Origin of the sequence: Thermomonospora cellulosilytica, from assembly GCF_014138835.1 — a bacterium.
Taxonomy (GTDB): Bacteria; Actinomycetota; Actinomycetes; order Streptosporangiales; family Streptosporangiaceae; genus Thermomonospora; species Thermomonospora amylolytica.
In genome coordinates this window covers 964,465-1,018,275 of sequence record NZ_JACJII010000001.1, presented here as the reverse complement: position 1 = coordinate 1,018,275, position 53,811 = coordinate 964,465, and the positions used below count along the sequence as shown (strand labels likewise).

Below are 53,811 nucleotides of genomic sequence, written 5' to 3'. Positions count from 1 at the left end.
GCTGCGAACCGCCGCCCAGCTCGCCCAGCACGCCGAGCACCCGGAGATCATGGCGTGGTGTCTGGAGACCGAGGCATGGCAGGCGCTCACGGACGGCGACTACCGAAAGGCCATCGACCTGTCCCGGGCCGCGCAGCAGGTCGCGCCCAAGACCGGATCCGCCTACATCCAGGCCACGGCGCAGGAAGGACGGGCCCATGCCCGCCTGGGGTCCGGCCCGGAGACCCGCGACGCGCTGACCCGAGTCGACCGCCTGGTCGCCTCACTGCAGATGCCGGACCGGCCTGAACACCACTTCCGGTACGACCCGGCCAAGAGGGACTCCTACACCGTCACCGCACTGTCGTGGATCGGGGACCCCGCGGCCGAGTCGCAGGCACGAGAGGTGCTGACGAACCTGGAGTCACCGACCAATGGACCGCGGCGCCCGCGCCGGGCGGCCACGGCCCGCCTGGACCTCGCGCTCGCCCTGGCCTCCACCGGACGGCCCGACGAAGCGGCCCACACCGCACTGCAAGCAGTCACCAGCGGACGGCTGGTCCCCTCCACCTACTGGAGAGCCGAAGAGATCATCACCGCCGTACAAGACCACGGCACCCCAGAGGCCGCCGACCTGATCGAGGCGTACCGCGAACTACGACGCCCATTGACGTCCTGAGACTGGCGCGCGTGCATTGGTGTTCCTTCGCGTCGGCCGTCTCCAGCCCGTCCGTCGGATGCCCAGAGGGGTCCTTGAAGGGGGGAGGACACCGGTCATGGAGACGGGGTGAAGTGAGGACACCGGTAACAGGTGCGAGAGACGGGGCGGAGGCGAGAGTGGCGCTGTGAGTCGCCCCCGGGCCGGTGCGCGGACCGGCCCGACAGGAGGGCGTACGGCGAAAGGAGCACAGCGCATGGACGATGATCGACTGGTTCGGGGCCGGTGGGCCCGGCGGGCGGCGACGATGCTGGTGAGCGGGGCCGTCGCGGCCGGTGGGCTGGCGGCGCTCGCGGCTCCGGCGCATGCGGCGCCGTCCGGATGCACCCGCTCGCTGACGTGGAACGCGTACACGTTGTCCTGTGCGGAGGGCGACGGGCAGTACCGCGCCGGAGTGGAGTGCGTGAAGTACGTCAACCTGCGGTGGTACTACGCCACCCGATACGGCGAGTGGGTCGCCGCCGGGCCCGGTGGTTCCTCTCGCGCCGTCTGCCCCACGGGATACGGGGCCCAGCGCGGTTTCGGCGAGGTCGCCTGACCCGAGGCCGCCCGCCATGTGCGGCTGGCATGCTGCCCGGATGGGATTCGACCTGTACGGCGTGCTGACGCTCGACGAAGGGGTGCTCGGGCTCTTCGAGAGGGTGATCCCGGGCGGCTCCCGGTACGCCCTGCCGGTGGGCGGTTCCGGGTGGCCGGACGGGTGGGTGCTGCCCGTTCCCTGGGAGCTGGAGTACGGGACCGGCGGCCGGCCGGCCATGGTCCCGGACGCGCTGGAGCCCGCGGACGAGGACGTCTGGCGGGCTGCGGCGGGGGTGCCCGCGGGAGCCGATCCGCTGGACGCGTTCGACGAGATCGACTTCGCGCTGGTGTCGCTGCTGAGCCTGGCGGCGCCGGTGGTCCTCATCGACGACAGCACGTTCGGCGGCGTTCTGGGGCACGAGCACGCGGTGCTCGGGGTGAACGGCAGGATCGAGGCGGCGTACGGGGTGGACTTCCTCGGCGGCAGGGCGTTCGTGCTGGAGGCGGGCGGATACCGGGAGGCCGATCCGGCCGAGGTCGCGCCCGCCGCGCAGTGCGCCGAACGGCTGGACGACCGGCTCCGGGGGAGGTTCCTCTTCGACGGCTACCTGCCGCGCTCGCCCAACCGGGAGGGGCCGCCGTCCAGGGCGCCGTGGTCGGGGCCGACGCCGGAGGTCGATCCGGCCTGGCGGCGGCACTTCCCCGTTCTGGCCTGAAGGCGAAAGCGCCCGGGGCGGCATGCCCCGGGCGCTTCACGGACTGCGGGTCAGCGGTCGACCTCGCCGCGGATGAACGCCTCGACGGCCTCGCGGGCCTCGTCGTCGCTGTACTGCTCCGGCGGGGACTTCATGAAGTAGGAGCTGGCCGACAGGATCGGGCCGCCGATGCCGCGGTCCTTGGCGATCTTGGCGGCGCGCACCGCGTCGATGATGACGCCGGCGGAGTTGGGGGAGTCCCAGACCTCCAGCTTGTACTCCAGGTTCAGCGGGACGTCGCCGAACGCCTTGCCCTCCAGCCGGACGTAGGCCCACTTGCGGTCGTCCAGCCACGGCACGTGGTCGGACGGGCCGATGTGCACGTCGCTCTTGCCCATCTCGCGGGGGATCTGCGAGGTGACCGACTGGGTCTTGGAGATCTTCTTGGACTGGAGCCGGTTGCGCTCCAGCATGTTCATGAAGTCCATGTTGCCGCCGAAGTTGAGCTGGTACGTGCGCAGCAGCTCGACCCCGCGGTCCTCGAACAGCTTGGCCATCACCCGGTGCGTGATGGTCGCGCCGACCTGCGACTTGATGTCGTCGCCGACGATCGGGACGCCCGCCTCGGTGAACTTGCGCGCCCACTCGGGGTCGGAGGCGATGAACACCGGCAGCGCGTTCACGAACGCCACACCGGCGTCGAGCGCGCACTGGGCGTAGAAGCGGTCGGCCTCCTCCGAGCCCACCGGCAGGTACGACACCAGCACGTCGGCCCGCGCGTCCTTCAGCGCCTGCACCACGTCGACCGGCTCGGCGTCGGACTCCTCCACCATCTGGCGGTAGTACTCGCCCAGCCCGTCGTAGGTGTGACCGCGCTGCACGATCACGCCGGTCGGCGGGACGTCGCAGATCTTGATGGTGTTGTTCTCGCTCGCCGTGATGGCGTCGGACAGGTCCATGCCGACCTTCTTGGCGTCGACGTCGAACGCGGCGACGAACTCGATGTCGCCGACGTGGTAGTCGCCGAACTGAACGTGCATCAGGCCGGGCACCCGCGTGGCCGGGTCCGCGTCCTTGTAGTACTCGACGCCTTGGACGAGCGAAGCGGCGCAGTTGCCCACGCCGACGATGGCTACGCGCACCGAACCCATCCCAATGCTCCTTCTCGTGATCAATGTGAATCCGTGACCGCTCAGCGGTCACCGCCGGAGATGTCGTCCGCGGACGTGCCTTCCGCCCGCTCGTCTCGCCGTTCGCTCCGCCCGTCGGCCTGCTCGGCGCGTTCCCGGCCGATCAGCTCGTTCAGCCAGCGGACCTCGCGTTCGACCGACTCGAGCCCGTGGTTCTGCAGCTCGAGGGTGTAACTGTCGACCCGTTCCCGGGTCCGCGCCAGGGCGGCGCGGAAGCTCTCCAGCCGTTCCTCCAGCCGGCTGCGCCGGCCTTCGAGGATGCGCAGGCGCACGTCGGCGTCGGTGTGCCGGAAGAAGGCGAAGCGCACGCCGAAGCCCTCGTCCTCCCACGCCGCCGGCCCCGCCTCGGTGAGCAGCTGCTGGAGCCGCTCCTTGCCGTCGGCGGTGAGCTTGTAGACGATCTTCGACCGCCGGCTCTGCAGGGTCAGCGCGCCGCCCGGGTCCTCCGGCCGGTCCTCGACGATCAGCCCCTGCTCCAGGAGCTGCTTGAGGCACGGATACAGCGACCCGTAGGAGAACGCGCGGAACATGCCGAGCAGCGCGTTGAGCCGCTTGCGCAGCTCGTAGCCGTGCATCGGGGTCTCGTGGAGCAGGCCGAGCACGGCGAGCTCCAGCACGCCCGAGCCCTTCCTGCCGGCCATGATCCCTCCTGCGCGGCCGCGTCCGGCGACCGATGGTGTCTCGTTCAGATGTATCGCACGAATGTATCGGCTCGATACATCGGAAAGATACGTCTTTGTTAAAGACCTTCGCAACCGGGGGCGAACCGCGCGATCTTCCCGTGGGCCGGGGGACGGACGTACCCTGCAGGCAGACCCGTCAGGGGGGCGCGATGACGCAGACCGGTCCGCGGCCACGCCAGGTGGTCGACTACGGGCTCGCCAGGAGGGCGGCCCTCGCCGAGCTCCGCTCGGGACACCTGACCAGAGCGGACGCCTGTGACGCTCATCCCTATCTGCTGAGGGCCGCCAAGTACCATGGCGAGCCGACCGACGAGCGGTGTCCCGTCTGCCGCAGGGAGAGGCTCACCCATGTCACCTACGTGTACGGCGACGAACTCGGAGCGTACGCGGGCCGGGTCAAAGCGACGGGTGAGCTTGCCGAGATGGCGTGTGAGTACGGAGAATTCAGGGTTTATGTGGTCGAAGTGTGTCAGGGTTGTGCCTGGAACCACTTGACGGTGTCGTACGTCCTCGGTCATGGCGAGGCCCCCCGCACCCGGCGGGGACCGGCCTCGGGAGGCTGACGGACCCCCCGGGCCTGGCGACGTCGCGAGGTGAGGGGAGGTTCTGCCGGCCTCCGGCCATGCCCTGGACGGGATCGGACGCTGCACGGCGGTCGCCCCCTCATTCGCCTGCGCAGTACTGTCGGACGACGACGCACAAACGCCGTATCCCCAGTAGCCGAACGAGGTCGCGTGAGTTACCCAAGCCAGAACGGACCGCACCGCGGGCCGGCCGGACCGGGTGTACCCGGCCGCCGGTCCGGTATCCCCGGTGGCTCGGCCGGGTCTGGACGAGCCGCGGGTTCCCCCGGCGTTCCAGGCCGTCCCGGTGTTCCGGGCCGCCCGGGCGCACCCGGCGGCAGGCCTCGTGTCCCCGCCGGCAACCCGATGGGGCCGGGCGCTCCCGGCCGTCCCCGCCGCCCGGCGGGACCCCCCGGCGCCGCCGGGCCCCCCGGCCCCGGCGCCCGCCGCGCCCGTCCGGGCGGACCGGGCGTTCCCGGCGCACCCGGCGGCTTCGGAGGCGGCGGTGGCCGCGGTGGTCGTGGCGGACGCGGCGGTGACGACGACGACCTGCCGGACAAGACCGGCTGGCGCCGCTTCGTGCCGTCCTGGAAGATCGTGGTCGGCGTCCTGGCGCTGGGCTTCCTGAGCTTCTGCACCCTGGTCGGCGTGGCGTACGCGATGACCCCGGTGCCCGAGGCCGGCAACGAGGACGCCACCAAGACCGCCGGGATCTTCTACTACAGCGACGGCAAGACCGAGATCGGCCGGGTGGGCAAGAACCGCGAGCTGATCACGATCAAGCAGGTGCCCCCGCACGTGCAGGAGGCGGTGATCGCGGCCGAGAACCGCAGCTTCCGCACCGACCCCGGCGTCTCGTTCAAGGGCATCGCCCGCGCGGTCGTCGTCAACATCACCGGCGGTGAGATGCAGGGCGGCTCGACCATCACCCAGCAGCTGGCCAAGAACTACTACCTCACCGACGAGCGGACGATGAGCCGCAAGTTCAAGGAGCTGTTCATCTCGGTCAAGCTCGGCCAGCAGAAGAGCAAGGACGAGATCCTCCAGGACTACCTCAACACCATCTACTTCGGCCGCCAGGCGTACGGCATCCAGGCCGCCTCCAAGACCTACTTCGGCGTCCCGGTGGAGAAGCTGCGCCCCGACCAGGGCGCGCTGCTGGCGGCGATCATCCAGCGTCCCGGCCAGCTCGACCCGCGCAGCGAGGACTACAAGGACGAGACCCTGGCCCGCTACCAGTACGTGCTGGACGGCATGGTCAAGACCGGCGCGCTGTCGGAGGCCGACCGGCAGAAGTACAAGGACAAGCTGCCGGAGACCAAGCCGCTGAACGCCAACCAGACCTACGCCGGCGACCGCGGCTACATGATCAAGCGGGCGATCAAGGAGCTGGAGCGCGACCAGGGCATCACCGAGGAACAGATCATCGACCAGGGCCTGCACATCGTCACCACCTTCGACAAGAAGAAGATGGCGGCGGCCAAGCAGGCGGCCGAGCAGACGTTCTCCTCCCTGCACCCCAAGCGCAAGGGCAAGCACGTGCAGGTCGGCATCGCCTCGGTGGAGACCAAGACCGGCCGGGTCGTGGCGTTCTACGGCGGGCCGGACTTCCTCAAGCACGAGTACGACAACGTCTGGAAGGGCTCGGCGCAGGCCGGATCGGCGATCAAGCCGTACGTGCTGGCCACCGCCCTGGAACAGGGGTACAGCCTCAAGAGCCTGGTCGAGGGCCGGTCGGGCATGAGGTTCGACGGGCAGGGCAACCCGGCGCCGGGCGACCCCAACGCCACCGAGCCGATCCCCAACGGGCACCACGAGCCGCCGGCGATCGACCTGATCAGGGCCACGGCCAACTCCACCAACACCGCGTACGTGCAGCTCGGCCTCAAGGTCGGCCTGCCCAGCGTGATCGAGACCGCCACCAAGGCAGGCGTCGCCGAGGACCTGCTGACCCCGTACAAGTCCAGCTACGGTCTGTCGCTGGGCATCAACGACATCCGGCCGATCGAGCAGGCCGCCGGGTACGCCACGTTCGCCAACGGCGGCGACTACATCCAGCCGCACGTCGTCGACAAGGTGCTGCACCGCGACCACAAGACGATCTACAAGATCCTCAAGTGGAAGAAGAAGCAGAACATCTACAAGGAGGGCGTCACCGCCGACGTCACCCACGCGCTGCAGGCGGTCGTCAAGAACGGCACCGGCACCGCCGCCGCCCTCCCGGACCGTCCGGTGGCCGGTAAGACCGGTACCACCGACAAGAACGTCGCCACCTGGTTCGTCGGCTACGTCCCGCAGCTGTCCACCGCGGTGACGATCTACAACGACGAGAAGAAGCCGGTGGTCGCCAACGGCGTGACCCTCGAAGGTGGGACGGGTCCGGCCAAGATCTGGAACGCCTACATGTCCCAGGCGACCCGGGGCATGGAGGTCGAGCAGTTCCCGCCGCCGGCCTGGGTGGGCACCCAGCAGAAGTTCGCCACCCCGCCGGCGTCGCCGTCGCCGTCCGAGACGCCGACGTGCCGGCCGGGCCAGATGAGCACCCCCGAGGAGCCCTGCAAGGAGCGGGAACGGGACCGGCCCTGCGTCCGGCCCGGCTTCCCGCCCGGCTGCCAGCCGCAGGAGACCCCGGACCCGGGCCAGAGCGAGCCGCCGCCGGGCACCTGCCAGCGGTTCCCCGAGTGGCCGGGCTGCCCCGACCCCGAGCCGACGGAGACGGCCGAGCCGCCGGACCCGGACGAGGGACGGACCAGGACGACGAGCGACTGATCCCTGACGGGACGGTGCGAAAGGTTCATTGACCGGGCGCTGTGGCGGGCCCGCCGACCGGCGGGTCCGCCACAGCCGTTCCTAGCCGGTTCGGCGTCCGCCCGCGCCGGACGGCAGAATCCCACTCGTGTCCCCAGACGACCTCGACACCAGACCCGGCGACCGCACCGCACGTAAGGACACCGCGACCTTGGTCCAGGATGCGCAGAGCCGCCCGTTCCACCTGCGGGCGGTCGACCGGATGGCGCTGGCCGTCTGGGCGGGCGCCTGGCTCGGGGTGATGTTCTTCGTCGCGGTCATCCCCCGCGTGCTGCCGACGATCTACGACGGACGGCCCTACCTGGACCGGTGGGCGCAGTGGGACGCCGTCCGGTTCATGAACCTGGCCACCTACGGCTACGACGGCGTGCCCGGCCAGCCCGAGGATCCGGGCTGGCCCGCGTTCTTCCCCGGCTATCCGCTGCTGCTGCGCGCGGTCGGGGTGGTGATCCCCGACTACCGGCTGGCCGGGCTGGCGATCTCGCTGGTCGCCGGGGCGGTCACCATGGTGGCGCTGGCCCGGCTCGCCGAGCAGGAGGGCGGCGAGGGCACCGGGCGGCGGGCGGTGATCGCCCTGCTGGCGGGGCCGCCCGCGGTGTTCCTGTTCGCCGGGTACTCCGAGTCGGTGTTCCTGGCGCTGGCGCTGCCCGCCTGGCTGCTGGCCCGGCGCGGCCACTGGGCGGGCGCGGCGCTGCTGGGCGTTCCGGCCACCGGGGTGCGGATCACCGGGCTGTTCCTCGGGCTGGCGCTGATCGTCGAGTACCTGGTGGGGGAACGCGGCCGGCGCGCGGTCGGCTGGCGGCCGATGGCCTGGCTGGCGCTGCCGTTCACGCCGCTGCTGGCGTACTCGTTCTACCAGTGGACGCGCACCGGCGACTGGCTGGCCTGGCAGCACGCCCAGGAGGCGGGCTGGGACCGGCATCTGGTGTGGCCGTGGGAGTCGTTCAAGACCACCTGGCAGGCGGCCTGGGAGAGCGACTACGAGTTCACGCTGGCGTTCCGGATCGAGATGTTCGCCGCGCTGGCCGGGGTCCTGCTGTGCGCGTACCTGCTGGCCAGGCGGCGGTGGCCGGAGCTGACGTACGTGGGCACGCAGTTGGCCGCGCTGCTGCTGTCGTCCTACTACCTGTCGGTGGGCCGCGCCATGCTGCTGTGGTGGCCGCTGTGGATCGCCGTCGCCACGGTGGGCGCCCGCCGTCCGGGCCTGTTCGCGGGGGCGGTCGCGGCGAGCGTGCCGTTCGCCGTCCTGATGCTGCTGACGTTCACCTCCGGCGGCTGGGCGGGCTGATCCGCCGCCGTGCTCCCGTGCGCCCGGCGACCGCGAGGCCCGGTGGACCGGCCCGGACTCCGGGTGCGTCACCGAGCGCCGAGCCGGTCGATCCGGGGATCTAGCGGCCCTGCATTGCCAGGGCGCCGGCGATCAGGACCAGACCGAGCACGCTGGCCGCCGCGAGGACGATCCACGACCAGGAGACGAGCGTGCGGGCCTTGTCGGGGGCGGTCTGCACCCGTTCCAGGCCCATGTTGTTGAGCACGATCCCCAGCACGCCGAACGGCAGCAGGGTCAGGACGGCCACCGTGCCCAGGACGAAGCCGATGGACGCGGCGGTGCGGGTGAGCGTTCCGTCGGCCTGGACGCCGAGGGGGAGCTTGACGGGGACCGGAGCGGCGTGGCTCATGGCGTTCACCTCTGCGGGGGCGGGAAAGGCGATGCCTCGAGTGTGTCCCCGATCACACCGATGTAAACGCCCGTTGATCGGTGGCCCGGAACGTTCTCCGGTAGGCGAGCGGGGCGACCCCGAGGGCCTCGCGCAGGTGCTTGCGGAGTGACGCGCCGGTGCCGAACCCGGCGCGCTCGGCGATCCGGTCCACCGGCAGGTCGGTGGTCTCCAGCAGGTGACGGGCCAGTTCCACCCGCTGGTGCCCGAGCCACTGCCCCGGGCTCATCCCCACCTCCTCGCGGAACCGGCGGGTGAACGTCCGCACGCTCATCCCCGCGTGCGCCGCCATCTGGGCCAGCGACAGGGGCAGGTGCAGGCGTTCCAGCGCCCACGCACGGGTGGGGCCGGTGGTGGCGACGGACGGCTCGGGCAGCGGCCGTTCGATGTACTGCGCCTGGCCGCCGTCCCGCCACGGCGGGACGACGCAGCGCCGCGCCGCCCCGTTGGCCACCTCGCTGCCGTGGTCGCGGCGGACCAGGTGCAGGCACAGGTCGATGGCGGCGGCGCATCCCGCGGAGGTCAGCAGGTCCCCGTTGTCCACGAACAGCACGTCCGGGTCCAGCTTCACCCGGGGGAAGAGCCGCTGGAACTCGTCGGCGCGCGCCCAGTGCGTGGTGGCGGGCAGCCCGTCCAGCAGGCCCGCCCCGGCCAGGATGAACGACCCCGTGCACAGCGACACCAGCCGGGTTCCGGGCCGGATGCGCTCCAGCGCCCCGGCCAGCCGCGGGGGCGGCTCGTTCCCCTCGAACAGCGGCCCGTGCCCGGAGGGGATGATCACGGTGTCGGCGGTGTCCAGCACGGTGCCGTCGTGCTCGACGGCGATGGCGAAGTCGGCGCAGGTCCGCACCGTCCCGCCGTCGAGGGAGCAGGTCACCACCTCATAGAGCGGCGCTCCGCCGGAGGTCTGCGCGGATCCGAAGACCCGGGCCGGGATCCCCAGCTCGAACGGCAGCACCCCGTCCAGGGCCAGCACGACGATCCGATGCATGGCCCGATCTTTTCACATCTCGTCCATCGGGCCACTGTCCGGTGGGCGGGCGCTCGCGCACGCTGATGGACGTGCGCCGCGACGGCCGCGGCGCACGTCGAGAGGAGCAATGCGATGCGCGCGATCAGCCAGCGGTCCTGGGGAGCCCCCGAGGTGCTGACGGAGGTGGAGGTCGAACGACCCCGGCCCGGACCGGCCGAGATCCTGGTCCGGGTGCACGCCGCCGGGATCAACCCGGTCGACTGGAAGTCCCGGGCCACCGGCGGCTTCGGCCTGTGGGGCGAGCCCCCGATCCTGGGCTGGGACGTGTCCGGCGTGGTCGAGGAGACCGGCCCGGGTGTGACGATCTTCCAGCCGGGCGACGAGGTGTTCGGCATGCCCCGCTTCCCCCACCAGGCCGGGGCCTACGCGGAGTACGTCACCGCGCCCGCCCGCCACTTCGCCCGCAAGCCCGCCGGGCTGGACCACGTCCAGGCCGCCGCCCTGCCCTTGGCGGGCCTGACGGCCTGGCAGGCCCTCGTGGACACCGCCGACGTGCGGCCCGGGCGGCGCGTCCTGATCCACGCCGCCGCCGGCGGCGTCGGCCACCTGGCCGTCCAGATCGCCAAGGCCCGCGGCGCCCACGTCATCGGCACCGCCCGCGGCTCCAAGCACGAACTGCTCCGCGACCTGGGCGCCGACGAGCTCATCGACTACACCGAGACCGACTTCACCGAGGCCGTCGCCAACCTGGACGTCGTCATCGACCCCATCGGCGGCGACTACGGCCCCCGTTCCCTCAAGGTCCTCCGCCCCGACGGCGTCCTCGTCTCTTTGAACTCCCCCGACGAGGACGCCCTCCGCCCCCGGGCCGCCGCTCTGGGCCGCCGCGCCGGCTTCATGCTCGTGGAGCCCGACCGTACGGGCCTGTCGGCGATCGCCGATCTGGTGTCGGCAGGGCGTCTGCGCCCTGTGATCGACGCCGTCTTCCCCCTGTCCGAGGCCGCCAAGGCCCACCATCACGGTGAGACGGGCCGTACCACCGGCAAGCTCGTCCTCACCGTGCACGACTGAGCCGCGACCCGAGGCGGGCCCGGCCGCCGCGCTCGGCGCGTCAGGCGGGTGGGGCGGTCAGGAGAGCTTGGAGCGGAGGAGGGCGATGTCGGCGGCCTGGCCCTGCTGGGGGGTCTCGACGACCACGGGGGCTCCGGCGGCGCGGACCACAGAGAGGATCAGGTCGGTGTCGATGGTGCCGCTGTCGAGGTTGGCGTGGCGGTCGGCGCCGGAGCCGAACGCGTCGCGGCTGTTGTTGCAGTGGACCAGGTCGATCCGGCCGGTGATGGCCTTGATCCGGTCCACGGCGTCGATCAGCTCCTCGCCCGCGGCGTGGGCGTGGCAGGTGTCCAGGCAGAAGCCGAGCTTGGCGTCGATGTCGGCGACCTGCGACAGCACCTCCCACAGCCGGGCGATGCGGTCGAACCTGCGGGCCATCGCGTTGCCGCCGCCCGCGGTGTTCTCGATGTAGATCGGGACGGGGCAGTCGAGGCGCTCGAAGACCTTGCGCCAGTTCTCGAAGCCGGTCTCGGGGTCGTCCTTGGACAGCACGTGGCCGCCGTGCACGATCAGCGCCCTGGCCCCGATCTCCGCCGCCGCCTCGAGCTGCTGGGTGAGGAGCTTGCGGCTGGGGATGCGGATCCGGTTGTTGGAGGTCGCCACGTTCACCACGTACGGGGCGTGGACGTAGACGTCCACGCCGGAGCCCGCCAGGTCCTTGACCGCCTCCGGCACCTCCGGCTTCTTCCAGCCCTGCGGGTCGCCGAGGAAGAACTGCACGACGTCCGCACCGACGGCGCGGGCGGCGGCGAGGGGGTCGTGCCGGTCGACATGGGCTCCGATGCGCATGGCATCGAGGGTAGCCGCCCCCGGCGGTCCCGCCCGTCCGATCGGCCCGGACGGGCGGGCGGCCGTTCACGCGGCGGCGTCAGAGGGAGAAGCCGCCGTGGCGCAGTGCCATCGCACCCCCGACGAACGAGGCGATCATGGCGATGACGTTGAAGAAGCGTTCACCCGTGGTGGCGGAGACGAGCTGGGCGTACAGCGCGAGCGGCAGCCCGAGGACGGCCGCCAGCGCGCCGAGGAAGTGGGTGGCCGAGATGAACCCGAACACCAGCGCGCACACCCCGAGCACGAACGCGGCCAGCGTGAGCGCGTTCTCGAGCGGGTGCCGGCGGCCGTCGGTGTTCAGCAGGCCGCCGCGGCGCGAACGCCGTCTCTGGATCGCCTCCTGCGGCATGGCGCACCTCCCAGACGTGCGGACGTGCCGTGCAGATGCCCGGCCTGCGGCCGTTCAACCTGCCCTGACCCGGGCGTTCGCGCCCCAGGTCGGTATTTGTCGGTGGGCGGGGGTACGCTCGAACGCAACTTCGAACATTGCTTCGAACGGACTCGGGAGGCACCAGGTGGTGGACACGAGCGATCTCGAGGTCATCGGCGACGCCGAGCTCGTCGAGGAGCTGTCGATGCTGACCACCCAGACGGCCCGGATGCGGGCCCGGATGGCCGACATCGTGGCCGAGCTCGACCGGCGGCGGCGCGCCGCGGCCAGGACCGGGACCGCGGCGTCCGCGCACCGCGCCCGGCGATGACGACGGTCGGCCCGGCTTGGCCGCGGCGCCGCCGGAGCCTTGGTAGCCTGGACCGGTTCCCGCAGGCCGCGCATGCCGTGGCGCGGCCGTGCGACCGGACGCCAGCGTCCTCCTGTCACGGAAACGCCGTGACCGCCTGAGTCCAGAGGAGGTAGGGACACAGCATGCGTCGCTACGAAGTCATGGTCATCCTCGACCCCTCGATCGAGGAGCGCGCCATCGCCCCCTCGCTCGACCAGTTCCTGAACGTCGTCAAGACCGGCGGCGGCTCGGTGGAGAAGGTCGACATCTGGGGCCGCCGGCGCCTGGCCTACGAGATCCAGAAGAAGAGCGAGGGCGTCTACGCGGTCGTCGACCTCACCGCGGAGCCCGCCGTCGTCAAGGAGCTCGACCGGCAGCTCAACCTGAGCGAGACGGTCCTGCGTACGAAGGTCATCCGCCCCGAGGTCCACTGACCACCGGTTACGGTGGGCCGCCCCGACAGATGGAGCCAGCCCGATGGCAGCAGGCGACACCCAGATAACGATCGTCGGGAACCTCGTCGAGGACCCGAACCTGCGCTTCACCCCCAGCGGCCAGGCGGTGGCGACGTTCCGCATCGCCTCCACGCCGCGCTTCTACGACCGCCAGTCAGGTGAGTGGAAGGACGGCGACGCCCTCTTCCTGACCTGCAACGTCTGGCGGCAGGCGGCGGAGAACGTGGCCGAGAGCCTGACCCGGGGCATGCGGGTGATCGTGCAGGGTCGCCTGAAGCAGCGCTCGTACGAGACCCGTGAGGGCGAGAAGCGCACCGTCTACGAGGTCGAGGTCGACGAGGTCGGCCCGTCGCTGCGCAACGCCACCGCCAAGGTCAACAAGACCCAGCGGCAGGGCGGCGGGTTCGGCGGCGGCCAGGGCGGCGGCTTCGACTCGGGCGGCTTCGGCGGCCCGGCCGCCGCGCCCGCCGGCGGGGGCGCCCCGGCCGGCGACCCCTGGGCCACCGGGGGCGGGGGCGGCGGCTTCTCCGACGACCCGCCGTTCTAGGACGCCGGGCTCTTCCACCAGTTCACACGACCATTCCCGCGTCAGCGGGGCTCTGATCAAAGGAGCACCACGATGGCCAAGCCACCGCCGCGCAAGCCCAAGAAGAAGGTTTGCGTGTTCTGCCAGGAGAAGATCTCCTACGTCGACTACAAGGACACCGGCCTGCTGCGGAAGTTCATCTCCGACCGCGGCAAGATCCGGGCCCGCCGGGTGACCGGCAACTGCACCCAGCACCAGCGGGACGTCGCCACCGCGATCAAGAACGCCCGCGAGATGGCGCTGCTGCCCTACACCAGCACCGCGCGCTGAGAGGAGGCCCCGAGATGAAGCTCATTCTCAAGCAGGAGGTCTCCGGTCTCGGCGAGCCGGGTGACGTGGTCGAGGTCAAGGACGGCTACGGCCGCAACTACCTGGTCCCGCGCGGTCTGGCGATCCACTGGACCCGCGGCGCCCAGCGCGAGGTCGACTCGATCAAGAAGGCCCGCGCCGCCCGCGAGATCGCCACCCTGGAGCAGGCCCGCGAGGTCGCCGGGCAGCTCGCCGGCCTCAAGGTGACCCTGCGCACCCGTGCCGGCCAGGGCGGCCGGCTGTTCGGCTCGGTGACCGCGGCCGACATCGCCGGCGCCGTCAAGGACGCCGGCGGCCCGGATCTCGACAAGCGCCGCATCGAGATCCGCAACCCCATCAAGACGGTCGGCGTCCACCAGGTCGCCGTCCGGCTGCACCCCGAGGTCAGCGCCACCATCCAGCTCAACGTGGCCGCTGCCTGACGGGTAGCCGCAACCAGGCGGAACGGCCCCGCGCCCGCCCGCCGTGTCCATATCGAAGATCGCCGAACGGCCGGGACCCCTCCCAGGCGACACCGGGCATCGTGCAACCCGCACACCCCCCGGAACCCCCTGGACAGTCCCGGCCGTTTCTTCGTCCGCCCCCGCGTCCCATGCCCTCCCACCGCCCCTGACCCCTGCGGGGGAGGCGAGGCAGGGAGCGGTCGGGCGGTTCTCCGGTGGTTCAAGGCGGCGTCATGCGCGGATGGGTGCGGCGGGGCGGTTCGTTGGGTCGCGGGCAATGTGGGGTGTGATCTGCGTAAGGGCGGCTCACACGCTTGGGCGTTCGTGTCCTGCTGGTTAGCGTCCGTGGTCGAGCAATGCGGCGGAAGGGGGGCCGATGAGCGGTCACGCAGGACACGGGATCAGCCGCCGGGCGCTGCTCGGCGGAACGGCGGGTGCGGGGCTCATGGCGACGTTCCCGCTGGCGGCCGGGGGCCTCGCGGCGGCGCGGAGCGGGGATCGCGACCGGCTGCGGATCCACGCCCGGGAGGACTGGAACGCCAGACCTCCCCGGCAGCCGGCCCAGCTGCTCGACCACGCCCCCGACCGCATCATCATCCATCACACCGCGACGCCGAACACCAAGGACTTCTCCCTGGAGCAGGCGTACCGCCTCTCCCGCATCATCCAGCGCTTCCACATGGAGGAGTGGGGCTGGGACGACATCGGCGAGCAGCTCACCATCAGCCGGGGCGGCCATGTGATGGAGGGCCGCAACCGCACCCTCTCCGCCATCCGTGCGGGCCGTCACGTCCTGGGCGCCCAGCTCCGCGGCCACAACCACCACACCATCGGCATCGAGAACGAGGGCACCTACTCCAACGCCCCCGTCCCCGCCCAGCTGTGGTCCTCCCTCGTGGACACCTGCGCGTGGCTCTGTGACGTGTACGACCTCGACCCGTCCCAGGCCATCCGCGCCCACCGCGACTTCGGCGACACCGACTGCCCCGGCGACGCCCTCTACGACCGTCTCCCGGAACTGCGCAGCGAGGTCGCCCGCCGCCTCCGCGGCACGAACGAGCACATCATCTGGCCCATCCCGCGCCCGGTCACCAAGTCCCTCTCCGCCCAGCGCCTGGTCCCACCCCAGACCCGCCCCGAGTCCTGACCGCTGGTCCTGTCCGCTTCCGGCGGCGGCGTCCGTCGACGAGTTCGAGCAACGCCCGTCCAGCCACACTGAACCGCCTGCCCGCCCGCGATCACCGACCGGCGCGACCATCATCGAGAACGACCAGGGGCGACGGCGGCCTGCTGGAAGCGGGCGGCCCTGTCGTGGCGGATGGTGGTGCCACGGCATTGCTCGAGCTGGTTGGAGAGGCTTTCGACCACGTCGCGCGGCCGCTTTCCGAACGGGACGTTCGTAGCGGTCGGCTGGGAAGGGGTGCGGTCGCGTGGGCGACGGGGTCGGATGGGCCGGGCCCGGGTGGGCCCGGCGGGGGATGTGTCAGCAGTCGGGAGTGGTGTAGCGGGTACGGCGGCGGGCGATCTCCGGGTCGATGCCCTCGACCAGGGACCAGATGCCGGCCACCCGTTCCACCAGCGTCTCCGGTGGCAGGCCGACCAGACCCTCGGCGGCCAGGTCGTCGATCGCCTGGGCCAGGCGGGCCAGTCGCTCACCCTTGTTTGAACACATGTTCGAAAGGGTATCGGAACCGGTGGCTCGTTCGAGCATGCTTTCGAGAACTCCTCCCCGGGAGCCGCCCGTGCTCAGTCGCGTACCGCGCCGGTCACCAGCCAGGCGTCCCCCCGGGCGCGCAGGCCCAGGGTGATCAGCCGGGTGAGCATCCACAGCCCGATCGCGAGCCACAGCCCCACCAGCCCGGCGTCCAGCCGGTACGCCGCCAGCGCGGCGGGCAGGAACACGACCGTGGCGATCAGCGTGGTGGCCGCCAGATAGCGCATGTCACCGGCCCCGATCAGGACCCCGTCGAGCACGAACACCACACCGGCGATCGGCTGCTGCACGGCCACCAGCACCAGCGCGGTCAGCAGGAGTTCGCGCACCCCGGGATCCGCGGTGAACAGGGCGGGCAGCCATGGCCGCGCCACCAGCAGTCCGACCGCGAAGACCACGCCGCCCAGCAGGCCCCACTCCACCATCCGGCGGGTGGCGGCACGGGCGCCCGGGGCGTCGCCGGCGCCCAGATACCGCCCGGTGATGGACTGCCCGGCGATCGCGACGGCGTCGTGCGCGAACGCCAGCAGCGTCCACACCTGGAAGCTGACGGGATAGGCCGCGGTCTCCCCGGTGCCCATCCGCGCGGCGATGGCGGTGCCGACGATCAGGACCAGACGCAGCGCGAGCGTGCGGATCAGCAGGTGCACGCCCGCGGTCGCCGCCGCCCTCAGCCCGGTCCGCGACGGCCGTACCGGGGCTCCGTGGCGGCGGGCGCCGCGCAGCACCGTGACCACGTACACGGCCGCGCCCGCGTTCTGCGCGATCACCGTCCCCCAGGCCGACCCGGCGATGCCCCAGCCGAGCACCAGCACGAACAGCGCGTTCAGGACCAGGTTGAGCCCGAAGGAGCCGACCGACACCTGCAGCGGGGTCCTGGCGTCCTGCAGCCCGCGCAGCACCCCGGTGCCGGCCAGGATGACGAGCATGCCCGGGATGCCGAACAGGCTGATCCGCAGATACGTCTCCGCGTACGGGGCCACCACGGCGTTCGCGCCGAAGACCTCGACGATCCACGGCACCAGCGGCAGGGCGACCGCGACCAGCACGGCACCGAGCGCCAGCGCCAGCCACATGCCGTCGATGCCCTGCCGGACCGCCGCCCGCAGGTTGCCCGCGCCCACCTGCCGCGCGACGGCCGCGGTGGTCCCGTACGCCAGGAACACGAACAGGTAGACCGCGGTGGCCAGCGCCTGCCCGGCGACCCCGAGACCGCCCAGCGGCTCGGTCCCCAGCCGCCCGACGATCGCGCTGTCCGCCAGCAGGAACAACGGCTCGGCCACCAGCGCCCCGAACGCCGGCACCGCCAGCCGCAGGATCTCCCGATCATGCGGATGCCGGAACGGCGCCCGCCATCCCCGCGGCCGCCCGTCAACAGCCTGTGGATCTCCCCCGCCCGAACCCGGCCGTCCACCCCGCACCCCCGGCCCTCCGCCTGCCGACGGCGCTGTCTCCCTGTTCAGAGGCTCCCCTTCCGGATGTGGAGATCCATCGCCTGGAGATGTCTCCGCCCCTGGCGGCCGTCCCGTTCCACTCCTGAGGATCGGATGCTCTTCTCCTGGGCCATCGCCGGGGAGCGGACCTCGCCCTGGCAGCGGTGTGGTCGCGTGGGCGGGGTGTTCCTTCTGCGTTGAACCGGTCGACCCCGGCCGGGCCGGTGTGGCCCCGTGAGCGGGACGTTCCCTGGCCGGCGTCCAGTCCACCGGTTCGTCGGTGGGTGCGGTTCCGTGGGCGGGGCGTTCCCCTGGGGGCGCTTCTTCACCGGCAGGGGAGAGAGCGTTCGCGGCGGGGTGCCGGTGATCTTCGACGGGCTGCGGACGGCCGGGTGGGCGGGTGTTCCCGGACGTGCGCCGGTGCAGGGCGGCGCGGAGCCGCTGGAGGACGTTCACGGGACGGGGCATGTCGGGGGTCGATCCTACCAGTGGGGTAATGAGCGTCCTGCGGTACGTGCCTTACGTCGGGCATGATGCGGGCGGGTACGGGATTTTTCTTCGGCCACAGCGCGTGGACGACGTACTCGCAGGTCAGAGTGTGGGCGGTGGAGAGAGAAGGTGGACTGTCCCCAGGGTTGTCCACAGGTCGTGCACACGTCGCCCGGCGTGTTTGCACAGGTCGTCCACAGCAGTGTCCACAGGTGCCTTTGCGTCTGGTGTGACGGGCTCGGAAAATGTCGTACCCACCGGTTAGACAGGTAGCTCCTGGGCCGGTGCGCCGTCCGCTCCACGGGGGGCGGCAGGTGCGCACGGAAGCGATGAGACGGGGTGGTTCCGTGAGCGTGACCGAACTCGGGTCGCACGAGCGGGAGTTCGAACGGACGCCGCCGCACGACGTCGCCGCGGAGCAGTCGGTGCTGGGCGGCATGCTGCTGTCGCCCAACGCCATCGCCGAGGTGGTGGAGGTGCTGAAGTCCTCGGACTTCTACCGGCCCGCCCACCAGATCCTCTTCGACACCATCCTGGACCTGTACGGGCGGGGCGAGCCGGCCGACGCCGTCACCGTGGTCGCCGAGCTCACCAAGCGCGGCGAGATCAACCGGGTGGGCGGCGCCCCCTACCTGCACACCCTGATGGCCACCGTGCCGACCGCGGCCAACGCCGGCTACTACGCCAAGATCGTGCGGGAGCGCGCGGTGCTGCGGCGGCTGGTCGAGGTCGGCACCCGCATCGTCCAGCTCGGCTACTCCTCCGAGGGCGCCGACGCCGACGAGGTGCTCGACCGCGCCCAGGCCGAGGTCTTCGCCATCGCCGAGAAGCGCACCGGCGAGGACTACGCGCCGCTCAGCGAGATCATGCCCGACGCCCTCGACGAGATCGAGGCGATCGGCAGCCGCGGCGGCCAGATGGTCGGCGTCCCCACCGGCTTCTCCGACCTGGACGCGCTGACCAACGGCCTGCACCCGGGCCAGATGATCATCGTGGCCGCCCGTCCCGCCATCGGCAAGTCCACCCTCGCGCTGGACTTCGCCCGGGCCGCGGCGATCAGGCACGGGCTGACCACCGTGTTCTTCAGCCTGGAGATGGGCCGCAACGAGATCACCATGCGGCTGCTGTCCGCCGAGGCCAGGGTCGCGCTGCACGCCATGCGCTCGGGCACCATGCAGGACGAGGACTGGACCCGGCTGGCCCGCCGGATGAGCGAGGTGGCCGAGGCGCCGCTGTTCATCGACGACTCGCCGAACATGTCGATGATGGAGATCCGCGCCAAGTGCCGCCGGCTCAAGCAGCAGCACGACCTGCGCCTGGTCATCATCGACTACCTGCAGCTGATGACCTCCAACAAGCGGGTGGAGAGCCGGCAGGTGGAGGTCTCGGAGTTCTCCCGTTCGCTGAAGCTGCTGGCCAAGGAGCTCGGCGTCCCGGTCATCGCGCTGTCCCAGCTCAACCGGGGTCCCGAACAGCGGACCGACAAGAAGCCCATGGTCTCGGACCTGCGCGAGTCCGGGTCGATCGAGCAGGACGCCGACGTGGTCATCCTGCTGCACCGCGAGGACGCCTACGAGAAGGAGTCCCCCCGCGCCGGCGAGGCCGACCTGATCGTCGCCAAGCACCGCAACGGCCCGACCGCCACGGTCACCGTCGCCTTCCAGGGCCACTACAGCCGCTTCGTCGACATGGCCCAATGACCGCCGCCCGCCGTCACGACCCGCCACCGACGCCCGGCGGAGTCGCACGGCGGCTCACCGTGCGGCGAGGCTTCAGGCCGGTGGGGCGGCGCGGTAGAGGACATGGCGGCGCAGGCGGTGGCCGGGAGGCAGGCGGGGGTGGTCGAAGTCGTCGGCGGGGTCGTGGGTCATGCCGAGCCGGCGCATGACGGCCTGGGAACGCAGGTTGGTGGTCGAGGTGAAGGCGACGATCTCCGGTAGGCCGAGGGCCTCGAAGCCGTAGGCCAGACAGGCCCGGCCGGCCTCGGTGGCGTAACCGTGGCCCCAGGCGGTGCGGACCAGCCGCCAGGCGATCTCGACCGCGGGGGTGAACGGGGCGGTGAACGTGACCGGGGACAGCCCGGCCAGGCCGATGAACTCGCCGGTCGCGGCGACCTCCAGCGCCCAGATCCCATAGCCGTTCGCCTCGAAGCCGGTCTCGTACCGGTCGATCGCCGCATCGCTCCCGGCCCGGTCGAGCGTGGCCGGGAAGTGCTCCATGACCTGCGGATCCGCGTTCAGGGCGGCGAACGGCCCACGGTCACGCTCCCGCCAGCGGCGCAGGATCAGCCGTTCGGTGCGCACGGTGGTCATCCGACCGAGGCTAAACGATCAACGACGGCGGGAGCGGCGTTTTTTGTCGGTACCGGTGGTTATCGTCCAGGCGTCGGTACCCCCGCGAGACGGAGCAGGCAGCGTGAAGTTCCAGGTAGATCACCAGGTCCTCGCGGACGCCGTGGGCTGGGCGTCGCGCGTCCTGCCGGTGCGTCCCGCGCTGCCCGTGCTGGCGGGGATGCTCGTCGACGCCACCGCGGACGGGGTGACGCTGGCCGGGTTCGACTACGAGGTCTCGGCGCGGGCCACGGTGGAGGCGGCGGTGAGCGAGCCCGGCCGGGTGCTGGTCCCCGGCCGGTTGCTGGCCGAGATCGTACGGAGCCTGCCCGGCCGGCCGGTGGAGGTCTCCACCGAGGGCGCCGAGGCGGTGGTGCGGTGCGGCAGCGCGGAGTTCGGCCTGCTGACGATGCCGGCGGAGGACTATCCCACGCTGCCCGAGCCGCCCGCCGTCGCGGGCACGGTCTCCGGCGACGCGTTCGGCACCGCGATCGGCCGGGTGGTGGTGGCGGCCAGCCGCGACGACACGCTGCCCATGCTGACCGGGGTACGGGTCGACATCGAGGGCGAGACCATCGGCCTGGCCTGCACCGACCGCTACCGGATCGCCTGCTGCGAGCTGGCCTGGTCCCCGGCCCGCCCGGACTTCTCCGCGGCCGCGGTCGTACCGGCCCGGACCCTGGCGGACGCGGCCAGGTCCCTGCGCGCGGGCACCGAGGTCGAGCTGTCGCTGACCGGCGTGGGCGACAACTTGCTGGGCCTGTCCGGCGCCGGCCGCACGCTCACCACCCGCCTGCTGGACGACCAGTTCATCGACTACCGCTCCCGGCTGTCCGGCCAGTGGACGACCCGCGCCGAGGTCCCCACCGGCGCCTTCGTCGAGGCCGTCAAACGCGTCGCCCTGGTCGCCGAACGCAACGTCCCGGTCCGCCTGGCGTTCTCCGAGGACTCCGTCCGCATCCGCGCCGCCTCCGGCGACGCCGCCCGGGCCAGCGAGACCCTCCCCGCCGAACTCGACGGCGACGAGGTCGACATCGGCTTCAACCCCCAGTTCCTCCTGGACGGCCTGGCCGGCATCACCACCATGACCACCCGCCTGCACTGCGACGGCCCCAACAAGGCCGCCCTCTTCACCCCCGCCCCCACCGAGGACGACAAGGCCCCCACCGCCCAGGACACCTACCGCTACCTCCTGATGCCCATCCGCCTGTCCGCCTGACCGCCCGCTCACGGGACGCAGAGGATCTGAACGGGCATCAGCGGCCCGGCGGGCCCCGGGACGCATCCGAGAAGGGGATCATCGCGGAGAACCCGCCATGTGGGCGGGCTCCGTGAGCCGCACGGCGCGGCGTTCGCGTCAACGTCAAGGCCCCTGCCTGGAGATCCAGGTCAGGGGCCTTGGTATGGCGGTGGTGGTGGGATTTGAACCCACGGATGAGTTGCCCCATCACACGCTTTCGAGGCGTGCGCCCTCGGCCACTAGGCGACACCACCGCCCGGAAGCCTACCCGAATCTGCGGCCAGCGTTGAACTCGGATTTGCGGACGGACAGGAGCCCGGCCGGACCGTTCCTCTTGTCCCTGGGATCGTTCCCAGGGACAAGAGGCGACGGAGGCCGGCGGGACGCCGTGCTCGGGGGGGGCGAGGATCTCGGGCCGGACGGGCTCACGGGGTGCGGCGGCGGGCGAAGAAGTCGGTCAGCAGGGCGCCGCATTCGGGGGCGAGGACCTCGGCGAGGACCTCGGGGCGGTGGTTGAGCCTGCGGTCGCGGACCACGTCCCACAGGGAGCCGACGGCACCGGCCTTGGGGTCGACGGCGCCGTACACGATGCGGTCGACGCGGGCCAGGACGCTCGCCCCGGCGCACATCGTGCAGGGTTCGAGGGTGACGACCAGGGTGCAGCCGGTCAGCCGCCACTCGCCCAGCCGGGCCGCGGCCCGGCGCAGGGCGAGGACCTCGGCGTGGGCGGTGGGGTCGCCGGTGCGTTCCCGTTCGTTGCGGCCGGCGCCGATGACCTCGCCGGCCGGGTCGAGCACGACGGCGCCGACCGGGACGTCGCCGGTCTCCAGGGCCAGCCTGGCCTCCGCGAGGGCGAGGCGCATCGCGTGCGCGTACTCGGCCTCGGGGCGGGCGCCGCCGCTCGCCGGGGGCGCGGGATCAGCCACGGAGGTCGTCGTACTCCTCGCCGAAGCCGGCCTGTTCGGCGATCTCCAGCAGGGCGTCCGCGGGCAGCGCCCGTTCGCCCAGCTCGCCCAGGTGGTCGGCGGTCACGCCGAGATCGTCCAGCAGGGTCGGGTCACCGCCGGGCTCCCCTTCCGGAACGTCCCCGAGGAGCTGGTGGAACAGGCCGCCCAGCCCCTCGTTCCGGATCGCCGAGACATAGACCCGCGGGTCCTCCTCGCCGTCGAGACGGGCGACGCCGAACCACTCGTCGTCCTCCTCCACGAGCAGCAGCACGGTGTCGCCGATGGACTCGACGGCGACCTCCCGCATCAGATCGGTCAGGTCGTCGACGACCTCGGCCTCGTCCAGCGTGGCCTCGGCGCCGACCCATCCCTGCGGGGTCCGCGCGAAGGCCGCGGCGAAGTACGACACCAACTCATTGTGAACCAGGACTACCCGATGGTGTCGAGTGCCCGTTCAAAGGGCTGGCCGAAGCCGAGCCGTTCGGCGATGCTCAGCAGCATCTCGTCGGGGTACAGGTCCAGGTCGCCGGAGATCGCGCCCAGCTCCATCTCGTCCAGCCCCAGGTCCGCGAAGATCGACATGTCGCCGACCGGCAGCACCTGGTCCAGCTCCTCGTCCTCGGGCACCGGGATGTCCAGGTGCTCCAGGACCTGGCGGGCCAGCGGCCAGTCCACCGAGGCGGTCACGTCGGACAGGAACACCATGACCTCGTCGCCGAGCACCCGGATGGCCACGAAGAAGTCGTCGCCGACCGCGGCCAGCCCGATGGTGCCGCCGATGCTGGGCTGCTGGCGGAGGGCGTGGACCAGGCCCTCCAGATCCCGGGTGAGCGCGACCGGGAGCACCTCGGCCTCCCAGCAGTCGTCCTCGCGATACACCACGACGGCGAAGTCCGTCGCGTCAAGATCCGTCATCATCACCCCACCGGCGCGATACCTGCCTGGGCATGGTCGCAGATGCCGGGCGTGCGCGCGTACGCACCCGGGAAACTCGGCGGCCCGTGCCCACCCGGGACGACCTCCCCCGCTCTCCGCCCGTCACCGTCCGTGGATCGATCCACCTGCACGTTCGCCGTGAACGACATCTCCCTCTCAGCGCCGGGACGACCGATGTACATCTGATCACATTGTGCGCCTTCCCACCGTTCCCGCCCGCCCGGGCAGGCAAAGAACGCCGGACGGCCGTTCGCGCCATCCCTGCACACCGCGCCGGGCGGCCTGTCAGCCAGGTGCTCCCGGTGGCCCGCGTTCGCCACGGCCATCCCGGAGAGCATGTCCCGGGACGGCATCGGTGGTCGGGCGCGGCGGGCAGGGACTGCGCACACGACGGTCCGGCCATGGGGGTCGAGAGCGGCCCCCATGGCGTTCGGGGCGCTGTCCTACGGGGTTCGGGGCGCGGTCAGTGGAGGCGGAAGGTCCGGCTGCGCAGCACGGCGTGGATACGGGCGCGGCGGGAACGGTGGGGGGTGACGCGGCGCCGCAGTTCCCGGGCCTCGGCCAGCTCGCGCAGGAAGATGGCGCGCCTGCGCAGCCGCTCCCGGACCTCCTCGGGGGTCGGTTCTCCGTTGCGCTCGGTGCTCATTTCTCGGTCATTCCCCGACCGGCACCGTCCATGCCCGATGCCGTTCGCACGGTCGGCTACCGTGATCCGCATGGAGACCCTGGCCGTCGACCATCCGCTGGTCGCACACAAGCTGACGGTGCTGCGGGACGCGCAGACCGACTCGCCGACCTTCCGCCGGCTGGCCGACGAACTCGTCACACTGCTCGCCTACGAGGCTACCCGCGACGTCCGGGTCGCGGAGACGACCGTGCGGACGCCCCTGACCCATGCGCGTGGCGTTCAGCTGGCCAGCCCCAAGCCGCTGGTGGTCCCCATCCTGCGCGCCGGGCTGGGCATGCTGGACGGGATGACCCGGCTGCTGCCCACGGCCGAGGTCGGGTTCCTGGGCATGGTGCGCGACGAGGGCACCCTGCAGGCCGAGACGTACGCGACCCGGCTGCCGGAGGACCTGTCCGGACGGCAGTGCTACGTGCTGGACCCGATGCTGGCGACCGGCGGCACCCTGGCCGCGGCCATCAAGCTGCTGCTGGACCGGGGCGCGACCGACGTGACGGCGATCTGCCTGCTGGCGGCCCCGGAGGGGCTGAAATACATGGACGAGGCGTTCGCCGACACGGATGCGCCGATCAGGGTGGTCACCGCCGCCATTGACTCGCACCTGAACGAGGACGGCTTCATCATGCCCGGCCTGGGGGACGCCGGAGACCGGCTCTACGGGGTGGTCTGACCCGAGGGCGAGGTCTATGGGCGGGCCTTGACCGTTCGCGGACCCTTCGCGACCGGTACGCCGGTTGGCGTCCTTGCGCCGTTACATGCATGAGACGTTCGTTGGGTGGCCACTGTGGGTAATAGGCCGCTACGGAACGTTGATTGTCGTTCCTCTCCGCCACCCGGCCGACGGGGGGACCGGGTCGGCGCGAGCGAGGCGCGAGGATTCGGCATGCCTTACCACGAGGACAGCAGTCTGTCCGGGTACCGCGAGGTCGGCGAGCGGCTGGCCAAGGAGTTCACCGGGGTCCACGACACCGCGACGGTCACCCGGTGCGTCACCGCCGCCCGGCACGGCGCTCAGGACGTCACCGGTTCGGCTCCTCCTGACCTGGTCGAACGCATCGCCCGCAAGCACCTGCAGGTGCTGGCGATGGTGGCCGCCGAGCAGCGCGCGCGGCTGCGCTCCGCCCGGGTGGCCGCCCCGGACCGCCCGGCCTGATCCTCGGGCGCGCCGACCTGCCGGGCGCCCGCCCCGGGACTTCTTTGCCGACGGTCGCCACTGGTGTCAGACTGGCCTGGGGTCTGTGGGTCACCGTGCTCCGGGAGGCAGTCGTGCCCGTTGACAAGTGCGCCACGGGGGCCGCCGCGCCCCGTGTGGCTCTCCGGAGGCCGCGGCGGTCGTCGCGGCCGGACGCGCGCCGGCGCACGGGCGCGGCATGAGGCTCGTCACTCCCGGCGACTCCGCGCCGGCCTCGGTCAACAAGTACCTGCTGCCGCACGAGAGCCAGGTCATCACCGTCCGCCGGCACCCTGCGGTGCTGATGCTGCCGGTGGGCCTGGTGCTGGGCGGGCTGATCCTGGCCGCGGTGCTGACCAACTGGGTCGGCGCGGCGGACCGGCCGATGAACTGGATCTGGTGGGGCTGGCTGCTGCTGCTGGGCTGGTTCGTGTGGCGGGTGGCCGAGTGGTCGGTGGACTACTTCGTGATCACCAACCAGCGGATGATCCTGACCACCGGTCTGATCACCCGCAAGGTCGGCATGATGCCGCTGGCCAAGGTCACCGACATGAGCTTCGAACGGTCGATCATGGGCCGGCTGCTCGGCTACGGCTCGTTCGTGCTGGAGTCGGCCGGTCAGGACCAGGCGTTGCGCACGGTGGACTACCTGCCCTACCCCGAGCAGCTGTACCTCGAGGTCTGCGAGATGATCTTCCCCAACAAGAACGCGTCCGCCGACGACTGACCCGCCGGTCCGGGGCGGCCCCCGGACCCCGGAGGGCGGGTCGGCCGATCCCCGATCCGCCGCGGTCGTCCGATCCGTACCCCCGGAGAGGGCGCCCGGAGACGACTGGGAGGTCGCGAAATGACGCCGATCGGCAATCTCGTCCACATTGCTTGGGTTACTCTCGAGGTACGCCAACCCGCGACGTGCAATCATGTCGGCACCCCTGCCGCCTGATTACTTCCGATAAGTGAGTACACATGCCGGGTCCAGGCAACGTCGGTGAACGCGTCCGCAACCTGCGGCTGGCCAGACGCATGTCGCAGGCACAGCTCGCCGGCCATGATCTTTCCGACAGCTACATCTCGCTGATCGAGTCGGGCAAGCGCACCCCCACGCCCGCGGTGCTGCGGCTGCTGGCCGAGCGTCTCGGCTGCACCTCGGAGTACCTCGCCGAGGGCATCGAGCCCGAGCAGCGCGCCCATCTGGAGGTCCGCGAACGCTATGCCCGGCTGGCGCTGCTCACCGGTGCCGCCGACGCCGCGCTGACCGGCTTCGACGAGGTGATCTCCGGCAGCGACGACGCGGAGCTGACCCTGCGCGCCCGCTGGGGCCGCGCCCGCGCCCTGGAGGCGCTGGGCCGTTTCGAGGCGGCGATCGGGGTGTTCGAGGAGATGCGCGAGCACGCCGAACGCGACCCCGGCCGGTCCAGCACCCTGCCCGCCCTCGTCGCCCTGGCCCGCTGCTACCACGCGGTCGGCGACCTCGGCCAGGGCATCGCGCTGGGCGAACGCGTCCTGGCCCGGCTGCACGACCTCGGGCTGAGCGCCGGTGAGGAGCACACCGAGGCCGCCCGGGTGCTGCTGCTGGCGTACGTCGACCGCGCCGACCTGGACCGTGCCCACCAACTGGGCCGCCGGGTGCTGAGCGTGCGGACGCCGAGCGCCGCCGAACTCGCCGACGCCTACCACCGGGCCAGCGGCCGGGCGCTCGAGGAGGGCGACGTCGGCGACGCGCTCTACCTGGCCGACCAGGCGCTGGCCGCCCGCGACGAGACCGCCTGCCTGCGCGCCCAGGCCCGGCTGCACATGGCCGCCGCCCGCGCCCTGCTGCGCGGCGTCCGGCCGTTCGGCGACGCCCCCCATCCGGCGGCCGAGGCGATGGAACTGCTCGGCGGCGCCGCCGTGAAACTGGACGGCGCCGAGGCGGTGGACTGCGCCATCGAGACCGCCCGGGCGCTGGTGCTGCTGGGCGAGCCGGGACGCGCCATCGAGACGGTGGAACGGGAACCGGCCCTCACCGAGGCCGTCGCCCGGCACTCCAACGGCCGTTCCGAGGATTCCGGTCCCGGCACGCCGACCGAGCCCGACGCCCGTTCCCTCCAGATGGTCCAGGCCCGGCTGATCATCGCCCGCGCCCGCCTGGCGATGGGTGCCCGCGACACCGCCGTCACCGTCCTGCAGGGCGCCTCCGCCACCCTGGAACGCCTCGGCCGCGAGGGTCCCGCCCGCCCCGTCGCCCACCTGCTGCGCGAACTGGGCGACCTCTTCGAGTCCGCCGGCGACGCCACCGGCGCCACCACCGCCTACCGCCGGGCCCTGGAGGCCGCCGGCCTGCGGCCTTCCTTTCGCCACACCGCCCTCGACCCCCAGATGACCCCCGACGCCACCCTCCCCACGGTCCCCTGACCCACCGCGACACCCTTGCCATGACGTGATCCGCACGTCCCGGCGGCGACCGCACCACTGACGCGCTCATGCGGTCGGCCCCGGCCCGTCCGGAACACGGGTCACTCGTCCCCGCCCTGCCGATCGCCCCATCACCCGCGGCGCCGAAGCACTCCCTCAGCGACCGTGGCGACGGCACCAGGGGCTCTTTCGGCCTGCGCGTCCCGGCAGCCTGCGTCACCGGCGTGCTCGCACGCGTGGATCCGTTCTCCCTGAACACACACGCAGGGCCGTTGGGAGTGCTTGGTGGTCGGCTTGGCTTCACGTCGGCATCAGAGGGCTCGTGGTGCGGGGCACGCCTGGTGGTCGTCGGTGCGGGCCGGGATGGAGAGTGGCCGGGATCGCGTTCCGGAGGAAACGGAGAAGTAGGACGCTTGACCTAACATGGAAACATCGGATGTTTGGATGACTGTGGTCGGTCCGCAGGGCTTGGGGGTGCCGGGGTGACGCTGCGTACGGCCCGCCGCTCGTCGCTGGTGGATCAGGTGATCGACCAGCTCAAGGGCGAGATCGCCACGGGGGCGTGGGCAGTCGGGACGAAGATCCCGCCGGAGCCGGTGCTGTCGGAGATGCTCGGGGTCGGACGCAACACCGTTCGCGAGGCGGTGCGGGCGCTGACGCATGCCGGGCTGCTGGAGTGCCGCCAGGGGGACGGCACCTATGTGCGGGCCACCAGTGAGCTGTCCGGGGTGATGCGGCGGCGGCTGCGGGCCGCGGAACTGCTGGAGATCCTCGAGGTCCGGCGGGGGCTGGAGACCGAGGCGGCGCGGCTGGCGGCGGCGCGGCGGACCGAGGCGGACGTCGCGGCGATCCGGCGGGCCCTGCGGCGGTGCGAGGAACGGCTGGCGGCGGGGGACCGGGCCGGGTTCGTGGAGGCCGACCTGGCCTTCCACACGGCGGTCGTGGAGGCCACGCACAACCGGGTGCTGGTGGACCTGTACGGCGACTTCAGCGAGGCCCTGCGCGCCGCGATCACCACGGCCGCCGACCTGCTCGACCACGTGGAGGTCCCGCACGCGCCCATCGCCGACGCCGTGGCCGAGGGCGACGCCGAGGCGGCGGAGCGGGCCACGCAGTCGTGCCTGGAGGCGGTGATCCGTTCCATCGGAGGGCTGCCCTCCGGCTGACCGGGGCCGCCCCTGCGATGTTCGTCCTGTTCCTGCCGCGTCGACGGAAAGCGTTCATGAACCCTCCCACTCCTCGTGTCAGCCGTTCCGCCGCCGTGTGGACGGTCGCGGGCCTCGTGCTGCTCGCGTTCAACCTCCGTGCGGCGATCAGCGGGGTCGCGCCTCTGCTGGACGAACTGCAGCACCGGCTGGGCCTGTCGAGCACGGCGATGGGCGTGCTGACGACGCTGCCGGTGCTGTGCCTGGGCGTGTTCGCGGCGGCGGCCCCGGCGCTGGCGCGGCGGCTGGGCACCGAGGTCACGCTCACCGGGGCGCTGGCGCTGATCGCGGGCGGCATCGTGCTGCGGACGGTGCCGGGGCCCGAGTCGCTCGCCGCGCTGCCGCTGTTCGTTGGAACGGTCCTGGCGGGGGCGGGCATCGCGGTGGCCAACGTGCTGATGCCGTACGTGGTCAAGAGCGCCTTCCCCGCCCGGGTGGGGCTGTTCACCGGCCTGACGATGATGCTGATGTCCACGGGCGCGGCCCTGGCGTCCGGCCTGGCCGTACCGCTGGAGGAGACCGGCGGCTGGCGTGTCTCCCTCGCGGTCTGGGCGATCCCCGCCCTGCTCGGCGTGGCCCTCTGGATCCCCCTGACCATCCGCAGCCGCCCCGCACCGGGCACCGCCTCCGGAACGCCCGGCGGGAACGTCCGGCGGACCGCACGCCGGCCGTGGCGCCGCCGTCCCGTTGGTGAGGTCGAGGGAACTGTGGACGCGGCCCGTGAGGGCGACGGGGTGAACGCGGCGCCCGGGCGAGACGGCTGGGCTGCTGCCGAACGTTCTGCGGAGTTCGCGGCGCGGACCACGGGCGGGGACGGCCTGCCCGGTCCCGACACACGATCGGTGGCTGACGACGAGAAGGGGCCGTCGGCCGCTGGACGGGATGGGATTGCCGGGACCGCCGTCTCGCCGGGGCGGGACGAGGCGGCTCGGGCGGGCGGCGGCTCGGTGCTGCGGAACCGGCTGGCCTGGGCGGTGACCCTGTTCCTGGGGATGCAGTCGCTGGTGTTCTATGTGCTGCTGTCGTGGCTGCCGGCGATCATGCGGGATCACGGGTATCCGGCGGCGACGGCGGGGCTGATGCTGTCGGTGGTGATGCTGCTGGGGATCCCGGCCGGGCTGGTGATGCCGGTGCTGGCGGCGCGGCGCGCCGACCAGCGTCCGCTGGTGGCCGTGGTGATGACGCTGATGATCGGGGGCGTGCTCGGCCTCCTGCTGGCGCCCGAGGCCGGCTGGGTGTGGGTGCTCGTGCTGGGCGTGGCCACCGGGTCCGCGTTCCCGCTGGCCTACACGCTGATCACGCTGCGGTCGGCGACCCCGATGTGGGCGGCGCGGCTGTCCGGGATGGCGCAGACCGCCGGGTACCTGCTGGCGGCGGCGGGGCCGTTCCTGTTCGGGGTGCTGCACGGGGCGGTCGGATCATGGAACGTGCCACTGCTGATGCTGCTGATCTGGCTGGTGCCGGAGACCTTCTTCGCCTGGCGGGCGGCCCGTCCCGGAGCCGTGGGGACCCCCGAGGAGGTGCGCGTCGACGATATGAGCGCGCCCTCGGCGGACGACGCCCTCGTCCCTGAGGGGACGCTCGCCACCTCGGTCCGCTGATTCATCTGCCGGGCCGAGTCTGCGCGGCCACCGATCGGCCGCCTGCGCCGTCGTCCGGCGTCCCTCACCTGTTGGACCAGGCTCGGCTCCTGCCGGGCGCGCATCCCGTCGGCTCGGTCTCGGTCGCAGGGCCGGACGTCGTCTGGTCGACGGCCGTGAGGGGATCAGCCGACGGTCACGAGGGTCACTCCGGTGGCGGCTATGGCCAGGCCGATGCGCTGGATGGTCCGCAGGCGTTCGCTGTAGACGAGCCTGGCCAACAGGACGGTGATGGCGGGGTAGAGCGAGGTGAGCACGGCGGCGAGGCTGAGCAGGCCCTCCCGTGCGGCGAGGTAGTAGAGGGCGTTCGCCAGGCCGTCGAGGATTCCGGAGCCCACGGCCAGCAGGAGGGTCGCGCCGGTCAGCCCCAGGAACGTCATGGATCGTCCGGGCTCGTTCCGCAGGGAGGTCGCGGGGCGTTCGTCGCGTTCTGCAGCGGCCGAGGGGGCGGAGTCCGCGGGCGGCGGGGTCGGATGGGCGATGCGGCGGCGGTTGAGGCGGAGGGCGAGCAGGGCGATGAGGACCACCAGCAGGCCGACCAGGCGGGCCGCCGCGACCGGCCACAGGCTGCTGTTGTCGCCGGCCTCGTGCAGCAGGATGAAGAACGCGCCGAACGCCGCTCCGGAGACCGCGGCCATGACGGGGCCGCTGGAGGCCGTCTTCCGCCACCGGGAGGCGGGGCGGTGCGCGGGAGCGGAGGGCTTGGGCTCCTCCATGCTGACCAGGCCGATGGCGATGACGCAGAGCACGACGCCGATGAGGACCGTGCTGTCCAGGCGTTCGCCGCGCAGCGTGCCCAGGGCGACCGGGAGGACGGCGGCGGTGAGGGCGGAGACGGGTGCCACGACGCTCATCGGGCCCTGGGCCAATGCCCGGTAGAACGCGATCAGCCCCGTACCGCCAGCCAGGCCGGAGGCCGCTCCCCAGGCAAGGCCGGGCCAGGTGGGGGCGCCACCGGACAGCAGGGACGCCGCCACCAGGCACACCAGCCCGGCCGGGACGCTGACCAGGAGGACCCGGAGCACATGGACGCGGCGGGAGGCCGCGCCGCCCATGAAGTCGGCGACGCCGTAGGCCAGGGCGGCTCCCAGTGCGAGCACCGTCACCATGGGAAGGTTCCAAGGACGTTCATGACCGGGCCGGGCCGATCAGCCGGGTCCGGACCCGCACCTGCGGGGTGATCTCGCGCAGCCGGGTGGCGAGCGCGTCGGCGGCCGTGTGCAGGCGTTCCAGGGGGTACGGCTCCAGGCGTTCGAGCAGGAAGAGCGCGTTGACGGTGGACTCGGTGATGCGGGTGCGGACGCACTGGCGCCAGTTCCAGCGGCGGCAGGTGACGCCGTCGTCGTCGCGCCACACGACCTCGCCGGCGTCCGGGTGCTCGGAGGCGGGCTCACCGCCCGCCATGGTCTCGAACGGCTCGTCGCCCCGGGCGCGCACCAGCCGGGCCGTTCCCCGGTAGGCGTCGAGGTCCTCACCGCCGATGGGCAGCGCGTACTCCACGCTGACCGCGTTGTAGGCGTCCACGACGCGGTTGATCACGGGCAGTTGGTCGGCCCTGCGCAGCAGCGCGTCGACGGAGGGGCGGGTGCGCTGCGGCTTGGCGCCGAACGCGCGGTAGGCCTCACGCCAGGCGAGGACGTGCGGGTCGGCGGCGGGGTCGGCGGCGTGCCGCCCGGCCTTGTCCAGCCAGCCCTGCGAGACCTCGTCGCTGGGGCCGTTGCGCAGACCTTCGGCCGTCATGGCCAGTACGGCGAAGTCGGGGCGCAACTCGTGGACGGCGTCCTCGACCCGGATCTCGGCAAGCATCGGCAGGCTCCTCGGAAGGTGGTCCGGTCATCATAATGGTATCCGCGGTGCATCAAAACGACCGCGTCGGCCGGTCGATCACCACAGGCCCTACCGTGGCGTGCGTGGACCGCTGCGCGAGGAGCATGCGATGAACGACCAGACGGCGGCGATCGGCGAGGCCGTGGCGCGGACCGTGCGTTCGCTGCGGGCCGCGCACGGATGGAGCCTGGACCAGCTCGCGGGCCGGGCCGGCGTCAGCAAGGGCGTCCTGGTCGCCCTGGAGCAGGGCCGCGGCAACCCCAACCTCGGCACCCTCATCCGGATCTCCGAGGCCCTGGGCGTGCCCCTCACCCGCCTCGTCCAGGTCGAGGAGGAACCGGCGGTGCGCGTCTTCCCCCCGGAACGCCAGGTCGTCCTGTGGCGGGGCCCCGAGGGCGGCACCGGAACGCTGCTGGCCGGCAGCGAGGCCCGCCCCTCGGTCGAACTCTGGCACTGGGAACTCCGCCCCGGCGAACCCCGCCACAGCGACCCGCACACCCCCGGCACCCGAGAGATCGCCTATGTCCACGAGGGCGCCCTCACCGTGGTCGTCGACGGACGCCCCTACCCGGTCCCCACCGGCAACGCCGCCGTCTTCGCCGGCGACCGCCCCCACTCCTACGTCAACGAGGGCTCCGAAATCTGCCGCTTCACCCTCACCGTCCTGGATCTGTAGCCGGGCATGTCGGGGCGGGGCGCGGAAGTTCCCGTACGGGCGGAGACGAGGGGCTAAGCTGCTGCGGAACGCGCGGAGCTGCTTGAGTCGCCTTTTGCCGGGAACGAGCCCGGGGCGCATCTTCGTTGGACGGTTGTAGATCTGTTTGCTGGGAGCCCTGTCGCGATCGATGACCTTCCCCGGTGATTTCCCCTCGCCCGAAGACCGGCCTTCCGCGATGAACGGGGCCGGTCGGACCGGCGGGGTCGAGGGCGTCGCGATGTTCCTCGGGGACGGCCCCGCGGCGGACGGCTCCCCGTGGCGGCCGCTCACCCCGTTCTCGATGGAGCCCCCGCACCTGCTGACCGGCGTGGCCGCCACCGCCCCCGATGACGTGTGGGTCGTCGGGCAGGCCCAGGGCGGTCCGCTGGCCCTGCACTGGGACGGCGGATCCTGGTCGATGCCGCCCGGGCCCGCCCCGTCCGCCGCGTTCATCGGCGCGGGACTGGAGGGCGTCGCCGCATGCCGCGCGCAGGCGGACGGTTCCGGTACGACGGTGCTCGCGGTGGGCGGTGCCTATGACCGGCTGCTGGGCGCCGAGGTCCCGCTGATCCGGCACTGGAACGGCCTCGGCTGGGAGGACGTGACCGCTCCGGCGCTCCCCGGAGCGCCGGACACCGCCCGGGACTACGTGCTGACCGGCGTGGCGATGGTGGGGCCGGCCGAGGCGTGGGCGGTGGGGCACGGCTTCGGCGCGCGGGCGCCTCTGGTCGTCCTGCACTGGCATGACGGGCGCTGGCAGGCGGCCGAAGGGCCGTCCGGCGTGCCCCAGGGCAAGCTGCTGGCGGTCTCCGGAACGTCGCCGCAGGACGTCTGGGCGGTGGGCGCCACCGGCCGTGAGGGACTGATCGCCCACTTCGACGGCGCCTCGTGGCGGAGGATCCCCGCCCCCGCGACCCGTTCCCCCCTGACCGACGTGACCGCGGTCGCCCCCGACGACGTCTGGTGCGCGGGCGGCGGCAGCGTCCTGCACTGGAACGGACGCAAGTGGTCCCGGGTCAAGGCCCCCGTCGAGTCGGCCAACACGGTGGCCGCCTTCTCCTCCACCGACGTGTGGGTGGGCGGCGCCCGGGGCGACCTGGCCCACTACGACGGCCGCCGCTGGACCTGGGTCCCCGCCCCCGACCACCTGCGCGACACCGCCGTCTGGCGCGCCTCCACGACGACGAACGCCCACCCGGGCGAACCCACGGTCTGGATGGTCGGCTCCCGCCGCTTCGACAAGGCCGCCACCCCCGCCCGCAAAGGCATCACCGCCCAGCACGGCGAACCCTGACCCCTTTCCGGGATCCGCCCCGTTCACGACCGGCGCACCGGCCCAGCCTCACAGACGGCCGGCTCGCCCCTCTTCGGCGCGGGTGTGCACGGCCTCTGCGATGTTCGCCGCTGTGCGGCCTCGGTGGGCCGGCTCCGGCCGTAGAGCCATCGGAATCGCTCTCGAGGTCTGTTCTCGCCGGTCACCGGTTGCGGCCTGGCTGACGTCGGATGTGGTGTTCCACGGCTTCGATCTCGATCCGGGGCCTGTCTGACAAGCCTGGAGGGATGCCTCCGGGCCGTTCAGGGGTGGGGCTGGGCAGCGAACGAGCTGTGCGTGGCGGCTGAGGAGGGCTCAGCGGCCGTGCCTCTCCGGTACAGCCGTCATGGATTGCCGGGCACTGCCCATGATCCGTTCGATGGATCTCGGTGCCGGAGGGTTTGCCGTGCTGTCCTGTCGGGCGTTCACGGCGGTTCTCCGGGCGATCTTCGCCCGCTGTGGCCGGTCGGAGAGCGCCTGCAAGATCCACCGGCCATGGTCTGGGCCGGGTGTACGGGTTATGCCGTTACTTCGATCGAGGCCGCGTGGCGCCGGGGCGCTCGGTCAGCGGGCGTCCAGGTCCAGGACGCGGGCGTGGAGGACGGCTCGCTGGTGGAGGGCGGCGCGCAGGGCCCGGTGGAGGCCGTCTTCGAGGTAGAGCTCGCCCTTCCAGTGGACGACGTGCGGGAAGAGGTCGCCGTAGAAGGTCGAGTCATGGCTGAGCAGGGAGTGCAGGTCCAGCTCGCGCTTGGTGGTGATCAGCTGGTCGAGCCGAACCTGGCGAGGCGGGATCTCCGCCCAGTCCCGGGACCGGAGCCCATGGTCCGGATAGGGACGTCCTTCGCCGACTGCCTTGAAGATCACCCCATCGAGTCTACGGCGTCGGCTCGACCCCGAGAAGGTTCCAGGACCCGCCACGGACCTCCTCCCACCTCGGCGATCTTGCTTCGTCACGCCGGTCACCGGTGTCACTCCAGCCTCAGAACGCCCATGGGAACGGCGGTCCGCGACGACCGGCCACGCTGCCGGAAGATCACTTCTCATGCCGCCATGAACAGGACATTGTGGCATAAATCACCCCCGCCATCTCGCGGTGCCGGACCGAAAACCGCTGGTCCGAGCCCGTCCCGCGAACCGGCGGCCGTCTCCCGAACGACCTGGTGCCACGACCAGACCTCCGCCGCCAGAGCGGACGTCATGACCGTCCTGCCCACCGGAGCCACCGGGAACGTGAGCCTGCTCGGCCTGCCGGGCGTTCCGTTAACAATCGGACGTATCGCCCCATCGCCGTCGTACGGTCCCGGCGAGTGTCGCGCTGTTATGAGAATCACGCCGCTACGCCAGTAACGTTGGGGGCAACGGGCGAGGGGCCATCCCCGGAGCCCGTCAAGCAGGCCCGCCGGTAGGTGTCGATCCCCTCCTCCGCCCACCGGCGGGCCTGCGTACGAAAGAGGGCGCTTCTGCAGGAGAACCGGCCCACATGATCCAAAGGCCCGATATTGGAAGGTCCGATCAGGAGCAGGCCGTCCGACCGCCGTGCACCTTCCAGGGAAGATCGCCGCGCGCCTTCCAGGAAGAGCCGTCTCCTTCAGTCGCCGCGTTCAGTCTGTCGGCCCGTTCGGTTCGAGGTGATGTCGAACGGGGCTTGAAGACGATCTGGGGGTCGCTGTCTGCCCGGGACGTACGCCGGTACGGGCGGTCAACGTCGCATCGGGTCCCGAAGTCCTGCGCGTAACCAGGGCGCCGTCCGGCGGCCAGGGCCGGTCACGGAGGCGCCGGCCGTCCATGACAAGACCGCCCGCCTGCGCGCCCAGGCCCGGCTGCACGCGGGTGACCTGGGAGAAGATCGTTGCGCCACGGCTTACGGCACGCGTGGACATGTCACTCCCCGAGGCGCTGTCTCGTCTCTGAGGCGGACAACCAGTCGTCGTTCTCCACGGAGGAGACCCTCGTGTTCGCCGTCTACCTGGTGGTCACCGTCCTCGCCTCGGCCGTCAACGGTCTGGCCGCCATCGCCAACTTCATCGGCCACGAGTACCCCAGGAGCCAGGCGGACAAGCTGGGCGTGCCCCGGTCCTGGATGCTCCCGTTGGGCACGCTGCTGGCCGCGGGCTCGCTGGGCCTGCTGGCCGGATTCGCCGTGCCGGTGCTGGGCGCGCTCGCCGCCACCGGCCTGGTGCTGTACTTCCTCGGCGCGTTCGGTGCCCACCTGCGCGTCCGCGACTACCACTTCGGTCCCTGGGCCGTCTTCTTCTCCCTGGCGGTGGCCGCCCTGGCCGTGAACCTGACCTACCACGACCCCTGGTGACCCCGGTGAAGACAGCCCTCTCACCGGAACCCGTACGACGGACGCCGTCCCAAGGCGTGTCCGACAACCCGCGGCAGCCGAGCCGGAGCCCGATCCGGCGAACGTTGGCGGCCACCGCACCAGACCATGTCCGGCCGGTACGTGCTCAGACGGCCTGCCGGAAGTCCTGCGCGTAACGCGGGTGGGGAGCCGACCCTGTGACCGGCCTTGGCCGCCGGGACGGCGCCCTGGTTACGCGCAGGGGCTTCGGGATACGCGCTTAGGAGCAGAAGGACTCCCGAAACCGCCGGAGGCGCCTCGACGGACAGCCACCTGGCAGGGCGCACCCACCGGCACCGGGATCCACCGGGCAGGCCGCGGTCCCCGAGATCGGCGGTCCCGGCGTTCGTGCGGGTCTGGATCAGCGCCGGCGGAGATCCCCGGCGATCGAGGCCGGTGCCGGGGCCGGGAACGCGCGAGGCCGGTGCTCTGGAGAGCACCGGCCCGCGTTCTGCCTGATGAGGCGTGGCGGAGGATGCGAGATTCGAACTCGCGAGGCGTTGCCACCAACACGCTTTCCAAGTCTGTGGATGCCCGTTCGCCCCAGTCCGGAGCCGTTCACGACGCTGGTCAGCGAGTCGCTGCACACCACGCCGTACGGCTACGGACGAGGGTGAATGAGACGGGAACTGAGACGAGCGTCAGGATCGGCCGAGGTCTTCCATAGTTGCATGGAAGCGGTTTGAGAACGGTATGGTTATCACCCCTTGACCTGCGGTTTCATGGCACCTGTAGGGTTGTCGTTCGTCGATCGCCCATCCGTCGGCCTGCCCGCTCTGTCTAGGGCCGCTTCGGTCTACCGGCGTATCCGCCAGATCCTCCTACATCCCTCCAAGGTGCCCACTACGCTGGCGCAGTGTCCGATGAGCTGTCCATCACGGTCTCGGGAAGCGGTGAGCTCCCAGAACAGACACGTAAGGCGCTGTCTGACGCCCTGGCGAAGCACGGCCGGGATCTCATGGACGAGGCGGGGCGCGTTGCTGCTGCGCAACACTCGGGCGCGGGCGATCCGATGATCACTCCGGGCATGGTCACGGACATGGACGTATGGTTGAGGAGAGGCTACATCCAGCGCGGACGTAGCCGACAAGAAAAGATTGCACACATAACCGGCCTGCTGGCAAGTTTCATCGGTGGGTTCTTCATCAACAATATAACCGAGCCATGGGGGGCAATAGGTGTGGTGCTCTGTGGAGCGGTTCTGCTAGGCAGCGTTCATTGGGGGTCGCAATGAGTGGACAGCAAGGAGGCAATGCGATCCCTGAAATGCCGGAGCTCACGCCTGACGCAGAGGCTCTAGTGGGGCAATCCCTTGAAGAGGTGCGCAGGAGCATAATTCGACTAGCTCAAAGAGCTCAGATGTCTCGCCCTAATCCTCCGCCCAGGATAACGGTTAGTGAGGTAAAGGAAGCTCTAGACGAACTCGGTATCGCGCTGGAGCGGTCGGCTGCAAAGCAGGTGTCGGCTAGTAAGTCCAAGCGCCGCGCTGCGATTGCTATCGGAGCGCTCTCGATTGCGATGGCTGGGGCAGTACTCGCCATAGTCTATTCGAGTGACTCGATAGATGCTCTGGGTGGAGTAACTGCTGTACTATCTGTGATAGCGGCTGTATTTGCCGTGTGGGTAGCCGCTGCGCAGGCTAATTGGGCTAGACGGCAAGCAGATTCTGCGCATGAGCTTGCCCTGCGTGCTGCTGAAGAGTTGCAGGTCATAGAAGGCTGGGCGGAACTGGAAGCGGCAATGAGGAATCGCGTTGGCGAACGCTTGGGAGGAGATCGTCTCAGCCTTCCTGTCGTTATTGAAGAGTACGCAGATAGTGCGAATCTCTCCGATGAGGAAGTTGAGGAGCTCAGAAGCATTCTGAGGCTGCGGAATGAAGCAGCTCACTCACCAACGGGGTTCTTCGCCAACTCGGAAGCGATTTCTGAGGTACTTCCGGCCCTCCGTCGTCATCTGGAGAAGGCGCGCAAGGAACTCCCCAGGTCGCCAAGGGCATATGAAAGCTTGGCGCTTGCCAATTTGCAACTGGTCGCCCCTGGGGTCGCCGCCGTAGAAACGGGAAGCGGTGACAGTGGGGTCGACGCCGTGCTTCGCACCGATGATGATCGCTTGATCAACGTCATTGTCAAGTATACGTCTCGGGGCGGGACTCTTTCTCGCTCAGCCATGAAGACTATACGCGGTCACTCCCGCAACAGATTTGTACCTACCCTGGTCATCACAAACTACAAAATTCCGGAAGATATGCAAGTTAGTTTGTGGGACACCTATGGTGTCAGTGGTGAGGCTGTTCGGGTAGTGCATTGGGCTGGCCCGGAGGATAATGATCGCCTGAAGGCAGTTACTAGCGAAATGCTTTCGAAGGGCTGATCAGCTCGACGCTTAGCGATACTCGGCGCATTGGTCCTGCAACCACGTTTGAAGATCCACAGACTCCGTCATGGACCACGAGTCTGCCGCAGGTGATTAAGAAGCTAAGGCAAGCCAGCAAAAGCGAATCACCAAGCTGGCATTACTCTTCGTCGGCTGTGGAGCCGAAGGCGCACGCACCTCGCCAACGACATGCGGACATATGCCTGCAGAGGCTCGCAGGAGGGATGACGGTGGCAGCAAGCGACTGGATTGCTCTTTGGGGAGCTGGCCTTTCTACGGTTGTTGCAGCATACCAAATAGGCGTATGGCGCAAGGATAAGCCAAATCTCTCCGTGTCCATTGGGATAGTGCAGGAGCCTCTGGCAGAGGAAGAGGTCGAATCTGCTAGGGGAACGCCAATCGTCGTCAAGCGGGGGGGTGACGACCATCTCACCGAGGTTCTTGTTGGAATCAAGGTGGCAAATAATGGGCGGCGAGCCATCCAGATATCAGCAATACTAATCGAATTCATATCGGGCGATTACGTGAACTATGTCGAAGTGGTGCCAAATTCTTTGCCGACGCTATTGGAGCCCCTCACGTCGACGGTAGCCACCTTCCAAAAGGAATTTATTGATGAAGTTGAGTCTCTTACCTTCCTTGGAGTTGTCGACTTTCGCGGCCGCAGATACCATCCCAACCTGTCGCAGGTTCGAGAGATCGTAGAGTCCTGCTGGAAGCTGCCTTCCAGGCGAAGAATTTACCAGCGAAGGGGTGATGCAGCTAAAAGAGTCTTTGCTTTTCAGGCTAGAGATAAGGCCACCCTCAGAAGCGTGCCTATATCGTCATTTAAGCGTAGGTTTCGAGTTGTTATTCGTCGCACGCCAGACGATCAACTACTTCGACAAATACCTCCTCAACCAGGCAACGGTCAGTGATTGCTCCGCTCATTGCCGCCTGCCCTGCCAAGATGGGCGGCGTTGATGGCCTGTGCTGCCTGCTGGGCGGAGATCTCGGCGGTGTTGATTATGAGGTCCGCTGTGGGCAGTGGCTCGGTCTCGTCCCAGGCCCTCAGACGGTCGTGCATGTCGGTTGAGCCTCTGCCAATGAGTCGCGTTGCTGCAACATCGCGGGGACACCAGAGGGATACCGTGAGCCACGCGGCGTCCGGGATCGCACCGATGACGGCGCCGACCGCCTCCACTTGCCCGAGGTGGAGTACTGGGATTCCTGTCCCGAGGCTTTGAACGAGAGAGGGTCGATCGACAACGTACAGCGCCCCGTACCTGCGGTTCTCCCAGATGACTTCGCCGCGAGACCGAAGGTCGTCAATGGCCGACTCGGTCGTCATTCTGTAGCCACGGCTCCGGCCGCTGCCGGATTTCAAGCGCTCGAACTGCCGATAGCGCCCGTCCAGTCTCTTCAACTCTTCCGTGACCGTGTCCTTACCGGACGCCGGCGGTCCATAGAGAATCACTCCGAACATCACTCTTCATCCTCGTCGAGGATGGCCTTGAGAAGGTCCCGTGCTTGACTCTGTAGTGGCTCGCTTGATGCGCTGTTATCGATGACGTGGTGTGGTGCGGCAGGGCGGAAGTCGACATCGATCCCCGCCAGGTAACCCGGCCAGTCAGCCAGCTTCGCCGCATCTCGTGCGGCTCCACGTCGCCGGATGTACATGTGCATCGTGTCCGCGTCGCAGTAGACCCAGACGAACACGGTAGAGGCGTTCCGGGCCGCGAAGGACGCCTTCACTCTGGCAATCCAGGCCGGATCGTTCAACTCGCGAATGAAGGGAGCGGTGGCGATCACGCTGTTCCCGCACATGAGATTCTCGTCTATCGCCGCAATGAGTGATTCGTATTCGCGGGGGCGGACCTTGGTCACGTAGACGTCTGATTCGCGGTCGTGCGGAGATACTCCGAGGATCTCTAGCGCCGCTTCGACAACGGGCCGTGTGAGCGTGTCCTTGTCGAGCATCGGCCATCCTGTTTCCCGGGCGAGAATCCGGCCAAGCTCTGTTTTGCCGCTTCCGGCGTAGCCTCCAACGATCACTACCCGCGGATTCTGCATCCGCAGGTCGTTTCTGAGCGTCTGATCCGGAGCGTTGACGACCCGCTTGGACCGGGACTGGCTTATCACAAGCCCTTCCTCGGCCAGGATCTTCATGGCTTCCGTGATCGTGAAGACGCTGACCCCCCACTCCTCCGCCAGCTCCCGCGAGGAGGGCAGGGCTTGGCCATGCCGGAGGGCGCCGGACTCGATGTCGTTGCGTAGGTTCCGCGCCACCTGCTGATGCAGGGACTCGGAGCGGTTGAGCCGATCCCGTGAGGCCGACATGGGCTAGGGGTCCCTTCGTTGGCGACTGACGAGCACGCGAGGACAGGCTACCTAACAGTTGATCTAGGAGCATTCCCACAGCTCAGAGGCCGATTTAAAAGATCTTGCTTCCTAACAGTTGATAGGTTAGCCATCCAACTGTTAGCTTCCTGGCCACAAGCAGTCCGACACCCGGAGGTGCGCCAGATGTTCCCGCAGCCCAAGGGCAAGGTCGGTCAGACCCTGATCGGCCTGGTCATCGCGATCTACGTGTTCAACAACCCGGCGCAGGCGGCCGAGCTGGTCAACCAGGCCATCGACGCGATCGCCACGTTCGCTGGCGCTCTGGGGTGACCGTCCCCTGCCGTCATCGACCGTCTTCGACTTGCTTGAGGAGAACGCCGTGACCGTGTCCCCCGTCGCCTACCCCGTCCGCCCGGCCGATCTGCCGACGTTCGAGCTGCGGGACGCGCTGATCGACGCCGCTGAGTGCCGGTTCGACCCGGAGCTGCACACCGGCCCGGACGCCTTCACCACCGAGGCCGACGCCGACCGCGAGGTTCGGGAGGCGGTGGCGCGGGAGGTGTGCGCCGACTGCCCGGTGCGCGGCGAGTGCTTGGAATTGGCGCTGCGGACGCTGCCCGAGGGCGGGGTGTGGGCGGGGTTCACCGCCGACGAGATCGCCGTCCTGGCCGCCGCCCGGCTGCTGGATCAGGTGGCCTGACCTGACCGCCCGGCCCCTGACCGCCTCCCGCTCCGGCCAACCTGCACCGATCGCCTGACCTCCCTGACCTGCTTCATCCCTTCACCGCACCGAAAGGAATGTCTCGATGAGCAAGAAGGACCGGCCCGCGGACGTCTACCGGGACTGCGGTATCTGCGACGGCCGCGGCTGGCACCAGCCCGACCCCAAGAAGAGCCCCCACGACTGCCCGTACTGCGGCGGCACGGGTCGCGTCAAGGTCCGCTGACTACCCATCGACAGGAAGGAACACCACCTCATGGCGAGCAAGGTCACCAACGCCCCGGGCAGTTCGACGCCGGGGACCTGGCCGAACGGCGAGCCCAAGAGCGTCCGCGACGCCTACGACGCCAAGTCCAGCAAGTCCAGCAAGAAGTAGCTCCGGCGCCGGGGGCGGCATCCGACCACGCACAGCCCGCTCCCGGTGGCCCCCTCAACCCCAACCCAGGGAGGAATGGCAGTGGGTTCCTGGCACGAGTGCCCCACGTGCGGCACCGCCTATGACGAGGCGGCCGACGCAAGCGGCTGCTGCCAGTAGCAACGGCTAGTTCCGGGCACCGGGGGCGGCATCCGACCAAAGACAGCCCGCCCCCGGTGGCCCCTCAACCCAAAGGAAAGGAGCAGTTCCCATCATGACGGAACCGAACAGGGTGCGTCCGGGCAACGGGTGCCCGCCGTGGTGCACCGCCGATCACCGGACCACCGGCAACGTGCACCGCGTCGAGGTCGGCGCGGCGCGCGTCGCCGGAAAGTACGTCCCCGTCGTCATTCTCCAGACCCCCGGCGGTGCCCCGTCCGTGGTCATCTCCGGTCCGGTGTTCGTTGAGGTGCACCCCGATGACCAGGAGGACATGGCGCGGCTGCTGGACCTGGCCGATCAGGGCGAGCTGGCCGGGTTGATTCGCCAGGCCGCCGACGTTACGGGGGGCGGTGTCCGGTGAACGCGGCGGCTGTGACCTTCGCGGCGGTGTTCGCCGTCCTGTACGCCGCCCACGAGGTGGGCGACCACTGGGCGCAGCGCAGCGCCGAAGCCCTCGGCAAGGGTGGCCCCGGCTGGCGTGGCCGCTGGCTGTGCGCCCGCCACGTGATGGCGCTGGCCGCCGGCAAGGCCGCCGCGCTGGGCCTGGCCGCGGTGGTGCTGGGACTGCCGCTGAACGTGTGGGCGGTGCTGGCCGCGCTGACGGTGGACGGCATCTCCCACTACTGGGCCGACCGCCGCACCACCCTGATGCGGCTGGCCCGGTGGGTCGGCAAGGGCGAGTTCGCCGCGCTGGGTGACGGTGCCGCCGCGCCGGCCGGTACCGGCGCCTACGCCCTTGACCAGTCCTGGCACGTCGGGTGGCTGTTCGTCGCCGCGCTGATCATCGGGGGTGCGGCATGAACACCGCCGACATGTTGCGTGAGGCCGGTCTGTGGCCGGTGCTGGCCGTGCTGGGCCTGGCGTTGGCGGTGCTGCTGCTGCGGGTGCTGGCGCTGCCGCTGGCCGGTGCGGCGCTGCTGCTGGACTCCCTGGCCGACTACGCCGCCCGCCCGCTGAACACGACCGCCGCCGGGAACGGCGCGGCCGGAACGGGGGTGTCCCGGTGACCGTGCAGATCCCCAACCCCGGCCCGGACCCGGACGAGGTTGAGCGGGGCCTGGCCGACTTGGAGCGGCACTTGGCCCAGGCCGCCGGCACCCGGCCGGGCATCCCGGCGCCGGACGCGCCGGACGCGGCGGACGCGGCGGACGCGGCGGACGAGCGGGGCGAGCGGGGCGAGATGCCGAGCGGGGAGACCCGGCGGGTGCGTCGGCTGCGTGCCGAGGTCGCCGAAGCGCGCCGCCTGGCCGAACTCCAGGGTGACGACACGCCGTTGCTGCTGGACTCGCCGAAGGTTCGCCGGCGCCGCCGCGCCGCCTACGAGGCCGCCCGGCTGCACGAGCTGGCCCAAGACCCGGTGATGCGCGCGTGGCAGGCGGCGCGGATGCGCAGGTTGCTGGTGTCCGCGGCGATGGTGTCGCTGACGCTGGCGCTGGCGTGGTCCACCGCGGGTGTCCAGCAGTTCGCGGCGGACGGCGCCCCGGCCTGGTCTGCGGCGTGGCTGTTCGCCTGGTGTGTGGAGCCGTTCCTGTCGCTGGCGCTGCTGGTCATCGTCGGCGCCAAGGCATACCTCGGCACCCGCGGCCAGCCGATCCAGTCCCGGACGCTGGCCCGGATCGAGGCGCTGTTCCTGGCGCTGACGCTGGGGATGAACGGCTGGCCGTACCTGCCCGGGGTCGCCGATCAGTTCAGCGTGTCGCGGTTGGTGCTGCATCTGCTGGGACCGATCGTCGCCGTCGCCGTGGTGACCGCCCTGCCGATCATCCTGGCCGCGTTCGCCGACCTCGACCACGGAACCCACACCACCCCTACCGGTCCCCTTACTGGCCCGCCGTACAGGGACAACGCGCCCGCCCGGCAGGCGGCCGGTAACCCGCCCGCGCGGGTCGATGTGGACGCGCTGACCGCCCGCGCCCGGCACCTGATCCAGGCCGGCGCCCTGCCCGCAGCCCCGTCCGCCAACGCCCTGCGCAAGGCCCTGGGATGCGGGATGGACACCGCCCGCCAGGTCCGCGACGCGCTGCGGGAGGAGGGCTGATGACCGCGCCCGGCACGACCGTGCGGCACCGCCCGACGATCGTGCGCGGTGTGGATGCGTTCGGCCGCACCTACCAGCACCGTTGCACTTGCGGCGACCACGGCCAGGTGCGCGCCTCCCGGCAGATGGCCGAAGCCGACCAGCAGCAGCACATCGAGGCACTGCCGCGCGTCCCCGCCGACCAGCAGTGCCGCGACCCCCGCGCCCACGACCGGCGCCCGTGGGAGCCGTGCGGGCTGTGCGCCGACCAACTGTCCCTGTTGGACCTGTGACCAGCACGAACCGAGCGGGCGGCGGACCGATCCGCCAAGACGCCGCCGCCCGCCTCCCCGAAGAGGAGGCCCCAAGCATGGAGCAGACCGCGCACAACGGCGAGCCGGGCGCCGAGGTCGTCCCCTTCCCCGGTGCCCACACGGCGGAGTCGCCGGCCCCGGCGGTGGCGGTGGCGGTGACCAAGGACGCTGAGACCGGCGAGACCGAGGTCATCGAGGGTGAGCTTGTCGAGTCCGGCGCGCCGGTGCCGGTAGATGACCCGACCGTCCCGCCGCCCGGCGGATGGCTGGCCGAGCGCCGCGCCTACCTGGATGCGGCCCCGCCGGTGATCCCGTCCTACCTGCGCAACCGCGGCGAGTTCGCCGAGAACGTCATGCTCGCGGCCCGGTACTACACCCACAAGACCACGTTTCACCTGCTCCGCGTTCCGCTCTACACCGGTCGCCTGTGGTTGCGCGCCCCGGCCGGCGCCGGGCGCATGGTCGGAGCGTGGTACCGGTGGGTGACCGATGCCGAGGCAAAGCCGGTGCTTGCCAAGGCCGCCGGGACCGGTGACGTGCAGGCGTGGACCAAGCTCACCACCTTGCAGACCCAGCGCACGAACTTCCGCCGCAAGGCGTCGCTGGTGGTGATGGTGCCGGTGGCGCTGCTGGTCACCCTGGCGGCGGTGTTCCTGCCCGATTGGGCGCTGGGCCTGGCCGCCGCCGGTGTCGCATCTCTGCTGGGCCTGGCCGGACGCGACGCCGACAAGCCGATCGTGTCCCGGTACGTCGCCGTTCACGTGCAGCGGCGTCTGGACTCCGGGGAGATCGTGGCCGCGCTGGAGGCCATCAAGGTCAAGGGTGAGGTGCGGTTCGTCGCCCCGATCGCCGTTGACGGCCCCGGCTGGCGTGCCGAACTGGACCTTCCCGGCGGATACCTGGCCGATGAGGTGCTGGAGAAGCGTGCTGCGCTGGCCGCCGCGATGCGCCGCCCGCTGGGCACCGTGTGGCCCGAGACCGACCCGGACGCGCACCCCGGCCGCTTGGTGCTGTGGGTGGCCAAGGTGGACCCGGCCAAGACCAAGCGGCGGCTGTGGCCGCTGATGAAGGACGGACAGGCCAACCTGTTCGAGGCGATCCCGTTCGGGTTCGACCCGCGCGGCCGGTTGGTCGAGCTGGACCTGATGTACGCCAACGTCCTGATCGGCGGCGTGATGGGGTCCGGCAAGACCTCGGCAGTGCTGGTCATTGCGCTGGCCGGTGCCCTGGACCCCACGTGCGAGATGTGGATCTACGAGATGAAGGGGTCCGGGGACCTGGACGCCGTGCGTCCGGTCTGCCACCGGTACGTGTCCGGGGACGACGATGAGGACTGCAAGGCCGCTCTGGACGGGCTCAAGGCACTTGAGCGGGAGATGAAGCGCCGCAAGCGCATCATCAAGGAGCTGCCGCTGGAAGACGTGCCGAACGGCCGCAAGGTGTACCCGCACCTGGCCGCCCGCAAGAACCTGCGTCTGCACCCGATCCTGGCCATCTTCGATGAGGCGCACACGCTGTTCGAACACCCCAAGTACGGCAAGGAGGCAGCCGAGGTCGCCGGGCGGCTGATCCGCAAGGCCCGCGCCTACGGGATCATCCTCGTCTTCACCACCCAGCGCCCGGACGCCAACAGCATCCCCCGCAGCGTCTCCGACAACGCGATCGTCCGGTTCTGCCTGGCGGTCACCGGCCACCTGCCCAATGACCTGATCCTGGGCACCGGAGCCTGGCAGCGCGGCGTACGCGGCACGATGTTCGACCCGGCCAAGGACGCCGGTACCGGCTGGCTGGCCCGGTCGGCGCTGAACTACCAGATCGCCCGCGCCGCGTTCATCAAGCAGGACGAGGCCGCCGAGATCGGCCGCCGCGCCCTGGCGCTGCGCACCGCCGCCGGCACCCTGTCCGGCCAGGCCGCCGGGGAGGCCATCACCCCCGAAGACGACACCGACCTGTTGGACGACCTGCGGGCGGTGTGGCCGGCCGGGGAGACCGCAATGCACTCGCACCGCCTGGTTGAGGCGCTGGCCGCCTACCGGCCCGACCGGTACGGAGCGTGGATCGCCACCGACAAGCCCGCGGATCAGATGACCGATGACGAGCTGCGGGAGGCGCGCGCGGCACGGTCCACTTTGCTGGCCCAGGCGCTCAAGCCGTACGGCGTGCAGACCCGCCAGATCAACAAGCGCGGCGACGGAGGCAGCGCCAAGGGCGTCCGCTGGGACGACCTTCCCGACCCCCGCGACGGGACTCGGGACGACGCCGAAGACGACTCCGACGACGACTGAGCGGTTTCCCCCGCCCCGAAACCGGTTTCGGGGGTGGTATCGCCCGATCTGCCCCCTGACCTGCCGGGTTTCTGGTTTCGGGGTGGGCCTCCCGACCCCCTGAACGGCCCTCAGAACGCCTGTGGAGGCACCCCATGAGCGTCCCGAAGATCCGCGTCGTCAAGGTGCGGCTGTCCGGCGACGGTGACGACGCCGGCAAGGTCGCCGAACTGCTGGCCCGGCTGCTGCCCGAACTGTCGGGAGGCCGCTGCCAGGTCGGCGAGATCTCCCCGGCCTACCCCAACCGCCGCGGCGGTGGCGCCCGCCGTTACTTCGACCTCTACCTGATCGACACCCCCGACACCCCCGCCCCCGGCACCCTGGAAAGGCCCGCCCGGTGATGCCCGCCCCGTCGCTGACCGGCATCCGGTCGTTGTGCCTGAGCTGCGAGCCCACCCTGGCCGCGCTCGGCTGTGACGCCGCCCTGACGCTGCTGGCCGGGACCGTGGCCGACCCGTTCCCGCTGTGCCGGACCTGCCGCCGCACCGGCGTGGTCTACCTGCTGCACTTCACCCGCCCCTACCGGCACGCCCGCCACTACCTCGGCTGGACCCGCGACCTGCCCGCCCGGCTGGCCGCCCACGAACACGGCACCGGCGCCCGGCTGCTCCAGGTCGTCACCGCCGCCGGCATCGAGTGGCGGTTGGCGCGGGTGTGGCCCGGCGACCGAGGCCGCGAACGCGCCCTCAAGCGCCAGGGAGGCGCGTCCCGCCGCTGCCCGCTATGCGGCGTCCACCCCCGCCCCGCGACCGTCCGGAGGGCCGCATGACCGCGCCGGTTCGCGTCTTGGAGGGATTCGCCGGCCCCGGTGGGTGGGGCGAAGGCGCTCGGATGCTGGGGATCGGCGGTGTGCTGGGCATCGACGTGGACCCGGATGCGTGCGCGACCGCGACCGCGGCAGGGCACCGGCGGATGCAGGGCGACGTTCGCGCCCTGGACCCGGAGGACTTCCCGACCGTGACGGGGTGGATCTCCTCCCCGCCGTGCCCCACGTTCACCACGGCGGGCAAACGGTCGGGAGTGGCCGACCGGCCGATCGTGCTGGAGGGATGCACCCGGCTCGGTGACGCCCAGGCCGACCCGGCCCGCGACGATGACCACCTGGCGGTCTACCGGCGGGTCGGCGATGAACGGACCGCGCTGGTGTTGGAGACGCTGCGGTTCGCCTTCCGGCTGCCCAACGTGCGGTGGGTGGTCGCCGAACAGGTCCCGACCGTCGAACCGGTCTGGCAGGACATGGCCGCCGAACTGGCGATGGCCGCCGATTTCGAAGCCTGCCACGTGGTGGAGCTGCGGGCCGATGACTTCGGTGCCGCCACCCGCCGACGCCGCACGTTCCTGATCGCCACCCGCGACGGCTCCCCGGACCTGACCGGGCTGCCGATGCGGGCATGGTGGAGCTGCGGACGGTTCACCCCGCCCCAACAGCACGCTCCGACCACGGTCACCGAGTTCCCGCTGACCTCCATGGCCGCCGCCCTCGGCTGGCCCGCCGGGGTGCGGGTCAACACCCGCGGGAACCGGCGCACCGCCGGCGGCAACGAGTTCTCCGCCGACCGGCCCGCGGTGTCGATGACCGGCAACGGGCTGCGCGCCTGGTACCGCACCGACCTCGGCAAACCCGCCGGACTGCTCACCCCGGCCCAGGCCGGACTACTGCAAGGGTTCCCCGCCGCCTACCCCTGGCACGGGTCGCGGTCCAGCCGGTTCCAACAGGTGGCCGACACCGTGTCGCCCCTGATCGCCGCCGCCGTGCTCGGTGCCGCCACCCGCCGCCCCTGGGCCGATGCGGTCTGGGACCGGCTGCACCGCCTGTACGGGCACACCCGGCCGCACCATCCCCGCCACCGACTGTGCACCACCGACCGGCCCGCCACCGCCCAACTCACCCTGTTCGGAGACGCCGCATGACCAAACCGACGTTGCGCGCCGTTCCCACCGACCCGGACGACCCCGGCGCCAGTGGGTTGGGGGTGCCGCACAGCATCGAGGCCGAACAGTTCGTGCTCGGTGCGGTGATGCTGTCCCCGGCCACGCTTGCCGAGGTCCGGCCGCTGTTGGACGGGTCGGAGTTCTACCGGCCCGCCCATCAGACCATCTGGCAGGCCATCTGCGCGCTGGCCGACCGCGGCGCGCCGGCCGATCCGCTGGCGGTTGGTGCCGAGATCGGCCCGCGGCACCTGGCCAAGGTGGGTGGGGCGCCGTATCTGCACACGCTGATCTCGCGGGTGCCGGCCGCGGCGAACGGCACCTACTACGCCCACATGGTGCGCGATTTGGCCTATGCCCGCACCGTGGTGGTCACCGGTACCCGGCTGGCCCAGCTCGGCCGCGAAGCCACCGAGGGTGCCGCTGACCTACGCGCCGCCGTCGCCGCCGAACTGGCCGCGCTGACCGCCACCGATGCCCGCGGCTGGCCGGACCCCACTCCGCTGTCCAGCGCACCGCAGTTGCCGCGGTTCCCGATCTGGTGTCTGCCGGACTGGGCCGGGGAGTACGCCGCCAGCGTCGCCGAAGTGACCCAGACCCCGCCCGATCTGGCCGGGTGCCTGGCGCTGGCGGTGCTGGCGCTGGCCGCGGGCGGCAACGTGCAGGTGAACGCCGGGACGTGGGTGGAGCCCACGAACCTCTATGTCGTGGTGGTGCTGCCGCCCGGCAACCGCAAGTCCGAGGTCTACAAGGCCATGACCGCCCCCATCCGGGCGGCCGAGCATCTGCTGATTGAGGAGGCCCGGCCGCGGATCGCCGAAGCGGTGATCGCCCGGCGGATCGCCGAAGCCGACGCCGAACGCACCGAGAAGGCCGCCACCGAAACCACCGGTGATGTGGTGCGGCAGGCCGAAGCGCTTGCCGAGGCCGCCGCCGCCCGCCTCAAACTCGAGGGCACCCCGGTACCGGCCGAGCCCAAGCTGTTCGGCGGCAACGACTCCACCGTCGAAAAGGTCGCCTCCCGGCTGGCCGAACAGGGCGGACGGTTCGCCGTGCTGGCCCCCGAGGGCGGCAAGCTGTTCGCCATCGCCGGAGGCCAGTATTCGGGCGGCAGGGCCGACATGAGCGTGTTCCTGTCCGGCCACGCCGGCGAGGAAATCCGCGTCGATCGGATGGGCCGCCCGTCCGAGGTCATCGACGCCGCCACCCTCACCATTGGGATCTGCCTGCAACCCGGTGTGCTGACCCGGCTGGGGGAGACCCCGGAGTTCCGCGAACAGGGCCTGTTGGGGCGGCTGCTGATCTCGGTGCCGGAATCCCTGCTCGGCTACCGCGACAACCGGCCCCAGCCCATCCCGCCGCATGTGGCCGCCGACTACGAACGCACCCTGACCGCCCTGGTGCTGTCCCTGCGCCACGTCGGCGACAAGGCCCGGGAAAGCGACCCGCCCGCCCCGATACCGACCTTGACGTTCACCCCCGAGGCCCAAGACGCCGTGATAGAGCTGCTGGCCGCCACCGAACCGCGGTTCCGGCCCGGCAGCGGGGACCTGGCGCACATGACCGACTGGGGCGGCAAGCTCGTCGGCGCGACCGTCCGCATCGCCGCGCTGCTGCACCTGGGCAAGCACCTGCGCAACGGCTGGGACCGGCCGATCGACCTGGCCACCTGGAACGACGCCGTCCAGCTTGGCGAGTACTTCACCACCCACGCCCAAGCCGCCTACGACGCCATCGGCGCCGACCCGGCCGTTGCCGACGCCCGCGCCGTGCTCGACTGGCTCCGCCGCACCGCAACCCAGCGGTTCACCGCCCGCGACCTCATGCGCGGACTCAAACACCGCTTCGCCAAGGTCACCGACACCGACCCCGCCCTACGGGTCCTGGAATCCCACGGCTGGATACGCCGCATCCCCGCACCCCCCACCACCGGCCGCGGCCGACCCGCCGCACCCACCTACGAAGCCCACCCCGACGCCACCCAGGACACCCCATGACCGGCCCCCGCGCCCATCACGCACCGTCACCAGCGCACCGGCCGAACGCCCAGCGGGGACACGGGGGACACGGGGACAGAAACCGACACAAACATTTCTGTCGGTTTCTGTCACCTAGTCACCCTGTCCCGCGCACCGCCCGACCGCCCCCCCGCCCGTCACGCACCGTCATCAGCGCGGAGATCATCCGACGCGCCGTCTCCCCGCCAGCAAGCGATCAGGACTAGAGGGTTCGGAGTCAGATGACGAGCTCCAACGGCAACGAGGAACAGCTCTTGCTCACGGTCGAAGCGGCCGCAAAGCGTCTCAGCATCGGCCGCACGAAGATGTTCCACCTCATCGCGACCGGTCAAGTGAGGTCCGTGACCATCGGCACCGCCCGCCGGGTCCCCGCCGAAGCGCTGACCGAGTTCGTCTCGGCACTGCTGAACGAGGCCCAGCACAAGACCTCTGCGGCGTAGGAAGGGCGACACTTGGGACGCAACGCCAACGGGCGATCATCCATCTACCAGGGCAAGGACGGTTATTGGCACGGCCGGGTCACCGTAGGCGTCAGGGATGACGGGAAGCCCGACCGCCGACACGTCCAGGCCAAGACCAAGGCCGAAGTCACGGCCAAGGTGCGCGAGCTGGAGAAGCTCCGCGATGCCGGCCGCGTCCCCAAGGCCGGGCAGCGCTGGACTGTAGCGACCTGGCTTAAGCACTGGATCGACAACATCGCGGTTCCACCCCACATCTCGGAGAACACCCACGCCGGGTACCGAGTGGACGTTGAGAAGCACCTGACGCCCGGCATCGGTGCTCACCGGCTCGAAAAGCTCGCGCCCGAGCACCTGGAGAAGCTGTACGCCCGGATGCAGCGTGACGGACTCGCGGCGGGCACCGCGCACCACGTGCACCGGACCATCCGCAACGCCTTGAACGAGGCCGTACGCCGCGGGCATCTGGCTACCAACCCGGCGCTGATCGCCAAGGCTCCCAAGCTCACAGAGGAGGAGCCTGAACCGTACGACATCGAAGAGGTTCAGCGTCTCCTCAAGGTGGCCAGCGGACGCCGTAACGGTGCCCGATGGGTGATCGCGCTCGCGCTGGGCCTGCGGCAGGGTGAGGCGCTGGGGCTGCAATGGCCCGATGTCGATCTCACCAAGGGGTTGCTCCGCATCCGGCGCGGCCGGCTACGCCCGAAGTACGCCCATGGGTGCGGGGACACCTGCGGCAGGAAGGCCGGATACTGCCCCCAGCGCCGGCAGATCCGGCCGGAGACCGGCGACACCAAGTCGCGGGCGGGTAAGCGGGTGATCGGGCTTCCTGATCCGCTCATTGCCCTGCTGAGAGCGCACCGCAGCAAGCAGGACGCCGAACGCCGGGCCGCCCGGCAGCTCTGGCACGAGGGCGGCTACGTGTTCACCAAGCCGGACGGTCGGCCGCTCAACCCGAACACCGACTACCACGAGTGGAAGGAGCTGCTTCAAGAGGCCGGTCTGAGAGACGCCAGGCTGCACGATGCCCGGCACACCGCCGCAACGGTCCTGCTCATCCTCGGGGTGCCGACCCCGACCGTCATGGCCATCATGGGTTGGTCCAGCGCGAGCATGGCCAATCGCTACCAACACATGATCGACTCGATACGGCGGGACGTGGCCGATCAGGTGGCGGGACTGCTCTGGACCGCCGCCGACGAGCCGCCCGAGGATGATGACGACGACGGCGCCCAGGAGTGGCTTGGGCTGGCCTGACGGGGCCAACTGAGACGAGAACTGAGACGGGAAGCGCGCCGGGCCGGTACCCCTGCGGGTACCGGCCCGGCGTCTTGCCTGGTCAGGCACTGCGGAGGATGCGAGATTCGAACTCGCGAGGCGTTGCCACCAACACGCTTTCCAAGCGTGCGCCCTAGGCCACTAGGCGAATCCTCCGCTGGGAATCCTACCGGGTCTTCGGCACTGACCTGACATCAATTACGGCGGAGAGGGGCAACGCCTCGTGGATGTGGGGGAACATCTCGCCGTCGGCCGGTTCGTACCGGACGTCCAGACCGGCCGGATCGATCACCAGGAGCACCAGATCCTCGAGCGGAACGTCCTGGTAGAACCTGCCCAGCACTCCGATGACCTGGTCTTCGGTCGCCGCGCAGTGGACGAACCCCACGTCGTCCAGCGTCCGTCCGCGCGTCGACATCGCGTAGGCCCGCCCCTCCGCACGAGCGGCATCCCAGTCCGCGCGGTAGGCCACATGGAAGATCGCGCCCATGGGATCCGCAGCGTACTCCCACGGCCCGATCCGACCGCACGGGCGTGGGGCATCGAGGTGCTCGGGCCGGGACGGGCGCGATCCGGCCGTGCGGGTGCGGGGCGTGCCCGTGCAACCGGGTAATGGACGGGGTTTGCCCGCGCAGCCGAGCAGGTGGGCGGAGCTGTGCCCGTGCAGCCGGGTAGGCGAGCGAGGGTGTGTCCGTGCAGCCAGGTAGGTGGGCGGAGCGTGCTCGTGTAACCGGGCAGGTGGGCGGGGCGTGCTCGTGCAACCGGATAGATGGGCGGGGGTGTGCCGGTGCAGCCGGGTAGGCGGGTGGGG

General features: G+C 70.8%; 61 protein-coding genes and 2 tRNA genes (1 of these 63 only partly in view). 42 read left to right on the top strand and 21 right to left on the bottom strand.

The window, feature by feature from the left end; all coding sequences use genetic code 11:
• The 3 genes from HNR21_RS04925 to HNR21_RS04915 form a co-directional block, all read left to right on the top strand.
• Window positions 1–658: the 3' portion of a helix-turn-helix domain-containing protein gene (locus tag HNR21_RS04925; protein ID WP_182704243.1), read on the top strand. The gene continues 584 nt to the left of window position 1, outside the view; 658 of the gene's 1,242 nt are visible here — the last part of the coding sequence; its start codon lies beyond the left edge, outside the window; it ends in the stop codon at window positions 656–658.
• 235 nt (window positions 659–893) lie between these two features.
• Window positions 894–1,235 carry a hypothetical protein gene (locus tag HNR21_RS04920; protein ID WP_119731473.1) on the top strand — a complete coding sequence of 114 codons (342 nt, stop codon included), beginning with the start codon at window positions 894–896 and terminating at the stop codon, window positions 1,233–1,235.
• Window positions 1,236–1,275: 40 nt separating this feature from the next.
• Complete coding sequence (locus tag HNR21_RS04915; RefSeq protein ID WP_119731472.1) at window positions 1,276–1,932, top strand: hypothetical protein; 657 nt, start codon at window positions 1,276–1,278, stop codon at window positions 1,930–1,932.
• Window positions 1,933–1,982: 50 nt separating this feature from the next.
• On the opposite strand, the gene HNR21_RS04910 is transcribed toward HNR21_RS04915, so the two are convergent.
• Window positions 1,983–3,062, bottom strand: a complete 1,080-nt coding sequence (locus HNR21_RS04910; protein WP_119731471.1) for an inositol-3-phosphate synthase — start codon at window positions 3,060–3,062, stop codon at window positions 1,983–1,985.
• A 41-nt stretch (window positions 3,063–3,103) separates the two neighbouring features.
• Window positions 3,104–3,742 (bottom strand): PadR family transcriptional regulator, encoded by a 639-nt coding sequence (locus HNR21_RS04905; RefSeq protein WP_233358832.1) that lies wholly within the window; start codon window positions 3,740–3,742, stop codon window positions 3,104–3,106.
• A gap of 191 nt (window positions 3,743–3,933) precedes the next feature.
• Here HNR21_RS04905 and HNR21_RS04900 point away from each other — a divergent pair, with 191 nt between their 5' ends.
• The 3 genes from HNR21_RS04900 to HNR21_RS04890 all read left to right on the top strand — a co-directional run bounded on the left by HNR21_RS04900 (window position 3,934) and on the right by HNR21_RS04890 (window position 8,443).
• The gene (locus HNR21_RS04900) at window positions 3,934–4,347 is read left to right on the top strand and encodes a DUF5318 family protein (RefSeq protein ID WP_182704242.1); all 414 of its coding nucleotides are present in this window, start codon (window positions 3,934–3,936) and stop codon (window positions 4,345–4,347) included.
• 366 nt (window positions 4,348–4,713) lie between these two features.
• Window positions 4,714–7,116 (top strand): transglycosylase domain-containing protein, encoded by a 2,403-nt coding sequence (locus HNR21_RS04895; RefSeq protein WP_182704241.1) that lies wholly within the window; start codon window positions 4,714–4,716, stop codon window positions 7,114–7,116.
• 127 nt (window positions 7,117–7,243) lie between these two features.
• Window positions 7,244–8,443, top strand: a complete 1,200-nt coding sequence (locus tag HNR21_RS04890; protein ID WP_312880848.1) for a putative hexosyltransferase — start codon at window positions 7,244–7,246, stop codon at window positions 8,441–8,443.
• A gap of 100 nt (window positions 8,444–8,543) precedes the next feature.
• Here the strand turns inward: HNR21_RS04890 and HNR21_RS04885 are convergent, their stop codons facing one another.
• Window positions 8,544–8,834 carry a hypothetical protein gene (locus HNR21_RS04885; RefSeq protein ID WP_182704240.1) on the bottom strand — a complete coding sequence of 97 codons (291 nt, stop codon included), beginning with the start codon at window positions 8,832–8,834 and terminating at the stop codon, window positions 8,544–8,546.
• Between the two features lie 52 nt (window positions 8,835–8,886).
• Window positions 8,887–9,864: a GlxA family transcriptional regulator gene (locus HNR21_RS04880; RefSeq protein ID WP_182704239.1), complete on the bottom strand. Its 978-nt coding sequence runs from the start codon at window positions 9,862–9,864 to the stop codon at window positions 8,887–8,889.
• Between the two features lie 114 nt (window positions 9,865–9,978).
• On the opposite strand from HNR21_RS04880, the gene HNR21_RS04875 reads away from it, so the two are divergent.
• Entirely contained in the window at window positions 9,979–10,917 is a 939-nt protein-coding gene (locus tag HNR21_RS04875) for an NADP-dependent oxidoreductase (protein ID WP_182704238.1), read from the top strand.
• A gap of 57 nt (window positions 10,918–10,974) precedes the next feature.
• Here HNR21_RS04875 and HNR21_RS04870 read toward each other — a convergent pair whose 3' ends face one another.
• Together HNR21_RS04870 and HNR21_RS04865 are read right to left on the bottom strand one after the other, a co-directional pair.
• On the bottom strand, window positions 10,975–11,745 hold the full coding sequence (locus HNR21_RS04870; protein WP_119731466.1) for a deoxyribonuclease IV: 771 nt from the start codon (window positions 11,743–11,745) through the stop codon (window positions 10,975–10,977).
• A 79-nt stretch (window positions 11,746–11,824) separates the two neighbouring features.
• Window positions 11,825–12,136 carry a hypothetical protein gene (locus HNR21_RS04865; protein WP_182704237.1) on the bottom strand — a complete coding sequence of 104 codons (312 nt, stop codon included), beginning with the start codon at window positions 12,134–12,136 and terminating at the stop codon, window positions 11,825–11,827.
• 166 nt (window positions 12,137–12,302) lie between these two features.
• Between HNR21_RS04865 and HNR21_RS04860 the strand changes: the two genes are divergently transcribed.
• From HNR21_RS04860 to HNR21_RS04835, 6 genes are all read left to right on the top strand, one after another.
• The gene (locus HNR21_RS04860) at window positions 12,303–12,488 is read left to right on the top strand and encodes a hypothetical protein (protein WP_233358830.1); all 186 of its coding nucleotides are present in this window, start codon (window positions 12,303–12,305) and stop codon (window positions 12,486–12,488) included.
• Between the two features lie 164 nt (window positions 12,489–12,652).
• Entirely contained in the window at window positions 12,653–12,943 is a 291-nt protein-coding gene (rpsF, locus tag HNR21_RS04855; protein ID WP_119731464.1) for a 30S ribosomal protein S6, read from the top strand.
• Between the two features lie 43 nt (window positions 12,944–12,986).
• The gene (locus HNR21_RS04850; protein ID WP_119731463.1) at window positions 12,987–13,511 is read left to right on the top strand and encodes a single-stranded DNA-binding protein; all 525 of its coding nucleotides are present in this window, start codon (window positions 12,987–12,989) and stop codon (window positions 13,509–13,511) included.
• Window positions 13,512–13,583: 72 nt separating this feature from the next.
• Window positions 13,584–13,820 (top strand): 30S ribosomal protein S18, encoded by a 237-nt coding sequence (rpsR, locus tag HNR21_RS04845; RefSeq protein WP_019631633.1) that lies wholly within the window; start codon window positions 13,584–13,586, stop codon window positions 13,818–13,820.
• 14 nt (window positions 13,821–13,834) lie between these two features.
• On the top strand, window positions 13,835–14,281 hold the full coding sequence (rplI, locus tag HNR21_RS04840) for a 50S ribosomal protein L9 (protein ID WP_119731462.1): 447 nt from the start codon (window positions 13,835–13,837) through the stop codon (window positions 14,279–14,281).
• Window positions 14,282–14,678: 397 nt separating this feature from the next.
• Window positions 14,679–15,449 carry a peptidoglycan recognition protein family protein gene (locus tag HNR21_RS04835; RefSeq protein ID WP_182704236.1) on the top strand — a complete coding sequence of 257 codons (771 nt, stop codon included), beginning with the start codon at window positions 14,679–14,681 and terminating at the stop codon, window positions 15,447–15,449.
• A gap of 336 nt (window positions 15,450–15,785) precedes the next feature.
• Here the strand turns inward: HNR21_RS04835 and HNR21_RS04830 are convergent, their stop codons facing one another.
• Together HNR21_RS04830 and HNR21_RS04825 are read right to left on the bottom strand one after the other, a co-directional pair.
• The gene (locus HNR21_RS04830) at window positions 15,786–15,974 is read right to left on the bottom strand and encodes a hypothetical protein (RefSeq protein ID WP_119731459.1); all 189 of its coding nucleotides are present in this window, start codon (window positions 15,972–15,974) and stop codon (window positions 15,786–15,788) included.
• A gap of 74 nt (window positions 15,975–16,048) precedes the next feature.
• Entirely contained in the window at window positions 16,049–17,320 is a 1,272-nt protein-coding gene (locus HNR21_RS04825; RefSeq protein WP_312880847.1) for an MATE family efflux transporter, read from the bottom strand.
• 965 nt (window positions 17,321–18,285) lie between these two features.
• Here HNR21_RS04825 and dnaB point away from each other — a divergent pair.
• Window positions 18,286–19,638: a replicative DNA helicase gene (gene dnaB / locus HNR21_RS04820; RefSeq protein WP_233358828.1), complete on the top strand. Its 1,353-nt coding sequence runs from the start codon at window positions 18,286–18,288 to the stop codon at window positions 19,636–19,638.
• Window positions 19,639–19,710: 72 nt separating this feature from the next.
• On the opposite strand, the gene HNR21_RS04815 is transcribed toward dnaB, so the two are convergent.
• Complete coding sequence (locus HNR21_RS04815; protein WP_182704233.1) at window positions 19,711–20,250, bottom strand: GNAT family N-acetyltransferase; 540 nt, start codon at window positions 20,248–20,250, stop codon at window positions 19,711–19,713.
• Between the two features lie 103 nt (window positions 20,251–20,353).
• Between HNR21_RS04815 and dnaN the strand changes: the two genes are divergently transcribed.
• Complete coding sequence (dnaN, locus tag HNR21_RS04810; protein ID WP_182704232.1) at window positions 20,354–21,487, top strand: DNA polymerase III subunit beta; 1,134 nt, start codon at window positions 20,354–20,356, stop codon at window positions 21,485–21,487.
• 185 nt (window positions 21,488–21,672) lie between these two features.
• Here the strand turns inward: dnaN and HNR21_RS04805 are convergent.
• The 5 genes from HNR21_RS04805 to HNR21_RS04785 all read right to left on the bottom strand — a co-directional run bounded on the left by HNR21_RS04805 (window position 21,673) and on the right by HNR21_RS04785 (window position 24,037).
• Window positions 21,673–21,762, bottom strand: a tRNA-Ser gene (locus HNR21_RS04805).
• 171 nt (window positions 21,763–21,933) lie between these two features.
• Window positions 21,934–22,371, bottom strand: coding sequence for a tRNA adenosine(34) deaminase TadA (gene tadA / locus HNR21_RS04800; RefSeq protein WP_119732222.1), 438 nt, complete (start codon window positions 22,369–22,371; stop codon window positions 21,934–21,936).
• A 55-nt stretch (window positions 22,372–22,426) separates the two neighbouring features.
• Window positions 22,427–22,864: a tRNA adenosine deaminase-associated protein gene (locus HNR21_RS04795; RefSeq protein ID WP_119732221.1), complete on the bottom strand. Its 438-nt coding sequence runs from the start codon at window positions 22,862–22,864 to the stop codon at window positions 22,427–22,429.
• Between the two features lie 20 nt (window positions 22,865–22,884).
• Window positions 22,885–23,370: a tRNA adenosine deaminase-associated protein gene (locus HNR21_RS04790; protein WP_376766573.1), complete on the bottom strand. Its 486-nt coding sequence runs from the start codon at window positions 23,368–23,370 to the stop codon at window positions 22,885–22,887.
• Between the two features lie 484 nt (window positions 23,371–23,854).
• Window positions 23,855–24,037: a hypothetical protein gene (locus HNR21_RS04785; RefSeq protein WP_119731452.1), complete on the bottom strand. Its 183-nt coding sequence runs from the start codon at window positions 24,035–24,037 to the stop codon at window positions 23,855–23,857.
• A 70-nt stretch (window positions 24,038–24,107) separates the two neighbouring features.
• Here HNR21_RS04785 and upp point away from each other — a divergent pair, with 70 nt between their 5' ends.
• The 6 genes from upp (at window position 24,108) to HNR21_RS04755 (ending at window position 30,447) form a co-directional block, all read left to right on the top strand.
• Entirely contained in the window at window positions 24,108–24,746 is a 639-nt protein-coding gene (gene upp, locus HNR21_RS04780) for a uracil phosphoribosyltransferase (protein ID WP_119731451.1), read from the top strand.
• A 213-nt stretch (window positions 24,747–24,959) separates the two neighbouring features.
• The gene (locus HNR21_RS04775; RefSeq protein ID WP_119731450.1) at window positions 24,960–25,229 is read left to right on the top strand and encodes a hypothetical protein; all 270 of its coding nucleotides are present in this window, start codon (window positions 24,960–24,962) and stop codon (window positions 25,227–25,229) included.
• Between the two features lie 217 nt (window positions 25,230–25,446).
• Complete coding sequence (locus HNR21_RS04770; RefSeq protein WP_119731449.1) at window positions 25,447–25,974, top strand: PH domain-containing protein; 528 nt, start codon at window positions 25,447–25,449, stop codon at window positions 25,972–25,974.
• A gap of 239 nt (window positions 25,975–26,213) precedes the next feature.
• Entirely contained in the window at window positions 26,214–27,641 is a 1,428-nt protein-coding gene (locus HNR21_RS04765) for a helix-turn-helix domain-containing protein (RefSeq protein ID WP_182704231.1), read from the top strand.
• 482 nt (window positions 27,642–28,123) lie between these two features.
• Complete coding sequence (locus tag HNR21_RS04760) at window positions 28,124–28,807, top strand: FadR/GntR family transcriptional regulator (protein WP_182704230.1); 684 nt, start codon at window positions 28,124–28,126, stop codon at window positions 28,805–28,807.
• 56 nt (window positions 28,808–28,863) lie between these two features.
• Window positions 28,864–30,447, top strand: coding sequence for a CynX/NimT family MFS transporter (locus HNR21_RS04755; protein ID WP_182704229.1), 1,584 nt, complete (start codon window positions 28,864–28,866; stop codon window positions 30,445–30,447).
• A 164-nt stretch (window positions 30,448–30,611) separates the two neighbouring features.
• On the opposite strand, the gene HNR21_RS04750 is transcribed toward HNR21_RS04755, so the two are convergent.
• Complete coding sequence (locus tag HNR21_RS04750; protein ID WP_119731445.1) at window positions 30,612–31,595, bottom strand: EamA family transporter; 984 nt, start codon at window positions 31,593–31,595, stop codon at window positions 30,612–30,614.
• 19 nt (window positions 31,596–31,614) lie between these two features.
• Window positions 31,615–32,292 carry a B3/B4 domain-containing protein gene (locus HNR21_RS04745; RefSeq protein ID WP_182704228.1) on the bottom strand — a complete coding sequence of 226 codons (678 nt, stop codon included), beginning with the start codon at window positions 32,290–32,292 and terminating at the stop codon, window positions 31,615–31,617.
• A 130-nt stretch (window positions 32,293–32,422) separates the two neighbouring features.
• Here HNR21_RS04745 and HNR21_RS04740 point away from each other — a divergent pair, with 130 nt between their 5' ends.
• Together HNR21_RS04740 and HNR21_RS04735 are read left to right on the top strand one after the other, a co-directional pair.
• Window positions 32,423–32,989, top strand: a complete 567-nt coding sequence (locus HNR21_RS04740) for a helix-turn-helix domain-containing protein (RefSeq protein WP_182704227.1) — start codon at window positions 32,423–32,425, stop codon at window positions 32,987–32,989.
• Window positions 32,990–33,206: 217 nt separating this feature from the next.
• Window positions 33,207–34,304, top strand: coding sequence for a beta propeller repeat protein (locus tag HNR21_RS04735; RefSeq protein ID WP_182704226.1), 1,098 nt, complete (start codon window positions 33,207–33,209; stop codon window positions 34,302–34,304).
• A 582-nt stretch (window positions 34,305–34,886) separates the two neighbouring features.
• Here HNR21_RS04735 and HNR21_RS04730 read toward each other — a convergent pair.
• On the bottom strand, window positions 34,887–35,186 hold the full coding sequence (locus HNR21_RS04730) for a type II toxin-antitoxin system VapB family antitoxin (RefSeq protein ID WP_119731441.1): 300 nt from the start codon (window positions 35,184–35,186) through the stop codon (window positions 34,887–34,889).
• A gap of 1,087 nt (window positions 35,187–36,273) precedes the next feature.
• On the opposite strand from HNR21_RS04730, the gene HNR21_RS04725 reads away from it, so the two are divergent.
• The 4 genes from HNR21_RS04725 to HNR21_RS04710 all read left to right on the top strand — a co-directional run bounded on the left by HNR21_RS04725 (window position 36,274) and on the right by HNR21_RS04710 (window position 39,959).
• Window positions 36,274–36,630, top strand: coding sequence for a DoxX family protein (locus tag HNR21_RS04725; protein ID WP_182704225.1), 357 nt, complete (start codon window positions 36,274–36,276; stop codon window positions 36,628–36,630).
• 895 nt (window positions 36,631–37,525) lie between these two features.
• Window positions 37,526–37,903, top strand: a complete 378-nt coding sequence (locus tag HNR21_RS04720; protein WP_182704224.1) for a hypothetical protein — start codon at window positions 37,526–37,528, stop codon at window positions 37,901–37,903.
• Between the two features lie 125 nt (window positions 37,904–38,028).
• Window positions 38,029–39,039 (top strand): hypothetical protein, encoded by a 1,011-nt coding sequence (locus tag HNR21_RS04715; protein WP_182704223.1) that lies wholly within the window; start codon window positions 38,029–38,031, stop codon window positions 39,037–39,039.
• Between the two features lie 233 nt (window positions 39,040–39,272).
• Complete coding sequence (locus tag HNR21_RS04710) at window positions 39,273–39,959, top strand: hypothetical protein (protein WP_182704222.1); 687 nt, start codon at window positions 39,273–39,275, stop codon at window positions 39,957–39,959.
• On the opposite strand, the gene HNR21_RS04705 is transcribed toward HNR21_RS04710, so the two are convergent.
• Both HNR21_RS04705 and HNR21_RS04700 read right to left on the bottom strand, forming a co-directional pair.
• Window positions 39,953–40,507 (bottom strand): kinase, encoded by a 555-nt coding sequence (locus HNR21_RS04705; protein WP_182704221.1) that lies wholly within the window; start codon window positions 40,505–40,507, stop codon window positions 39,953–39,955. The genes HNR21_RS04710 and HNR21_RS04705 overlap by 7 nt on opposite strands.
• On the bottom strand, window positions 40,507–41,361 hold the full coding sequence (locus HNR21_RS04700) for a GntR family transcriptional regulator (RefSeq protein WP_182704220.1): 855 nt from the start codon (window positions 41,359–41,361) through the stop codon (window positions 40,507–40,509). Before HNR21_RS04700 ends, HNR21_RS04705 begins: the two co-directional genes overlap by 1 nt.
• Before the next feature lie 186 nt (window positions 41,362–41,547).
• Between HNR21_RS04700 and HNR21_RS04695 the strand changes: the two genes are divergently transcribed.
• The 15 genes from HNR21_RS04695 (at window position 41,548) to HNR21_RS04625 (ending at window position 52,979) form a co-directional block, all read left to right on the top strand.
• Complete coding sequence (locus HNR21_RS04695; RefSeq protein ID WP_157996116.1) at window positions 41,548–41,694, top strand: hypothetical protein; 147 nt, start codon at window positions 41,548–41,550, stop codon at window positions 41,692–41,694.
• Between the two features lie 49 nt (window positions 41,695–41,743).
• On the top strand, window positions 41,744–42,064 hold the full coding sequence (locus tag HNR21_RS04690) for a WhiB family transcriptional regulator (RefSeq protein ID WP_182704219.1): 321 nt from the start codon (window positions 41,744–41,746) through the stop codon (window positions 42,062–42,064).
• A gap of 106 nt (window positions 42,065–42,170) precedes the next feature.
• Window positions 42,171–42,311 carry a hypothetical protein gene (locus tag HNR21_RS04685; protein ID WP_157996114.1) on the top strand — a complete coding sequence of 47 codons (141 nt, stop codon included), beginning with the start codon at window positions 42,171–42,173 and terminating at the stop codon, window positions 42,309–42,311.
• 403 nt (window positions 42,312–42,714) lie between these two features.
• The gene (locus HNR21_RS04680; RefSeq protein ID WP_182704218.1) at window positions 42,715–43,023 is read left to right on the top strand and encodes a hypothetical protein; all 309 of its coding nucleotides are present in this window, start codon (window positions 42,715–42,717) and stop codon (window positions 43,021–43,023) included.
• Entirely contained in the window at window positions 43,020–43,463 is a 444-nt protein-coding gene (locus HNR21_RS04675; protein ID WP_182704217.1) for a transcriptional regulator, read from the top strand. Before HNR21_RS04680 ends, HNR21_RS04675 begins: the two co-directional genes overlap by 4 nt.
• The gene (locus HNR21_RS04670; protein WP_182704216.1) at window positions 43,460–43,669 is read left to right on the top strand and encodes a hypothetical protein; all 210 of its coding nucleotides are present in this window, start codon (window positions 43,460–43,462) and stop codon (window positions 43,667–43,669) included. Before HNR21_RS04675 ends, HNR21_RS04670 begins: the two co-directional genes overlap by 4 nt.
• Window positions 43,666–44,700 carry a conjugal transfer protein TraI gene (locus HNR21_RS04665; protein WP_182704215.1) on the top strand — a complete coding sequence of 345 codons (1,035 nt, stop codon included), beginning with the start codon at window positions 43,666–43,668 and terminating at the stop codon, window positions 44,698–44,700. The genes HNR21_RS04670 and HNR21_RS04665 overlap by 4 nt, the downstream gene beginning before the upstream one ends.
• Complete coding sequence (locus HNR21_RS04660) at window positions 44,700–44,972, top strand: hypothetical protein (RefSeq protein ID WP_182704214.1); 273 nt, start codon at window positions 44,700–44,702, stop codon at window positions 44,970–44,972. The genes HNR21_RS04665 and HNR21_RS04660 overlap by 1 nt, the downstream gene beginning before the upstream one ends.
• A gap of 77 nt (window positions 44,973–45,049) precedes the next feature.
• Window positions 45,050–47,278, top strand: a complete 2,229-nt coding sequence (locus tag HNR21_RS04655; protein WP_182704213.1) for an FtsK/SpoIIIE domain-containing protein — start codon at window positions 45,050–45,052, stop codon at window positions 47,276–47,278.
• 134 nt (window positions 47,279–47,412) lie between these two features.
• Window positions 47,413–47,658, top strand: a complete 246-nt coding sequence (locus tag HNR21_RS04650) for a hypothetical protein (protein ID WP_182704212.1) — start codon at window positions 47,413–47,415, stop codon at window positions 47,656–47,658.
• Window positions 47,658–48,086, top strand: a complete 429-nt coding sequence (locus HNR21_RS04645; RefSeq protein WP_220500034.1) for a GIY-YIG nuclease family protein — start codon at window positions 47,658–47,660, stop codon at window positions 48,084–48,086. The genes HNR21_RS04650 and HNR21_RS04645 overlap by 1 nt, the downstream gene beginning before the upstream one ends.
• Entirely contained in the window at window positions 48,041–49,228 is a 1,188-nt protein-coding gene (locus HNR21_RS04640; protein ID WP_312880845.1) for a DNA cytosine methyltransferase, read from the top strand. Before HNR21_RS04645 ends, HNR21_RS04640 begins: the two co-directional genes overlap by 46 nt.
• Window positions 49,225–51,243 (top strand): DUF3987 domain-containing protein, encoded by a 2,019-nt coding sequence (locus HNR21_RS04635; RefSeq protein ID WP_182704210.1) that lies wholly within the window; start codon window positions 49,225–49,227, stop codon window positions 51,241–51,243. Before HNR21_RS04640 ends, HNR21_RS04635 begins: the two co-directional genes overlap by 4 nt.
• 242 nt (window positions 51,244–51,485) lie before the next feature.
• Window positions 51,486–51,704 carry an excisionase family DNA-binding protein gene (locus HNR21_RS04630; protein WP_119731429.1) on the top strand — a complete coding sequence of 73 codons (219 nt, stop codon included), beginning with the start codon at window positions 51,486–51,488 and terminating at the stop codon, window positions 51,702–51,704.
• 12 nt (window positions 51,705–51,716) lie between these two features.
• The gene (locus HNR21_RS04625; protein WP_182704209.1) at window positions 51,717–52,979 is read left to right on the top strand and encodes a tyrosine-type recombinase/integrase; all 1,263 of its coding nucleotides are present in this window, start codon (window positions 51,717–51,719) and stop codon (window positions 52,977–52,979) included.
• 92 nt (window positions 52,980–53,071) lie between these two features.
• Here the strand turns inward: HNR21_RS04625 and HNR21_RS04620 are convergent.
• Together HNR21_RS04620 and HNR21_RS04615 are read right to left on the bottom strand one after the other, a co-directional pair.
• A tRNA-Ser gene (locus HNR21_RS04620) sits at window positions 53,072–53,156 on the bottom strand.
• 10 nt (window positions 53,157–53,166) lie between these two features.
• Entirely contained in the window at window positions 53,167–53,490 is a 324-nt protein-coding gene (locus tag HNR21_RS04615) for a DUF952 domain-containing protein (RefSeq protein ID WP_182704208.1), read from the bottom strand.
• Window positions 53,491–53,811: the final 321 nt, after the last annotated feature.

What these genes read in the sequence shown, in the direction of transcription:
- upp (WP_119731451.1), top strand. Translation starts at nt 24,108, where the DNA reads ATGGAGACCCTGGCCGTCGACCATCCGCTGGTCGCACACAAGCTGACG.
- HNR21_RS04715 (WP_182704223.1), top strand. Translation starts at nt 38,029, where the DNA reads ATGTCTCGCCCTAATCCTCCGCCCAGGATAACGGTTAGTGAGGTAAAG.
- tadA (WP_119732222.1), bottom strand. Translation starts at nt 22,371, where the DNA reads ATGCGCCTCGCCCTCGCGGAGGCCAGGCTGGCCCTGGAGACCGGCGAC.
- HNR21_RS04895 (WP_182704241.1), top strand. Translation starts at nt 4,714, where the DNA reads ATGGGGCCGGGCGCTCCCGGCCGTCCCCGCCGCCCGGCGGGACCCCCC.
- HNR21_RS04735 (WP_182704226.1), top strand. Translation starts at nt 33,207, where the DNA reads ATGAACGGGGCCGGTCGGACCGGCGGGGTCGAGGGCGTCGCGATGTTC.
- HNR21_RS04870 (WP_119731466.1), bottom strand. Translation starts at nt 11,745, where the DNA reads ATGCGCATCGGAGCCCATGTCGACCGGCACGACCCCCTCGCCGCCGCC.
- HNR21_RS04680 (WP_182704218.1), top strand. Translation starts at nt 42,715, where the DNA reads ATGACGGAACCGAACAGGGTGCGTCCGGGCAACGGGTGCCCGCCGTGG.
- HNR21_RS04630 (WP_119731429.1), top strand. Translation starts at nt 51,486, where the DNA reads ATGACGAGCTCCAACGGCAACGAGGAACAGCTCTTGCTCACGGTCGAA.
- HNR21_RS04770 (WP_119731449.1), top strand. Translation starts at nt 25,447, where the DNA reads ATGAGGCTCGTCACTCCCGGCGACTCCGCGCCGGCCTCGGTCAACAAG.
- HNR21_RS04915 (WP_119731472.1), top strand. Translation starts at nt 1,276, where the DNA reads ATGGGATTCGACCTGTACGGCGTGCTGACGCTCGACGAAGGGGTGCTC.
- HNR21_RS04905 (WP_233358832.1), bottom strand. Translation starts at nt 3,742, where the DNA reads ATGGCCGGCAGGAAGGGCTCGGGCGTGCTGGAGCTCGCCGTGCTCGGC.
- HNR21_RS04835 (WP_182704236.1), top strand. Translation starts at nt 14,679, where the DNA reads ATGAGCGGTCACGCAGGACACGGGATCAGCCGCCGGGCGCTGCTCGGC.
- HNR21_RS04865 (WP_182704237.1), bottom strand. Translation starts at nt 12,136, where the DNA reads ATGCCGCAGGAGGCGATCCAGAGACGGCGTTCGCGCCGCGGCGGCCTG.
- rpsR (WP_019631633.1), top strand. Translation starts at nt 13,584, where the DNA reads ATGGCCAAGCCACCGCCGCGCAAGCCCAAGAAGAAGGTTTGCGTGTTC.
- HNR21_RS04850 (WP_119731463.1), top strand. Translation starts at nt 12,987, where the DNA reads ATGGCAGCAGGCGACACCCAGATAACGATCGTCGGGAACCTCGTCGAG.
- HNR21_RS04910 (WP_119731471.1), bottom strand. Translation starts at nt 3,062, where the DNA reads ATGGGTTCGGTGCGCGTAGCCATCGTCGGCGTGGGCAACTGCGCCGCT.
- HNR21_RS04790 (WP_376766573.1), bottom strand. Translation starts at nt 23,370, where the DNA reads ATGACGGATCTTGACGCGACGGACTTCGCCGTCGTGGTGTATCGCGAG.
- HNR21_RS04640 (WP_312880845.1), top strand. Translation starts at nt 48,041, where the DNA reads ATGCGGCGTCCACCCCCGCCCCGCGACCGTCCGGAGGGCCGCATGACC.
- HNR21_RS04635 (WP_182704210.1), top strand. Translation starts at nt 49,225, where the DNA reads ATGACCAAACCGACGTTGCGCGCCGTTCCCACCGACCCGGACGACCCC.
- HNR21_RS04785 (WP_119731452.1), bottom strand. Translation starts at nt 24,037, where the DNA reads ATGAGCACCGAGCGCAACGGAGAACCGACCCCCGAGGAGGTCCGGGAG.
- HNR21_RS04815 (WP_182704233.1), bottom strand. Translation starts at nt 20,250, where the DNA reads ATGACCACCGTGCGCACCGAACGGCTGATCCTGCGCCGCTGGCGGGAG.
- HNR21_RS04650 (WP_182704212.1), top strand. Translation starts at nt 47,413, where the DNA reads ATGAGCGTCCCGAAGATCCGCGTCGTCAAGGTGCGGCTGTCCGGCGAC.
- HNR21_RS04765 (WP_182704231.1), top strand. Translation starts at nt 26,214, where the DNA reads ATGCCGGGTCCAGGCAACGTCGGTGAACGCGTCCGCAACCTGCGGCTG.
- HNR21_RS04740 (WP_182704227.1), top strand. Translation starts at nt 32,423, where the DNA reads ATGAACGACCAGACGGCGGCGATCGGCGAGGCCGTGGCGCGGACCGTG.
- HNR21_RS04900 (WP_182704242.1), top strand. Translation starts at nt 3,934, where the DNA reads ATGACGCAGACCGGTCCGCGGCCACGCCAGGTGGTCGACTACGGGCTC.
- HNR21_RS04705 (WP_182704221.1), bottom strand. Translation starts at nt 40,507, where the DNA reads ATGTTCGGAGTGATTCTCTATGGACCGCCGGCGTCCGGTAAGGACACG.
- HNR21_RS04670 (WP_182704216.1), top strand. Translation starts at nt 43,460, where the DNA reads ATGAACACCGCCGACATGTTGCGTGAGGCCGGTCTGTGGCCGGTGCTG.
- HNR21_RS04750 (WP_119731445.1), bottom strand. Translation starts at nt 31,595, where the DNA reads ATGGTGACGGTGCTCGCACTGGGAGCCGCCCTGGCCTACGGCGTCGCC.
- HNR21_RS04880 (WP_182704239.1), bottom strand. Translation starts at nt 9,864, where the DNA reads ATGCATCGGATCGTCGTGCTGGCCCTGGACGGGGTGCTGCCGTTCGAG.
- HNR21_RS04920 (WP_119731473.1), top strand. Translation starts at nt 894, where the DNA reads ATGGACGATGATCGACTGGTTCGGGGCCGGTGGGCCCGGCGGGCGGCG.
- HNR21_RS04615 (WP_182704208.1), bottom strand. Translation starts at nt 53,490, where the DNA reads ATGGGCGCGATCTTCCATGTGGCCTACCGCGCGGACTGGGATGCCGCT.
- rpsF (WP_119731464.1), top strand. Translation starts at nt 12,653, where the DNA reads ATGCGTCGCTACGAAGTCATGGTCATCCTCGACCCCTCGATCGAGGAG.
- HNR21_RS04875 (WP_182704238.1), top strand. Translation starts at nt 9,979, where the DNA reads ATGCGCGCGATCAGCCAGCGGTCCTGGGGAGCCCCCGAGGTGCTGACG.
- HNR21_RS04885 (WP_182704240.1), bottom strand. Translation starts at nt 8,834, where the DNA reads ATGAGCCACGCCGCTCCGGTCCCCGTCAAGCTCCCCCTCGGCGTCCAG.
- HNR21_RS04700 (WP_182704220.1), bottom strand. Translation starts at nt 41,361, where the DNA reads ATGTCGGCCTCACGGGATCGGCTCAACCGCTCCGAGTCCCTGCATCAG.
- HNR21_RS04685 (WP_157996114.1), top strand. Translation starts at nt 42,171, where the DNA reads ATGAGCAAGAAGGACCGGCCCGCGGACGTCTACCGGGACTGCGGTATC.
- HNR21_RS04695 (WP_157996116.1), top strand. Translation starts at nt 41,548, where the DNA reads ATGTTCCCGCAGCCCAAGGGCAAGGTCGGTCAGACCCTGATCGGCCTG.
- HNR21_RS04745 (WP_182704228.1), bottom strand. Translation starts at nt 32,292, where the DNA reads ATGCTTGCCGAGATCCGGGTCGAGGACGCCGTCCACGAGTTGCGCCCC.
- HNR21_RS04645 (WP_220500034.1), top strand. Translation starts at nt 47,658, where the DNA reads ATGCCCGCCCCGTCGCTGACCGGCATCCGGTCGTTGTGCCTGAGCTGC.
- HNR21_RS04830 (WP_119731459.1), bottom strand. Translation starts at nt 15,974, where the DNA reads ATGTGTTCAAACAAGGGTGAGCGACTGGCCCGCCTGGCCCAGGCGATC.
- HNR21_RS04755 (WP_182704229.1), top strand. Translation starts at nt 28,864, where the DNA reads ATGAACCCTCCCACTCCTCGTGTCAGCCGTTCCGCCGCCGTGTGGACG.
- HNR21_RS04660 (WP_182704214.1), top strand. Translation starts at nt 44,700, where the DNA reads ATGACCGCGCCCGGCACGACCGTGCGGCACCGCCCGACGATCGTGCGC.
- HNR21_RS04775 (WP_119731450.1), top strand. Translation starts at nt 24,960, where the DNA reads ATGCCTTACCACGAGGACAGCAGTCTGTCCGGGTACCGCGAGGTCGGC.
- HNR21_RS04655 (WP_182704213.1), top strand. Translation starts at nt 45,050, where the DNA reads ATGGAGCAGACCGCGCACAACGGCGAGCCGGGCGCCGAGGTCGTCCCC.
- rplI (WP_119731462.1), top strand. Translation starts at nt 13,835, where the DNA reads ATGAAGCTCATTCTCAAGCAGGAGGTCTCCGGTCTCGGCGAGCCGGGT.